The sequence below is a fragment of the Dyadobacter luteus genome (assembly GCF_003383615.1).
Classification (GTDB): Bacteria; Bacteroidota; Bacteroidia; order Cytophagales; family Spirosomataceae; genus Dyadobacter; species Dyadobacter luteus.
This window is the reverse complement of the sequence record NZ_QNUL01000005.1, coordinates 288357-346027: the sequence shown is the minus strand read 5'-3', so window position 1 is coordinate 346027 and position 57671 is coordinate 288357. Positions and strand designations below refer to the sequence as shown.

The 57671-nt window shown below is 41.1% G+C and carries 45 protein-coding genes (2 of these 45 cut by a window edge); 25 read left to right on the top strand and 20 right to left on the bottom strand.

All coding sequences use genetic code 11. From position 1 onward, the window contains the following. Positions 1 to 866: the 5' portion of a PVC-type heme-binding CxxCH protein gene (locus DSL64_RS09820; protein WP_115830565.1), read on the bottom strand. The gene continues 2215 nt to the left of window position 1, outside the view; only the first 866 of its 3081 coding nucleotides appear in the window; its start codon is at positions 864 to 866; its stop codon lies off the left edge, out of view. Positions 867 to 1022: 156 nt separating this feature from the next. On the opposite strand from DSL64_RS09820, the gene DSL64_RS09815 reads away from it, so the two are divergent. Next, positions 1023 to 1607, top strand: a complete 585-nt coding sequence (locus DSL64_RS09815) for a hypothetical protein (RefSeq protein ID WP_115830564.1) — start codon at positions 1023 to 1025, stop codon at positions 1605 to 1607. Positions 1608 to 1609: 2 nt separating this feature from the next. On the opposite strand, the gene DSL64_RS09810 is transcribed toward DSL64_RS09815, so the two are convergent. Further along, positions 1610 to 1894 (bottom strand): putative quinol monooxygenase, encoded by a 285-nt coding sequence (locus tag DSL64_RS09810; RefSeq protein WP_115830563.1) that lies wholly within the window; start codon positions 1892 to 1894, stop codon positions 1610 to 1612. A 69-nt stretch (positions 1895 to 1963) separates the two neighbouring features. Between DSL64_RS09810 and DSL64_RS09805 the strand changes: the two genes are divergently transcribed. Next, complete coding sequence (locus tag DSL64_RS09805; protein ID WP_115830562.1) at positions 1964 to 2890, top strand: alpha/beta hydrolase; 927 nt, start codon at positions 1964 to 1966, stop codon at positions 2888 to 2890. A gap of 65 nt (positions 2891 to 2955) precedes the next feature. Here the strand turns inward: DSL64_RS09805 and DSL64_RS09800 are convergent, their stop codons facing one another. The 6 genes from DSL64_RS09800 to DSL64_RS09775 form a co-directional block, all read right to left on the bottom strand. Then, on the bottom strand, positions 2956 to 3372 hold the full coding sequence (locus DSL64_RS09800) for a T9SS type A sorting domain-containing protein (protein WP_115830561.1): 417 nt from the start codon (positions 3370 to 3372) through the stop codon (positions 2956 to 2958). Positions 3373 to 3485: 113 nt separating this feature from the next. After that, positions 3486 to 4475 carry a GTP 3',8-cyclase MoaA gene (moaA, locus tag DSL64_RS09795; RefSeq protein ID WP_115830560.1) on the bottom strand — a complete coding sequence of 330 codons (990 nt, stop codon included), beginning with the start codon at positions 4473 to 4475 and terminating at the stop codon, positions 3486 to 3488. 30 nt (positions 4476 to 4505) lie between these two features. Then, positions 4506 to 5411: a bifunctional molybdenum cofactor biosynthesis protein MoaC/MoaB gene (moaCB, locus tag DSL64_RS09790; RefSeq protein ID WP_115830559.1), complete on the bottom strand. Its 906-nt coding sequence runs from the start codon at positions 5409 to 5411 to the stop codon at positions 4506 to 4508. Between the two features lie 27 nt (positions 5412 to 5438). After that, positions 5439 to 5885, bottom strand: coding sequence for a molybdenum cofactor biosynthesis protein MoaE (locus tag DSL64_RS09785; protein ID WP_115830558.1), 447 nt, complete (start codon positions 5883 to 5885; stop codon positions 5439 to 5441). Positions 5886 to 5903: 18 nt separating this feature from the next. After that, the gene (locus tag DSL64_RS09780; RefSeq protein ID WP_115830557.1) at positions 5904 to 6143 is read right to left on the bottom strand and encodes a MoaD/ThiS family protein; all 240 of its coding nucleotides are present in this window, start codon (positions 6141 to 6143) and stop codon (positions 5904 to 5906) included. Positions 6144 to 6153: 10 nt separating this feature from the next. After that, positions 6154 to 7344: a molybdopterin molybdotransferase MoeA gene (locus DSL64_RS09775; protein ID WP_115830556.1), complete on the bottom strand. Its 1191-nt coding sequence runs from the start codon at positions 7342 to 7344 to the stop codon at positions 6154 to 6156. Between the two features lie 484 nt (positions 7345 to 7828). Between DSL64_RS09775 and DSL64_RS09770 the strand changes: the two genes are divergently transcribed. Beyond that, positions 7829 to 8635, top strand: a complete 807-nt coding sequence (locus DSL64_RS09770; RefSeq protein WP_115830555.1) for a lytic transglycosylase domain-containing protein — start codon at positions 7829 to 7831, stop codon at positions 8633 to 8635. Positions 8636 to 8762: 127 nt separating this feature from the next. Continuing rightward, the gene (locus DSL64_RS09765; RefSeq protein ID WP_115830554.1) at positions 8763 to 9209 is read left to right on the top strand and encodes a peptidylprolyl isomerase; all 447 of its coding nucleotides are present in this window, start codon (positions 8763 to 8765) and stop codon (positions 9207 to 9209) included. 75 nt (positions 9210 to 9284) lie between these two features. On the opposite strand, the gene DSL64_RS09760 is transcribed toward DSL64_RS09765, so the two are convergent. From DSL64_RS09760 to purH, 3 genes are all read right to left on the bottom strand, one after another. Then, the gene (locus tag DSL64_RS09760) at positions 9285 to 10916 is read right to left on the bottom strand and encodes a sodium:solute symporter family transporter (RefSeq protein WP_115830553.1); all 1632 of its coding nucleotides are present in this window, start codon (positions 10914 to 10916) and stop codon (positions 9285 to 9287) included. A 151-nt stretch (positions 10917 to 11067) separates the two neighbouring features. After that, the gene (locus DSL64_RS09755) at positions 11068 to 11952 is read right to left on the bottom strand and encodes a hypothetical protein (RefSeq protein WP_147300350.1); all 885 of its coding nucleotides are present in this window, start codon (positions 11950 to 11952) and stop codon (positions 11068 to 11070) included. A 121-nt stretch (positions 11953 to 12073) separates the two neighbouring features. Next, entirely contained in the window at positions 12074 to 13606 is a 1533-nt protein-coding gene (gene purH / locus DSL64_RS09750; protein WP_115830599.1) for a bifunctional phosphoribosylaminoimidazolecarboxamide formyltransferase/IMP cyclohydrolase, read from the bottom strand. 193 nt (positions 13607 to 13799) lie between these two features. On the opposite strand from purH, the gene DSL64_RS09745 reads away from it, so the two are divergent. Further along, positions 13800 to 14588: an SDR family oxidoreductase gene (locus DSL64_RS09745; RefSeq protein WP_115830551.1), complete on the top strand. Its 789-nt coding sequence runs from the start codon at positions 13800 to 13802 to the stop codon at positions 14586 to 14588. A 74-nt stretch (positions 14589 to 14662) separates the two neighbouring features. Here DSL64_RS09745 and DSL64_RS09740 read toward each other — a convergent pair whose 3' ends face one another. Together DSL64_RS09740 and DSL64_RS09735 are read right to left on the bottom strand one after the other, a co-directional pair. Next, positions 14663 to 16210, bottom strand: coding sequence for a RagB/SusD family nutrient uptake outer membrane protein (locus DSL64_RS09740; protein WP_115830550.1), 1548 nt, complete (start codon positions 16208 to 16210; stop codon positions 14663 to 14665). A gap of 17 nt (positions 16211 to 16227) precedes the next feature. Beyond that, positions 16228 to 19281 carry a SusC/RagA family TonB-linked outer membrane protein gene (locus DSL64_RS09735; protein WP_229217017.1) on the bottom strand — a complete coding sequence of 1018 codons (3054 nt, stop codon included), beginning with the start codon at positions 19279 to 19281 and terminating at the stop codon, positions 16228 to 16230. Between the two features lie 420 nt (positions 19282 to 19701). On the opposite strand from DSL64_RS09735, the gene DSL64_RS09730 reads away from it, so the two are divergent. Further along, positions 19702 to 22707, top strand: coding sequence for an FAD-binding and (Fe-S)-binding domain-containing protein (locus DSL64_RS09730; RefSeq protein WP_115830549.1), 3006 nt, complete (start codon positions 19702 to 19704; stop codon positions 22705 to 22707). Between the two features lie 635 nt (positions 22708 to 23342). On the opposite strand, the gene DSL64_RS09725 is transcribed toward DSL64_RS09730, so the two are convergent. Then, positions 23343 to 24584, bottom strand: a complete 1242-nt coding sequence (locus DSL64_RS09725) for an MFS transporter (RefSeq protein ID WP_115830548.1) — start codon at positions 24582 to 24584, stop codon at positions 23343 to 23345. A 26-nt stretch (positions 24585 to 24610) separates the two neighbouring features. Next, positions 24611 to 25018: an alternative ribosome rescue aminoacyl-tRNA hydrolase ArfB gene (gene arfB, locus DSL64_RS09720; RefSeq protein WP_115830547.1), complete on the bottom strand. Its 408-nt coding sequence runs from the start codon at positions 25016 to 25018 to the stop codon at positions 24611 to 24613. 306 nt (positions 25019 to 25324) lie between these two features. Between arfB and DSL64_RS09715 the strand changes: the two genes are divergently transcribed. Together DSL64_RS09715 and DSL64_RS09710 are read left to right on the top strand one after the other, a co-directional pair. Continuing rightward, complete coding sequence (locus DSL64_RS09715) at positions 25325 to 26509, top strand: DUF6600 domain-containing protein (RefSeq protein WP_115830546.1); 1185 nt, start codon at positions 25325 to 25327, stop codon at positions 26507 to 26509. A 156-nt stretch (positions 26510 to 26665) separates the two neighbouring features. After that, on the top strand, positions 26666 to 27685 hold the full coding sequence (locus tag DSL64_RS09710) for a GntR family transcriptional regulator (RefSeq protein ID WP_115830545.1): 1020 nt from the start codon (positions 26666 to 26668) through the stop codon (positions 27683 to 27685). A gap of 87 nt (positions 27686 to 27772) precedes the next feature. Here the strand turns inward: DSL64_RS09710 and DSL64_RS09705 are convergent, their stop codons facing one another. The 3 genes from DSL64_RS09705 to DSL64_RS09695 all read right to left on the bottom strand — a co-directional run bounded on the left by DSL64_RS09705 (position 27773) and on the right by DSL64_RS09695 (position 33700). After that, complete coding sequence (locus DSL64_RS09705) at positions 27773 to 29056, bottom strand: sugar isomerase (protein ID WP_115830544.1); 1284 nt, start codon at positions 29054 to 29056, stop codon at positions 27773 to 27775. A 128-nt stretch (positions 29057 to 29184) separates the two neighbouring features. Then, on the bottom strand, positions 29185 to 31308 hold the full coding sequence (locus DSL64_RS09700) for a bifunctional aldolase/short-chain dehydrogenase (protein ID WP_115830543.1): 2124 nt from the start codon (positions 31306 to 31308) through the stop codon (positions 29185 to 29187). Between the two features lie 301 nt (positions 31309 to 31609). Next, on the bottom strand, positions 31610 to 33700 hold the full coding sequence (locus DSL64_RS09695) for a prolyl oligopeptidase family serine peptidase (RefSeq protein ID WP_115830597.1): 2091 nt from the start codon (positions 33698 to 33700) through the stop codon (positions 31610 to 31612). A 222-nt stretch (positions 33701 to 33922) separates the two neighbouring features. On the opposite strand from DSL64_RS09695, the gene DSL64_RS09690 reads away from it, so the two are divergent. Next, the gene (locus DSL64_RS09690; protein ID WP_115830542.1) at positions 33923 to 36277 is read left to right on the top strand and encodes an ATP-binding protein; all 2355 of its coding nucleotides are present in this window, start codon (positions 33923 to 33925) and stop codon (positions 36275 to 36277) included. 14 nt (positions 36278 to 36291) lie between these two features. On the opposite strand, the gene DSL64_RS09685 is transcribed toward DSL64_RS09690, so the two are convergent. Further along, positions 36292 to 37206 (bottom strand): YjiK family protein, encoded by a 915-nt coding sequence (locus DSL64_RS09685; protein WP_115830541.1) that lies wholly within the window; start codon positions 37204 to 37206, stop codon positions 36292 to 36294. Positions 37207 to 37298: 92 nt separating this feature from the next. On the opposite strand from DSL64_RS09685, the gene aspS reads away from it, so the two are divergent. The 16 genes from aspS (at position 37299) to DSL64_RS09605 (ending at position 57520) form a co-directional block, all read left to right on the top strand. After that, positions 37299 to 39065 (top strand): aspartate--tRNA ligase, encoded by a 1767-nt coding sequence (gene aspS / locus DSL64_RS09680; RefSeq protein WP_115830540.1) that lies wholly within the window; start codon positions 37299 to 37301, stop codon positions 39063 to 39065. A 120-nt stretch (positions 39066 to 39185) separates the two neighbouring features. Beyond that, a complete protein-coding gene (locus DSL64_RS09675) occupies positions 39186 to 41582 on the top strand; it encodes an SLBB domain-containing protein (protein WP_115830539.1) in 2397 nt (798 codons plus the stop codon). A 1-nt stretch (position 41583) separates the two neighbouring features. Next, positions 41584 to 42645, top strand: coding sequence for a GumC domain-containing protein (locus tag DSL64_RS09670; RefSeq protein WP_115830538.1), 1062 nt, complete (start codon positions 41584 to 41586; stop codon positions 42643 to 42645). A gap of 69 nt (positions 42646 to 42714) precedes the next feature. Beyond that, positions 42715 to 43995 (top strand): nucleotide sugar dehydrogenase, encoded by a 1281-nt coding sequence (locus tag DSL64_RS09665; protein ID WP_115830537.1) that lies wholly within the window; start codon positions 42715 to 42717, stop codon positions 43993 to 43995. Positions 43996 to 43997: 2 nt separating this feature from the next. Next, positions 43998 to 45125 (top strand): DegT/DnrJ/EryC1/StrS family aminotransferase, encoded by a 1128-nt coding sequence (locus DSL64_RS09660; protein ID WP_115830536.1) that lies wholly within the window; start codon positions 43998 to 44000, stop codon positions 45123 to 45125. A 1-nt stretch (position 45126) separates the two neighbouring features. After that, a complete protein-coding gene (locus DSL64_RS09655; protein ID WP_115830535.1) occupies positions 45127 to 45711 on the top strand; it encodes an acyltransferase in 585 nt (194 codons plus the stop codon). Continuing rightward, a complete protein-coding gene (locus tag DSL64_RS09650; protein WP_199539364.1) occupies positions 45711 to 46730 on the top strand; it encodes a Gfo/Idh/MocA family protein in 1020 nt (339 codons plus the stop codon). Before DSL64_RS09655 ends, DSL64_RS09650 begins: the two co-directional genes overlap by 1 nt. Positions 46731 to 46752: 22 nt before the next feature. Continuing rightward, positions 46753 to 48048 carry a lipopolysaccharide biosynthesis protein gene (locus DSL64_RS09645; RefSeq protein WP_115830534.1) on the top strand — a complete coding sequence of 432 codons (1296 nt, stop codon included), beginning with the start codon at positions 46753 to 46755 and terminating at the stop codon, positions 48046 to 48048. Between the two features lie 210 nt (positions 48049 to 48258). Continuing rightward, positions 48259 to 49362 (top strand): glycosyltransferase family protein, encoded by a 1104-nt coding sequence (locus tag DSL64_RS09640; protein WP_115830533.1) that lies wholly within the window; start codon positions 48259 to 48261, stop codon positions 49360 to 49362. An 18-nt stretch (positions 49363 to 49380) separates the two neighbouring features. Then, positions 49381 to 50532, top strand: coding sequence for a glycosyltransferase (locus tag DSL64_RS09635; protein WP_115830532.1), 1152 nt, complete (start codon positions 49381 to 49383; stop codon positions 50530 to 50532). A gap of 75 nt (positions 50533 to 50607) precedes the next feature. Further along, positions 50608 to 51672 carry an EpsG family protein gene (locus DSL64_RS09630; RefSeq protein WP_115830531.1) on the top strand — a complete coding sequence of 355 codons (1065 nt, stop codon included), beginning with the start codon at positions 50608 to 50610 and terminating at the stop codon, positions 51670 to 51672. 57 nt (positions 51673 to 51729) lie between these two features. Next, the gene (locus DSL64_RS09625) at positions 51730 to 52836 is read left to right on the top strand and encodes a glycosyltransferase (RefSeq protein ID WP_115830530.1); all 1107 of its coding nucleotides are present in this window, start codon (positions 51730 to 51732) and stop codon (positions 52834 to 52836) included. A gap of 76 nt (positions 52837 to 52912) precedes the next feature. Beyond that, positions 52913 to 53851: an NAD-dependent epimerase/dehydratase family protein gene (locus tag DSL64_RS09620; RefSeq protein ID WP_115830529.1), complete on the top strand. Its 939-nt coding sequence runs from the start codon at positions 52913 to 52915 to the stop codon at positions 53849 to 53851. Positions 53852 to 53904: 53 nt separating this feature from the next. After that, positions 53905 to 54735 (top strand): glycosyltransferase, encoded by an 831-nt coding sequence (locus DSL64_RS09615; protein ID WP_115830528.1) that lies wholly within the window; start codon positions 53905 to 53907, stop codon positions 54733 to 54735. A 310-nt stretch (positions 54736 to 55045) separates the two neighbouring features. Further along, positions 55046 to 56707, top strand: a complete 1662-nt coding sequence (locus DSL64_RS09610) for a glycoside hydrolase family 20 protein (RefSeq protein ID WP_158547905.1) — start codon at positions 55046 to 55048, stop codon at positions 56705 to 56707. 243 nt (positions 56708 to 56950) lie between these two features. After that, positions 56951 to 57520, top strand: coding sequence for a serine O-acetyltransferase (locus tag DSL64_RS09605; protein WP_115830526.1), 570 nt, complete (start codon positions 56951 to 56953; stop codon positions 57518 to 57520). Positions 57521 to 57526: 6 nt separating this feature from the next. Here the strand turns inward: DSL64_RS09605 and DSL64_RS09600 are convergent, their stop codons facing one another. Then, a protein-coding gene (locus tag DSL64_RS09600) for a DUF1501 domain-containing protein (RefSeq protein ID WP_115830525.1) crosses the window boundary here: on the bottom strand, positions 57527 to 57671 show its 3' portion. 1370 nt of this gene lie beyond the right edge of the window; only the last 145 of its 1515 coding nucleotides appear in the window; its start codon lies off the right edge, out of view — the gene reads right to left on this strand; it ends in the stop codon at positions 57527 to 57529.

The following is a 57671-nucleotide window of genomic DNA, read 5'->3' as shown; positions in this document are numbered from 1 at the left end:
TGCATGACATAATTGATGCGGACGCCCTTGTTGCCATCGTCATCATTATCCGACTGCCACATGGTACCGTAGCTATCTACAGCCACTTCATAATTGTTTCTGAAGTTATGACCCAGCACCTCGACATTTGTAAAATCAGGATCACAACGGAAAACAATTCCTTGTTTCAGTTTCTTGAAGTCAATGGCTTTACCGTCTTTTCCTAAAACAGGTTTTCCGTCTCTCCCTAACAACTGACCACCTTCATTCCCGAAGTTAAAGTATAACTTTCCATCCGGCCCTAAGGTAAATGCATGCATACCATGATCATGCTGTTCGCCGCCAACTCCTTCAAAAATAACTTCTTTTTTATCTGCCTTGCCATCTCCGTCGCTATCTGTGAACAACCATACATAAGGACTTTGAGAAACCACAACCTGATTGCCCATCACCCAAATTCCCAACGGAGAATTGATTTCTTTGCCCTGATAGAAAACAGTTGTTTTGTCCGACTTGCCGTCTCCGTTTGTGTCTTCCAGTATCAATATACGGTCACCCTTGTCATTCGTCGGATTTCCATTGATAGCAGGACGGTAGTTATATGCTTCACAAACCCAAACCCTCCCCAGATGGTCCACATCAATATTGGTCGGGTTCGTAATAGTTGGCTCAGCTGCAAAAAGTGATGCCTCCAAGCCTTCGGTCAAAGTCAAGCCTGCAACGGCATACTTCGGAGAGCGTTTTTGAGCATCTGTAAGATCCTTGTACAAACTATCCAGAGTCAGCTTATCTGCCGTACTCGGATTGGACCGCTGATAAGACGCCACGGAAAGGCTGAGCAGGGCACCACCGGCAACTGCCAGTCCCAGGGATTTTGTGAAGTTCATGGAGTGATTAAAATTTTAAATATCAGACATTTCCGATTACAACCCATTGCGGATAAAGCCTATCCGAGAGAGTAAAGTGAGCAAAATTATTGTTATTATTCGAATAAATATTGGTAAATTTAAATAATAAGAAATTATTAATTGTCATAATTACACATGAAGTCAACATTTTTTTACCTGCTTTCTTTTTGCTCCCCTTATCTTGTCCAGGCTCAAACTTTACCTGCGGCCGTACAAATTAAAACGGCCATCCTAGCAGCGCCTGTTGACAAGCGCGATGGAGCCAAAGTATATGGATATGCCTCCGACGGAACTTTCACAGTTTTACGGGAGGGGACTAATGATTTTATATGCCTGGCCGACGATCCTAAAAAGGAAGATATTGGCGTTTCCTGTTATCATAAAGATCTGGACCTATTTATGGAGCGGGGAAGAAAACTTACCAAAGAAGGCAAAAGTCAGAAAGATATTTTCGATATAAGAGAAAAAGAGGTGAAAGACGGCTCGCTCAAAATGCCCAAACAACCTTCAACATTATATGTTTTATCCGGCAAAAAAGATCAGTACGATTCAGCTACAGGTGCTTTGAAAAACAGCTATTTGCGCTACGTTATTTACATACCTTTTGCCACAGCAGAAAGTACCGGACTGCCTCTCAAACCGGATGCTGAAGGAATGCCATGGATTATGGATCCCGGGACACATCGTGCGCACATTATGATCAATCCTGCAAGGCAATAGCGCTAAACTTGTTTCAAAGAGAAAGCAATAGCTTTTTCCCTGAACAACTTTTTAGTTTCTGTCCACACCGTAACAAAGAAATCAGTTTGGCGATAAGCATTCAGATCTTCTACTGATTCCCAGTGACTGTGTGTGACGAACACATCCGAATCATCAATATCCTGTAAAAGTTCGAGATGACTACACCCTGGCATACCCAGAATGGTATCGTAATACTTTTCAAAAATAGTATGGAAAGCATCTGCGTTTCCTTCCGAGAAGGTCATGCGAACAATTCTGACAATCATAAATCCGGGATGTGTTAAAGCTACAGGGTATATAGATGGCCGCTGCGTCTTTTCAAAAAAACTACAACGATGAAAATTAAAGTTATAACACTTCTTGTATTAAGCCTGACCGCTTTTGCTTTTCAATCTATGGCTCAAACCGAAGTTATCAATCTTTGGCCTGACGGCAAAGTACCCAATTTTAAAACCAGCGATATACAGGAAAAATCTGTGACAGACGCCAGTGGAATACTTCGGATCAGCGGGGTAACAGTCCCGACAATTACAGCCTATATTGCTCCGAAAGAAAAAGCAACCGGTGCTGCGGTAATGATTTGTCCGGGGGGTGGATATGGAATCCTGGCAGCCTCGCATGAGGGCAGCGATTTTGCCAAATGGTTTAACGAGCGTGGTATATCCGCCTTCATATTAAAATATCGTTTGCCAAATGACAAAGCAATGACCAAACAGCACGAGGTTCCGTTAATGGACGCCATGCAGGGCATGGAACTGATTCGTAAAAATGCAGCAAAGTGGAATATCGATCCTTCTAAAATTGGTGTGATGGGCTTCTCCGCAGGCGGACATCTCGCGGCTACCTTATCTACGCATTACAATTTGGGGGCAAGGGCATCTGAGCAAGCCAAACCGAATTTTTCACTATTGATTTACCCCGTTATTTCTTTGTCTCAAAAAATTTCTCACGGTGGCTCACGCGATAATTTATTGGGACCTGATAAATCAGAAGAATTGATCAAATATTATTCAAACGAATTGCAGGTGTCCGAGAAAACACCAACCGCATTTTTGGTACACACCATGGATGATGGAGCGGTGCCGGTTGAAAATAGTATCGAATATTACCTGGCACTCAAAAAATTTAAAACGCCTGCCGAAATGCATCTCTACCCGACGGGCGGACACGGATATGGCTTTCGTACAGAAGGGAAAGGATCTTTGGCCAACTGGCCGGCAGCACTTGAAGGCTGGCTGAAAGCAATGGGATACAGTAAATAAGCGAATCTCAAATGGAAGAGGTTGCAGATTGAAGTTTAGCTCCATTCTGCAACCTCTTTTATTTTTTAGTTCATGGCAACTAATGTACGTGAAGGCGCTTCTGTTACCTCATTAGTAGTGAGGTTAATCTTTTTGACAATCATTTCTTTATTATCAGATATTTCAAGAGTATATCTGCCATCTGTAACTTCTGAGAAATTCAATTTTCTTCCAAATTTCTCCAACGATTTAGAGACAGTTTCTTCGTGAACAACCTTTCCTTTGCTGTCCAGCAGACGTAGTTTCACACTTTCTCCTTTTTGCTTTTCCATCAGCACGTTCATGGTGAGTGTATTCTGAACGCGATACATACTTACTTTAAAATTTTCGCAGCTGTTGTTTTTACATTCTCTTTTAACATCGAACGGAGCAGCGAAAACAGATGCATTAAGGGCAACGACACCGCAAGCGGCAAGAACAAAGTTTCTCAATAATTTTCTCATGGCTATGAAGGTTACTCAGGTGTATATTTTTAAATATTTCACCAAAGATGTCTTCACACCTGCCTATGTTGCATGGTTTGTATGAAAGGTAAAAAACAAGGATGAACGGTTACTTAACCTCCGATGGCAATCATAGTCCTGTTTTGCTCATAATCAGACCTGGCCGTTTTATCATCGAAACCGACATGCCCTCCGTGAGCAAAATGTTTTTTATGGAAGTGACTTAATATGATAGGACGAACATCCTCGCCATTCCGGAGAGGTGTCAGCAAATCTATTTCTGATGTATCGAAAAGGCAGTTTTTCAGCTTTCCATCTGCAGTGAGCCTGATCCGGTTACAACCTGAACAGAACGGATGCGTTACAGTTCCAATAATCCCAAACGTCCCTGCAGCTCCATCCACTTGATACCTGCGCGCGGTGTCATGAGGTTCGGCCATCAGCTGACGAAATTCAAACTCAGCATTAATTTTAGAAAGCAGTTCATTGTGCGATACGATTTTGGACATATCCCATTGATTTCCGCTAAATGGCATGAATTCAATAAATCTGATATGCAGAAGCGGATTTTCGAGCGTTAAATGAACAAAATCATTCACTTCGTGATCATTGAGGCCTCGCATCACCACTGTATTGAGCTTTACTGTAAATCCTTCTGAAAGCAACAATGCGATATTATCCCTTGTCTTCTGATAGTGATCCCGCTTGGTAATACCCTTAAACTGAACTTCATTCAGGGTATCCAGACTGACGTTCAGCGATTTCACACCAGCATCTTTTAGCTTGGGCAGATATTCATCGATCAAAACAGCATTTGTGGTCAACGTCAGAGCTGTATCAAGTTTTCCTAGTCTGTCAATGATATCCCCGACATCTTTTCTTACAAGAGGTTCTCCGCCGGTAAGACGGATCTTATCCACTCCCATCTCCACAAAAATACGGGCTAACTCCTCCACTTCGTCTGCCTGCATCAACCATTTGGACGGCATAAACTGCATATCTTCCTGCGGCATGCAGTAAGTACAACGCAGATTACACTTATCTGTCAGCGATATGCGCAGATAAGTATGTTTACGTCCAAATGTATCCTGAATAGACATCATTGATAATAGAGTCGGAGCCCCGGTTTTAAATTAGTGGCGGGTTCCCTGCATAACACTAAAAACATGCAATACGTGCGGAAACAATGCATCCATATATTCTGTAACTGCTCCGGTACTTCCCGGCATAGCAATTACAAGTGTATTTTGTATCAATCCCGCGACCGACCTTGACAGCATAGAAGTAGGTACGCGCTGCTGACCGTATTGTCTGGCCGCCTCCGCAATACCCGGAATTTCCCTGTCCAGAAGTTCGCTCACCGCCTCGGGTGTTATATCCCTTTGCGATAAGCCGGTTCCTCCGCTGATCAATACCAGATCGTAGCTATTGGCAACCAGCCCTTTCAACTTTTCCTGAATTAAATCTTTATCGTCCCTGATTATACCATAATCCTGAACTTCCAAAGACAGCGCCTCCAGCCTTTCAATGATTTTTTTTCCAGAACGATCCTCTCCTGCCCCTGCCGATATCGTATCCGAACACACCAAAACGGCAATTTTCAAATCGCCCTCAGGTGCTTTGCGGTCGCTTTTTCCACCCTTCTTTTCAAGCAATCGGATATTCCTGATCTCAACACTTTTGTCAATAGGTTTGAGCATATCGTACATGGTGAGAGCCACTACTGATGCTCCATGCATGGCTTCTACTTCCACTCCTGTTTTATAAATCGTCTTGACAGTAAGCTCTATTACGATGGATAATGCTTCAATTCTGTAGTTAACACCGGTATATTCAACGGGAATCGGATGACAGTCAGGTAGCAGATCCGGCGTCTTTTTTACAGCCAGAAATCCAGCTGCTTTTGCCATTTCAAAAACATCACCTTTAGGTACGACCCTGTTTTGTATAGCCAGAATAGTCTCCGGCTTACTCACCATCACTGTTGCTTCCGCAGTTGCTATGCGTAACGTATTTATCTTATGGGTTATATCAACCATTCAGTATTTCAATTTTAACAAATAGAATCAGGAATTTTCTTTCCACACATATCCACCTTCCGAAACAAGCTCTTTTCCGAAAATCGGAATATTGGCTTTAATCTGCTCAACAATATATTCAGATGCTTCGAATGCCACCTTACGATGCTTAGAAGAGACAAATACAAACAAACTTATTTCACCGGTAGGTACCAGTCCCAGACTATGATAGATATGCATACAGATCAGATCAAATTTTTCAAAAGCCGATTCTCTGATCTGATGGAAACTTTCCTCCGCCATCTCTTCATAAGCAGAATACTCGATGCCGGTCACAACTCCACCCTCCTTCTGGTCGGCGCGAATCTGTCCCAGGAATAGGGCATGAGCACCTATACCTGTCTTAGACTGATGACTGGCTATTGACTTTGCCACAAAATCCGGATTGATCGGCCCCTGAACAAATACTTTTTTTGGTTTCTTTGTCTTATCCATCTTTAATATTGATTGTATTCAGCCTCCTGCAAACGGCGGCAGCAACGCCAGCTCTGACAAACGACCTATCAGGACTGAATCTGTCGCTATTTGTTTGTTTACCGCTATTTTAAACTTTTTCCCTTTCAACAAAGGATATTTCTCCTCCACCTTCTCTCTGAAAGTGCCTACGGTTACCTGCTCGTTCAGCGTCCAGCTTTCACTCTGCAGACCCGTAGTCTCGGACAACATCCCAAAATACATCACCTGAACATTCATATCAACTTTCTTAACGTGGTATTAAATGTACTTCTACTAAATCTCCGGATTTCACTTCCCGCTGTTCCGATGGCAGATAAATAATTGCATCAGCAAGCGCAAAAGACCTGATTGCAAAAGATTCCTGTCCGTCCAGCGGCAATACTCCGGATTCGGTCACCATGGCTTTCAGAAATTCATCGCGCTCACCTGTAAAGGAATAATCGCTGGCTACAGGCATTTGAACTGATTTCAGAAAGCAGTCTTTCCGACCATATAAGCTACGTATGGCGGGCAATACATATTCATAGTAACACACCAAAGACGATGCAGGATTCCCCGGTAGAGCAAAAAAAAGTTTTTGTCCCTTTTTCCCAAACAACAAAGGCTTACCCGGCTTTTGCTTTACCTTGTAAAAGATCGTTTCGGCACCCAGTTCTGCCAGAGCAGTTCCCACAAAATCATAATCTCCTACAGAAATCCCTCCGCTGGCAAGAACAACATCATTATTCTGGTAAAGCAAATCCAATGCTTCTTTCGTCGCTTCCAGATTGTCCTTCGCATGTAAAATACTTATATCGGTAATTCCTTCCCGTTCCAAAGCAGCCCGTAGCATCACAGAATTGGATTCGTAAATCTGTCCGTGGCTGATTTCACCGCCAGCCTCGACGAGTTCGTCGCCGGTAACCAGCAAACCAACTTTTGGTTTCCTGTAAACGTTTACCTGATTTATATTCAAACCTGCTAGAAAACCGACCCCTCCTGCAGACAATAACGTGCCTGCCGGCAAAGCAATATCTCCCTGCCTGATCTGCTGACCTATATTTCGGATATTCTTCCCTTCTGTTACCGGAAACTCATGGATGCGCACACTATCCCTTTCCCGGGTGGTATGCTCCTGCATGACCACAGCGGTAGCCCCTTCAGGCACAGGCGCGCCTGTAAAAATCCGGACCGCGTTTCCTCTTTCAACAAACTGTACCTTATTCTCCCCAGCCTTTGCCTCTGCTTCAATACATAGTACTATATCGGTAGCGGTAATATCTTCATGATATAAGGCGTACCCATCCATCGAAGATTGACGGAATGAGGGAAGTGATATGGGCGCAATCAGATCTTCAGCGATTACATAATCAACTGATAATGAAAGATTCCTTGTCTCTATAGAAAGCGGTTCGGAATACGTTATTATCTTTTGTTTAGCCTCTTTAACAGATACCATTTTTATAGCAATTTCAGAACTGCAAGATACAATAAGCGAATGATGATAGTGAAAAAATGTAAAACAAAGAGGGAAATCAATATTGTAGAAATATAAAAATTATACTACAAAAATAGCCTTGAATTAATGTAACCAACTGTATATCAACACGTAAATTATCTACAAATATATACAATCACTGTTTTGTCATATATCACACAAATAAACCAGTTCGGCAGATTGCCACAAAAACGGATGATTATTTGTGCTCACGATACTAAAAAGGCGTTATTATTGGGCGCTCCCTGTAATTTGCAAAATTTAGTGATATTAAATAAGTACTATTAATATAATACTAATAGAGCTGAAAATCAGTTTTTTAACCCAAAATGAAATTTTATTTATTCAATACCGTTACCTTTGTACCCCTGGCAAAGAATTTGATATGTAAAAACATTGAGATTGTCTTTCCAATTGAACCTATGTTTCACGAAATAAAAAATGCATGATTCGACTAATCTTTGTTGCCTTCTCAATCGCAGTAATGGGCAAGTTATCCATGAGCGAGGTGGAGGTAGAAAAGAAAGAACTGAAAGAACTAACAGAACTGAAAGACACGACAGACACTATTAATTCAGATCTTCTTGCTATTGACTTCTGTGGCGAAGCTATCCCATTATCAGAACTTCGCATCGCTCAGCGATATCAAACAATGATCAGAAATTACGATACCCCGGAATTTCGTAAGCTGATGACAAACACTGAAAAAAGGATGAGAACGGTAGAGACCATCCTTAAAAAGTACGGAGTACCAGCCGATTTTAAATATATACCCATCATAGAAAGCGCTATGAACAATGAGGTAAAATCTCATAGAGGCGCTGGGGGCTACTGGCAATTTATGCCATCTACAGCCAAATCTCTCGGACTGGTAGTCGACTCAGAAAGAGACGACAGAAAGCACCTGGTGAAATCCACCCACGCAGCAGCCAAATATCTGGTGAGCCTGCACAAACAGCTCGGGTCTTGGACACTCGTCGCAGCAGCTTATAACGCAGGTCCGCAACACATTCAGGATCGCATGCAACGGCAGAACAAGAATGATTACTTCAAATTGAAACTCAACGCCGAAACTACCAAATACATGTACAAACTTATCGCCGTTAAGGAATGGTTTTCCAATCCTGAACGCAGCCGTGAGTGGGGGAGTGGGGAAGTAGTGGAACGTATCGCAGAAACAAAACCTGATACGAAAAAAGACCTGGTTAAATACGACCCTAACACAGTCGTCAGATTGATAACAGGTTCATAAATCATAAGTTTTATTGACTTTATGTAGTAATGGAAAGCTGCGATATGCTTTTCTTTGCACCGGATATCCATATAAGTTATATGGATATCCTTTTTTATAACTTATCTCAAATCTTGTTTTTAAAGACATGACTAAAGCAGAAATGATCACAGATAAAGGAACTATGCTGATCGAGCTATACGATGAGCATACTCCAATCGCCGTGAAAAACTTCGTTGATCTTTCAAAAAAGGGCTTTTACGACGGCTTAATTTTTCACCGCGTTATACCTGACTTTATGGTACAAGGTGGTGACCCTACAGGAACTGGTCGTGGAGGTCCTGGTTATACTATCAAGTGTGAAGTAAAAAATGGTAACCAATACCACGACCGTGGTGTACTGTCAATGGCTCACGCTGGCCGTGATACTGGTGGATCTCAGTTTTTTATCTGCCATAGCAGAAAAAACACGGCTCACCTGGACGGTAACCACACTTGCTTCGGCAAAGTAGTTGAAGGTGTTGATACTGTTGATCTGATCCGTCAGGGAGACAAGATTCAGAAGATTACGATTATCGAAGAAGAGGTAGCCTAATCAAATATCTGATCAATAAAAAATGCCTGCTTTCTGATCGAAAGCAGGCATTTTTTATTCCTTCCTCTGGCAAGACTACCAGAAAGTAGCGTAGAGAATAACTACTATTGTCAATACCACTCCTGCGCCTACTGCAAACACAGTATCTACTTTAAACATTTGGGCGTCAATTTCAAGTCCTTTCTTCTCGTCAGGCATAACCAATCCCAAAACAAACATAACAGCCACGCAGATCAGGAAAACCCAACCCATCCTGTCAAGGAAAGGAATAGTAGTCCAATCTGTAATGAGTGAAAGTGGAGCCCAGTTATTATGCATGGCTAATGCAATTAGAAATCCGCCTACAATTGCAAAAAGAGCTCCGGCAGAGTTGGTTCTTTTCCAGAAGAAACCCATACTGAATGCTGCAAATACCCCCGGAGAAACCAGACCCGTCATTTCCTGAATAAATTGGAAACCACCTTTTTTATCAATGCCCATATATGGAGAAATAAGTATTGCCAATAACATAGAGATGACAATTACAATTCTTCCGGTTTTAACAAGCTGCTCTTCCGATTTGTTTTTACCAAAGTATTCTTTGAAAATATCCAGTGTAAAAATGGTTGATATAGAATTGGCTTTTCCTGCAAGTGAAGCTACAACAGCTGCTGTCAAGGCAGCAAATGACAATCCTTTAAGTCCTACAGGAAGAAGTCCTAACAAAACAGGATAAGCCTTATCCGCAACGATTTCTCCATTTTCTGTCAACTCGTTCACGAATAAACCTTTGCTGTAAAGCGCGTATGCGGCAATACCAGGAATTACAACCAATGCTGGCATCAATAATTTAAGGGCAGCAGCGAATAGCAATCCCTTTCTTGCGGTTGGCAAGTCGGCTCCAAGTGCCCGCTGTGTAATATACTGATTACATCCCCAATAGTTCAGGTTCACAATCCACATCCCTCCGAATAACACCGTAAGGCCTGGCAGCTGAGAATAGAAAGGACTCGACTCTTTGAAGATCATATGAAAGTGATCGTCATGGTTACTTTTCATTTGCTGAAAACCATCCAACATACCTCCTACCGTTATAAGACCATCTCCCGAAACCAGGTTGAGCGCCAGATAAGAAGTAGCTAATCCACCAACAATCAGGAAAAATACCTGAATAACATCAGTATAACCGATCACCTTCATCCCACCGATCGTGATAATGATTGCAAAAATGGCAAGGCTCCACATACAAAACCAGAAGTCCAAACCGGATATTCCTGAAACTGCCAATGCTCCCAGGTACAGAATAGAAGTAAGATTGACCATAATATACAGTCCAAGCCAAAAAACCGCCATAATTAAACTTACCTGCTTGTTGTAGCGCTGGGTAAGAAATTGGGGCATGGTCCATATCTTATTCTTCAGGTAGATAGGCATAAAGAAAACCGCAACTACAATAAGTGTAACAGCGGCCATCCATTCATAGGTAGAAATAGCAAGACCCATTGAAAAGCCATTTCCAGACATACCTATAAACTGTTCGGCAGAGATATTTGATGCGATCAAAGAAGCTCCGATTGCCCACCAGGTAAGCGACCCTTCCGCAAGAAAAAAGTCTTTTGTAGATTCTATTCCGGTTTTCTTTTTATTGTAGATATAGTAACCATAGGCAGCAACTATAATGAAATAAACAAAGAAGATGATGTAATCGGGTAATTGTAATTGTTGCATTTCAATCTTGGAAAATGGGATGTGAGAATGAGCATGTTGGTTCGACCCGAAAGGTACACTATTTTCAGAAAATAGTACAAGCTGTGTTGATCCAAATCAACTAAATGTACCTGCAGAGGGCAAAAAATATAATTAAAGTACAATAAAACTTTTAGTCAGTTCTGCGGGAAGGAGTCTGATGTGGACGCCTGAGTGGATTAGATGGTAATTTCTGAACACGAACTTTACCTTTTCTGCTCTGTTCTACAAGCCAGTAAACGTCATCGAACTCTCCTCCGGCACGCAATCCTCTGACCAGTAAATCTATACTCTCCGGGCCTGCATAATATAACCAATAGGACACCTCCAGACCCGATGTCATATACGCAAGCATCACGTGGCGCTGGTCTCCTGCAAAGAAATCTTTTACAGATTTAATATTTTCCAGTTCGAGTATCTCCTGTCCTCCACGAGTATAATACGACCATTCATCCAGATAGTCAAGATAGCGGCCAATGCTGTCCTGATTGCTCACAAAACGTTGATCCAGCATCAAAGCCACACCCTCATTGTACCATTGAGGAACATCCATTGTTGTCTTCCACCACCCTACTCTCGCTAACAATTCTATGTGGCTCATTTCATGGCTAATCACATCTACGTTCATTTCCCGCAAATTCAGTACTATAAAGGAGCTACCCCAGGGCGTCCCCAGGCTACAACCGGCCCCCTCCGTACTACTGCAATATTTTTTGTATTCGTCCGGAGTAGTACAAATGATAACGGCAGGTCTGGATACTTTTCCTTTGTAAAATGAATCGATACGCGCTTCAGCCTTACGAACATCTCTAAGCACATTCTTAAAACTGGATGTAGATAGTCCCGGACTTGCGAAGACATCCGGTCGAAGTTGATTGAAACCGGAAAATCTGATGATTTCGCAGTTGAATATTTGAGGATAAAGAAATGCTGCACTTAGTAAAATCATTGCTATTCCGCCCACTGCGAACTTACAAACCTTAGCCAAACGCTTCAAAAATGGATTGTAAGTTCTCAAATCGGAATAATAATTTTAATAAAACCAGAAACAAAAATAACCGCAAATGCACTTCCAGGCATCTGCGGTTACAATATATTAAAATATGTGGCATTCACCTCAGATGGTTCCTGCCTGCAATTTAGTGTTTAAAGTGACGCACACCAGTAGTTACCATCGCCAAACCATTCGCGTTGCAATAGTCTACAGAGTCTTTGTCACGGATTGAACCTCCCGGTTGTACTACCGCTGTGATACCTGCCAGGTGAGCAATCTCAACGCAGTCCGCAAATGGGAAGAAAGCATCCGATGCCATTACCGCTCCTGTAAGATCGAAGTTAAATGCTTTTGCCTTTTCAATTGCCTGGCGCAGTGCATCCACACGTGAAGTTTGTCCTGTTCCACTTGCCAGCAACTGATTTTCTTTTGCCAGAACAATGGTATTAGACTTGGTATGCTTGCAAACTTTAAGAGCAAATTCAAGTGCTTTTACCTCCGCTTCGGTAGGTGCTTTTTCCGTTGCAGTAGTGAATTGTGCAGCGATTTCTGTTGCATTGTCTTTGTCCTGTACCAATACACCATTCAGAATAGTTTTGAACATTACATCAGGAAGCTTAACCGCATTACGCTTCAGTAAAATTCTGTTTTTCTTCGATTTCAAAAGAGCCAAAGCATCTTCATCATAAGCAGGAGCGATCAGAATTTCCATGAACAGCTTATTCAGTTCTTCAGCCGTTGCAAGATCTACAGTCGTGTTTGTGATAACAACACCACCAAATGCAGATACAGGATCGCATGCCAGCGCGTTGTCATAAGCTTCTTTTGAAGTAGCAGCCGTAGCAATTCCGCAAGCATTGGTATGCTTAATGATCGCAAAAGTTGGTGCTCCCCCTTCGAATTCATCGATCAGATTCACACATGCGTCAACATCAACCAGATTGTTATACGACAACTCCTTACCGTGCAGTTTATCAAATATTCCTTCCAGATCACCAAAATAACTTGCGCTTTGGTGCGGGTTTTCTCCGTAACGTAATGTTTGTGAAGGCAACTTTTGGAAATCGTAAAGCGCAGCATCCGCTGAGTCTTTACCCAGGAAGTAGCTGTTGATTGCACCATCGTACTGAGACGACACTCCAAAAGCAGCACCAGCGTATGCACGACGGTCTTCCAGATCTGTAGCACCTGCTTTCGCAGTTAAAAGGTCAACAACAGCTGCATATTGACTTCTGTTCGATACAATAAGCGTATCTTTAAAATTCTTGGCAGTTGCTCTGATCAGAGAAATACCTCCGATATCTATTTTTTCAATAATGTCTTCCTCACCTGCACCTGATGCAACAGTTTCTTCAAACGGATAAAGATCCACTACAACCAGATCAATCGCCGGAATATTGTACTGTGCTGCCTGAGCTACATCCCCCGCATCGTCGCGACGGTACAAAATACCACCCATGATAGCCGGGTGTAATGTTTTAACTCGCCCCCCGAAAATCGACGGATAGCCAGTCAGTTCTTCTGCCGCCGTAACCGGGATCTGAAGATTTTCAATGAATGTTTGGGTTCCTCCGGTTGAGTAAAGTTTTACACCCTGCTCATGCAAAAGACGAACCAAAGGTTCAAGTCCATCCTTATAATATACTGAAATAAGTGCGGATTGGATTTTTTTAGACATTGTACGATTATTGATTATAGATTTGGGAGGCCGGTGGTTATGAAGATCAAATACAACAAAATTACATTCGGTCTTAAAACCGGTCCATCGTCCTTCTTGAAACAAGCCACAAAGATAAATTAAAAAAACACGCAGTGGTTTAAATTAGGAAAAGATATCAATCATAAACCGCTAACATCAAGTAACAAAGACTATGAATTTAAATCTGACAGGAAAAACAGCGCTGGTGTGCGGTAGTACGCAAGGAATAGGAAAAGCAACGGCATTAGAACTTGCAAAGTTAGGCGCGAATGTGACACTGATAGCTAGAAATGAATCAGTACTCCGGCAAACAGTAGAATTACTGGATACCTCTGCCGGACAGCTCCACAGATATATTGTGGCCGATTTCGCAGACAACCAGAATGTAAAAGATGCCATTGAAAATTATCTGAGGCTCTGTCCAGACGTACATATTCTGATCAATAATACCGGAGGACCCGCCGGCGGACAAGCCATTGATGCCGAATCTGAGCAATTTGTGAAAGCCTTTCAAATGCATTTGGTCAACTACCAGAATATCACACAGGCTGTGGTCCCCTCCATGAAACGGGCAGGATTTGGAAGGATTGTCAATATTATAAGTACCTCTGTCAAACAACCTATAGCAGGACTTGGCGTTTCCAACACGATCAGAGCTGCTGTGGCCAGCTGGTCCAAAACATTGTCAGCTGAATTGGGACCGTTTGCCATTACCTGTAACAACGTACTCCCCGGCTACACCAAAACAGCCCGGCTCGATGCTGTGTTACAAATGAGAAGTGACGCAAGTGGTAAGTCGTTAGAGGAAGTGACGGAAAGTTTACAAAATGCTATACCTATCAGGCGTTTCAGCGAAGCAGAAGAAGTAGCAGCAGCCGTAGCATTTTTATGCAGCCCTGCAGCAGGAAGCATCAATGGGATCAATCTGCCGGTGGATGGGGGGAGGACTGAGAGTTTGTAAGACTATAAACAAAAGGGAACAAGCCGATAAAGACTTGTTCCCTTTTGTTAAAAAATCCTTTAATCAAACCCTCGTTAATATCCTGGATTTTGATCCAAATTAGAATTAACTGCTAATTGTTGACTCGGGATAGCATAAACCAATCTGATCGGGTCACTTTGCTGTGTTCTGATCTGCCCTGGTTGCAGGAACTTACCGAAACGAATCAGATCCTGACGTCTCCAGCCTTCCCAATACAATTCCCTTGAACGTTCATCAAGCAAAACATCAAGATTAAGTGTTGCCAAAGCAGCGACTCCGCGATTAGTGCGTATTGAGTTGACGAGTGTCAACGCATCTGCGGCTGCGCCTGGAGTACCACCACGAAGAATTGCCTCCGCTTTCATGAGCAATACATCGGAGTAACGGTAAACTACCCAGTCGTTATTTTTTTGTCCTCTTGATGCGAAGTCAAAAGGATATTTAATTACCCTGATTCCGGCAGTTTCCAACGTATTACCGCTCGTACGAATTCCTACCTCTTTTGTAAATACCAGAGGTTGTGTGGAAGGCGTTCTTGCCATCAAAGGTTTGTTGGTTACCCAACTTGTTTGTTGTCCTTCCAACATACCAACATTCTGAATTTTGTAGCTTTTGGTTTTATTGGAGGTGGTATCGGCTGCATAGTTGTAGTAAATACCTCTTCTTTCATCACCAGCTCCGAATTTGTCATACAAACCTGACAATGCCGCCCAGCCATTCCATCCACCCGGAGTCATGTTATAGTGAGAAACAGTCCAGTAAGCTCTGTCCACACCACCGCCTCTTACACCTTCTTCATTATAAAGAGTGAAGATATTCTCAGTTGATAACAAATGGTTGTCAGGTGCAAAGTTGTCAAAATACTTACCTTTTGCAGATATCGTATAGCCTGTAATCTCATTAGCCAAAGCAACTACTCTACTCATATCAGCTGCATCGAATGTCGGATTTTGTCTGTTCAGGAAAGTACCCTTGTTCAGATACACCTTCATCAGCAAAGTTCTGGCAGCATTTTTATTGGCAACAAATGCAGCGCCGGACGCCGGAAGATTAGGCAGAATCGCATTCACTTCTGAAATAATAAAATCAATCGCTTCCTGCGTGCTCAGTGTCTTGGGATCCTCACGGAAATCATCCAGATTTTCTCTGTAGGGTACCACTCCCCATAAATCCAATACATCGAACATAGCCAAAGCTCTGACAAAACGTGCTTCTGCAGCCTGCTGAGGAGAAGGACTGTAACGCAAAACGTTAGAAGCCTGGAATACGGTTGTCAATAACTGAACAAACGTGTCATTCATGTATCCATTATCAGCATTCCATGTATGCAAATGAATTGCACGGTGCTTACCATTGTCGTCCCAGTCACCACCACGCGTAGGTGCTACTGCCTCATCCGATGAAAGTTGTTGCAGACACCAGCGGTTTTCCTGTTGATAAGGACCATTCAATGAAGCGTAAGCACTAATTAATAAGCCTGCAGGAGTAATGTTGCCTGTTGAAGATTCCTCAAGTTCACTCCGCAGTTGTTCGTCAAGATCCGAGCACGAAAGCACGGAAAGTCCTAACAAAATAGTTGCACAATATGTTTTAAATCGCATAAAATCTTTGTTTTAAATTACAATGAAAAGTTCACTCCTAACATGTACGTACGTGCAGATGGGTACGGTACATACTCAATACCCAGTGACGGAATATCGTTGTTGGAACCATCCGTGTTAACTTCCGGATCAAACCCTCTGTATTTTGTAAGTACAAACAGGTTCTGTCCGGTAAGGGAAATATTCATGTTTTTGAACGCTTTCCCAATGTTTCCTACTCTGTAGCTCAATGTCATGTTAGACAACTTCATGAAGTCTCCTTTTTCCAGGTAACGAGTAGAAGGAGCTGCTGAATTGGAAGTAGACTCTTTTACATTGGTATCATAAAAATGCTTTGCCATGTTTCTGTTTGGCATGTTATTGATACCTAATACAGTAGCAAATGTATTATTGAACAAGGTATGTCCAAACGCACCATTCATGTTCACGACCGCGGAGAACTTCTTGTAAGTCACATCAGTAGAGATACCAAGCAGCGTTTTAGGGTTCGGACTTCCTACATAATACTTGTTCTGAGCAGGATCTACAGAAGTGCTTGCATTTCCGTCTGCACCTACATACATGCTTGTTCCTGTTGCAGGGTCAATACCTGCATATTTAGCAAGATACCAAACGTTAAGAGGCTGACCACTCACCATACGCTGACCCAATACGCCCGAGAATCCCTGACCTCTTAGTTGGGCTGTTTCGTAAAATCCAGGCAAACCTGAAACGCTGTTTTTCAGGAAAGTAGCGTTGGCAGACACATTCCAGGTAAAGTCTTTTGTTTCAAGAACGGTACCGGTAAGTGCCAGTTCGACACCTCTGTTTACTACCTCTCCTTCTAAATTAACCCAAACTCTACCATTTGGTGCAGGCTGGGCAATCGTTCTTTCAAACAAAGCATCAGTCGTTTTCTTATTGAAAAAGTCAACAGACCCAACGATTCTTGACTGGAACAGTCCAAAGTCAATACCTGCGTTGATAGTCTCCGAGCTTTCCCATTTCAGATCCGGGTTACCATAATTCACCTGTCTTACACTTTGCGTTTCAAATATGTAACGGTCTCTTGATGCACCGGACGGGAACTCTCTGTTTCCTGTTTTACCCCACCCTACACGTACTTTCAGGTTGTTCAGAGTAGTGTTTCCTTTCAGGAATTCCTCATTTGACACATTCCACGCGAATGCTAAAGCCGGGAAATTCGCATATTTGTTGTTTTCTCCGAATTTCGTAGACCCATCTCTTCTGATCGTTCCTGTGAACAGGTACTTATCGAGTAGGTTCACACCCGCTCTGACAAAGAATGATTGCAGCTCATTAGTCGGGCTTCTGTAAGAATCTGCTCCTCTGTTATTGATAATGGAATAATCGAGGTAATCATAAAAATCCAACCCGACGTTAGGGAATCCGCTTGCATTTACCGTGTTCCAACTGTTGGCGTAAGAAAGGAATTCATAACCTGCAACAGCGTTCACACTCAGTGAAGGGTTAATCTGCTTGTTGTAGGAAAGCGTATGCGTGAGCTGTTGATTCGTTTCCTGATTGTTACCAACAAAAGCAAAACCGTTGTTAGTAGTGTTCTGATTGACAATACCATCGATAAGTCTACCTTTTCTGATACCCATCTGACGTGTTACACTGTATATAAACTTATATTCCAGATCATTCGTAATCTTGAAAGATGGCGCAATGTTGGCAACAATGGTATTTACGGTAGCATTATCCTTGTATGCATACAAGTTCGCAAGCGGATTTCCTGTAATCTGATTAATATAGGTAAAGCTACCATCCTGGTTTTTCAACGGGCGTGTCGGGTTCCAGGCGAGTGCCATAGAAATCAGGTTACCGTCCGCACCTCTGCCCACGTCTATCGGTACAATGTTCTCATCAGTCTGAGTGAAAAGAACACCAAAATCTAATCCCAGTTTTTTACTCTCCAAAAATTTGAAGTTGGTATTCAAGCTGGCTGTATACTTCTTCAAGTCAGAATTCTGAATAATACCCTTTTGATCCATATACCCAGCAGAAACACGGTATTTACCATTATCGGTACCACCTGTTACTGCCACAGAATAGTTCTGTACCGGAGCGACTCTCGTTATTTCGTCAAAAGCATTCACATTACCTTTAAAGTCATACGAATTTGGATCAACATCAGGTGAATAATATTTTGCAGCTGCCCTGAATTCGTCTGCAGATAGAACTTCCGGTCTTCTAAGTAATGATGATACACCAGCAGATGCGTTGAAATTCACGGTCGGAGCACCTGAGGCACCACGTTTGGTAGTGATGATAACAACACCATTTGCTCCACGTGAACCATAAATAGCTGTTGCAGATGCATCTTTGAGGATATCCATGCTTGCTATATCACTTGGATTCAGGTAAGCAAGCGGGTTACCACCATCTGATCCGAAACCACCGCTACCACCAGGACGTGCTGAGCTACCTGAAAGCGGAATACCATCTAATACAAAAAGAGGGTTGTTACCGGCGCGGATTGATGAGTTACCACGGATCCTTACTGTAGCTGCACCACCAGGCTGGCCCGTGTTATTAATCACCATTACACCAGGTGTTCTTCCCTGAATAAGCTGATCCGGAGAAGTAATAACACCCTTATTGAAATCCTTAGACTGTAAAGATGAAACAGAGCCTGTAAGATCCTTTTTCTGTACCGTTCCGTAACCAATTACGACTACTTCTTCCAATGCTTTGGCATCGTCAGTCATTGCTACGTCGATTTTAGTCTCACTCCCTACAGTAACTTCCTTGCTCGTAAAACCGATAAAACTAAACTGAAGCACTGAAGCAGGTGCTACAGCAATGGAGTACTTACCATCCATATCTGTAGTAGTTCCGCGCGTTGTACCCTTTACGGTAATTGAAACGCCCGGTAAACTACCTCCCTTTGCGTCATTGACCTGACCAGTGATCGTGACGTCCTGAGCAAACAACTGCCCACAAATCATGAGAAATGAGAGCATAAGCAAGTAGCTCCATATCTTGCCTAAGCCGTCTTTTTGCGGCTTAAATTTTTCAGCACTACCGCCATAATGACGATAAGAACTTAAGGATAAATTCACCATAGGTTTAGAATGTGGTTAAAAACTGATGTTAGGTTAAAAATTTACAATATAAAACACTTTAATCCTGTATACGCAATCTCAAAATCAGCTACTTACATATATAAATAATTGTACTTTTTTAATGCAAAACAATATTATTGTGCCATATAGGTGACAAATTAATATAATTACTTCCGATAATGCAATACAGAAATCCGTAAAACAATCCTTCTTTTTAACATTTTTTAACTTCCTGTATTTTATCTAATTATTGTACAATATTGACCTTTGCGGAATGCAAATTATGCAGAGGTATAAGAGCAAATCTTAGGACGTGACCAGATTTTCAGATATCATCATCATATTCTCTTAATAATACTAAAAATCATACTGCGATGTTCGTAACTTTGGCGCCGTTTCAACTCCGATTTTTTGCTATTTATGGATGCTCAATCCTCTGTTACCAATACAGAATTAAAAACGCTTGCCACACTCCTAGAAGGTGACTTGTTTTTTGACAATACAATCCGGACACTTTATGCTACGGATGCCTCTGCCTACCGCGAAATGCCACTGGCCGTTGCCATTCCGAGGTCAGAGTCTGATATTAAAAAACTGATTGCATTTGCACGAGAAAATAAGGTTTCGCTTATTCCCCGTACTGCCGGGACTTCCCTGGCGGGTCAGGTGGTAGGTAGTGGTATAGTTGTGGATGTCTCCAAGAATTTCACCAAAATACTGGAAATAAATGCCGCTGAAAAGTGGGCGAGAGTGCAGCCTGGTGTGGTACGTGATGAGCTGAACATGGCTTTGAAACCATACGGACTATACTACGGACCTGAAACTTCGACAGCTAACCGTGCCATGATCGGTGGAATGGTAGGTAATAACTCCTGCGGATCGAATTCAATTGTATATGGTAGTGCACGGGAACATACACTGGAAGTGAAGGCAATCCTTGCTGACGGAACAGACGCTGAATTTAAAACGCTTACTCCGGAAGAATACAGAAATCTGCTGAGTGATTCTATACAAAAGAATGGAAGCGCAGGACTTCTGGATAAAATATATCTGAAAACGGATGAGATCCTGGCTTCAGAAGAAAATCAGGCTGAAATCAGAAAAAACTTTCCGAAACCTACTGTTGAAAGGAGAAACACAGGCTACGCACTGGATATGCTTCTGAATACGAAACCTTACCTGCCCGAACAGGAAGATGCGAAGCCGTTTAATATGTGCAGCCTGATCGCAGGCTCGGAAGGTACGCTATGTTTCCTGACAGAGATAAAAGTAAATCTTGTACCGACTCCTCCGAAAACACAGGGACTGGTATGTATTCACTGCAATTCTATAGATGAAGCACTCCGCGCAACAGTATTGACATTGAAATACGGACCTCATGCAGTAGAGCTGATCGACGATTACGTACTGGAATGTGCCATGCTGAATGTGGAGCAAAAAAAGAATGCGTTTTTTGTAAAAAATAAGCCGGACGGAACAATACCTGCCATTCTGGTTGTCGATTTATCAAGAGAAACGACAGCCGAGGTAGAAGAACTCGCGGCTCAAATGACGGCAGAATTGACTGAAGCTGGTATGGGTTTCCATTATCCTCTTCTTTTTGGGGATGATACAAAGAAAATATGGACACTCCGCAAAGCTGGTCTTGGCCTTTTATCCAACATTCCAGGCGATGAGAAGGCCGTAGCCGTTATTGAAGACACAGCGGTTGACGTGTACGATCAACCTGAATATATCCGTGATTTCAATGAAATATTGAAGAAAAACGGAATGTCAGCTGTTCACTATGCGCATGCCGGAACAGGAGAGCTTCATTTAAGACCAATCATCAACCTGAAAACCAGTGAAGGGCATCGCCAGTTCAGGATGATTGCTGAAGAAATCGCTGACCTGGTAAAGAAATATGACGGATCACTTTCGGGTGAACACGGCGACGGACGTTTACGGGGTGAGTTCATTCCTAAAATGGTAGGAGAACATAACTATCAATTGTTCAGAGAAATCAAAAAGACCTGGGATCCTGACAATATTTTCAACCCCGGTAAGATTGTGGATACAGCTCCGATGGACACATTCCTCCGTTATGAAGCCGACCATAAAACGCCGGAATTCAAAACCTACTTCCGTTTCCATGATCAGGATATATTACAACATGCTGAACAATGCAACGGATCCGGCGACTGCCGTAAAACCCAGCTGAGCGGTGGTACCATGTGCCCGAGTTTCATGGCAACCAGAAATGAAAAAGACACAACCCGAGCCAGAGCCAATATCCTGAGGGAAATGCTGACGCATTCGCCGAAAGAAAACCGGTTCGATAATAAAGAGATTAAGGAAGTATACGACTTGTGCCTCGCATGCAAAGGTTGCAAAGGTGAATGCCCATCGAATGTGGATGTGGCGAAACTGAAAATGGAATTTTTGCAGCAATACCACGATGAACATGGCGTGCCGATGCGTTCGTGGCTGGTCGGTAATTTTTCTAAGATGACCGGGCTGGCCAGTTATGTCCCCTGGGCTTACAATGCTATTTACAAAACGGCTCCGTTACGTAAAATTGCGAATCAGATTGTCGGCTTCCACCCGGAACGTACTATGCCACTTTTACACAGCACAACGCTATTGAGCTGGTGGAAGAATCATCATAAAAAGAATGAGGAATTAAGAATTAAGAATACGGCAGGAAGCTCCCATGCCAAAAGAGTCTATCTGTTCTGTGATGAGTTTACTAACTATAACGATGTAGAAATTGGTAAAACCTCTATCCTTACGCTTGAAAAACTAGGATATGAAGTTGTTATTCCTAAGCACGGGCCATCAGGACGGCCGCAGCTGTCGAAAGGATTACTAAAGGATGCAAAGAAAATCGCTGAAGAAAATATCCGATTATTGCGTGATGTCATTTCTTATGACATGCCGCTGGTAGGCATTGAACCTTCTGCAATCCTTACATTCCGCGACGAATATCCGGATCTTGTAAGTGATGAGTTAGTAGAAGATGCCAAAAAGCTTGCTCAAAATGCTTTGCAATTTGATGAGTTTGTAGCACGCGAAATTGAATTGAAACGTATTTCAAAAGATCTGTTTACCAAGGAGAAAAAGTTAATCAAGCTACACGGGCATTGCCAGCAGAAAGCAATTTCCAGCATGGTTCCAACTAAGAAGATGTTATCCTTGCCTGAAAATTATACCGTTCAACTGATTCCGTCGGGCTGCTGCGGTATGGCGGGATCCTTCGGTTATGAAAAAGAACACTATGATATTTCCATGCAGATCGGAGAGCTTGTACTTTTCCCGACTGTAAGGCAACAACCGGAAGAGGTAATCATAGCAGCACCAGGCACCAGCTGCCGCCATCAGATTCATGATGGTACAGGAAGAAAAGCGATGCACCCGGCAGAAATTCTTTGGGAAGCGATGGTTTAGATTTTGTTTTATAAGTCGTTTGCTGTTACATACCTACGTGATTTTGAAACCGAACGAACCTGCTACATTCTACCAATATTGCATCCCTATGGGATTTTTTAACCAAATGAACCTATCCTAAAAAACGCCGAGTGCATGCAATGTTGGTAGAAACAAAACATCACGATTAAACGAAATATGACGCGTCTATGGTTGTTACATCCCTATGGGATTCAGAAAAAATATACCAATCAGAGTCTACCGAAATTTCATCCCTACGGGATTGTAGAATGAAAATTAGGAGAACGATATAATATAAGAATCCGATATCAATTGCGAAGACCCGGCACAATGATTACTTAATGCCGGAGGTATGTAATTTCGGTAGAAAAATAAAAGACAAGCATCTACCACCAAATGCCAGAGGCATGTAATAACATCACCTTAAACAAGATCCGGCCGTCTATAGTTGTTACATCCCTACGGGATTGTGGGATGAAAATTATAACACGATTAATATAAGCATCTGATATCGGTTGCGAAGACCCGGCATAATGATTACTTAATGCCGGAGGCATGTAATTTCGGTAGAAAAATAAAAGACAAGCATCTACCACGAAATGCCAGAGGCATGTAACAACAAAACATTCAGCAAACTAAATTTCTTCATAATCCAGATCTTTTCCATAGGTCTCCTCCATCTTCCAGAGGGCTAAAAATGCCAATACAAAACATACCGCTCCCACAGTAATTCCTGCTGACAATACGCCCAATTGCGGTTTCAGGTATTGGTAAAACGGAAGCGTCAGCAGCACTGTAGCGCGAACATTGTTGGCTATAGAAGTGGTCACTGTAGCACGCAAGTTGGTTCCGAATTGCTCAGCAGTTGTAGTCAGAAACATGGCGATATACCCGATTGAAAAGCCAAGCCAGCCATAACACATGTAGAGCGACTCCGGTGATTGAATACCTCCGTACATAAGCCAGATCGTCCCGGCAAGTGTCATCAGGATCATAATCAGTATCGCCTGCTTACGCGACTTCAGCCATTGGCTCAAAAATCCGCTAAAAAAGTCACCTGTCACAATACCTATATAGGTGTAAAGCACGCATGTCCCTGCCTGAACTTCCTCCTGAATACCGAGCGCTTTCGCAAATTCATTTCCAAAGGTGGCATAAATACCTATCACCATATACGTAGGCAGACCTATTCCCATGCAACGGACATACCTTAACAATCGCGAAGAATTTGTAAAAACTGTCCACCATGGCACTTTTATTAATTTCTGTTTTCTTCTGCTTAAATCAAAAAGTACTGATTCAAGCACATTAACCCGAAGCGCCAGTAATATCAATCCCATACTGCCACCAATGAAATAGGCAATCCGCCAGTCGGTCAGTTTTACAGCAAAAAATGCTGCAATAGCACCGGCAAGCCCGACACTCGCCACAACTGATGCTCCGTAACCACGAAGTTCCTTTGGCAATATCTCTGCAATCAAGGTAATCCCCGCACCCAGCTCGCCTGCCAAACCGAAACCAGCAATAAGCCTGAGTAACGCATAAAGCTCCACGTTATTGACAAAACCACATGCTACATTGGCCAGGGAATAAGTCAGTATCGAACCAAACAAGACCGAACGACGCCCGAGCTTATCACCCATAATTCCCCAGATAAATCCGCCGATCAGCAGCCCGGCTTGTTGCCAGTTGTAAATATGAGCCCCAACAATTGATATCTCCTCTTCCGAAAGACCTAAATCTTTCAGACTTGGAACCCTGACAATATTAAAAAGAAGAAGGTCATATACATCGACAAAATAACCCAGCGACGCCACGATGACAGGCAGACTAATCACAGAGCTTACGGATGCACTTTTTCCGGCAACAGCGTTCATATATATTTCAATACTAAGAATTTCATTTAATCATGAGAAGGCTTTCGGCGCAGTGATTTTGTCATTGCGTTGCGCTGTTTACTTTGTAGCCGTTCTATTTTCGAAGCGAATGTGGGCTTGGTCGGCTTCCTTTTTATAACAGGTTTAAAGGCATTGGCAATCAGCACATCAAACTTACGTATTACTTTCTCTTTATTTGCCAGCTGCGACCGCTCGGTCTGGTGATATAATACCAGGACTCTTTCCTTTGTAAGCTGATTACCAAGTTTCTGATAAATAATGTCCTTTTGTTCCGAAGTCAATAGTTGAGAATTTTCAACATCGAACCTCAATTCCACTTTTGTTTCAACTTTATTCACATTCTGGCCTCCGCTTCCTCCACTTCTGGCAGTTTGAAAAACCAGTTCTGAATGCAATGTTTCCGGAACTATCATTTTTAGGCTAATCGATTTGTTAAGGTTTGTTAATGTATGTACCGGTTTATGAGGGAATTACGCTTATGAAATGTCCTTATCCACAGTAAGAAAGAAGTATTCAAAAAATAAACCAATCATAACCAACTGAAAAACAGACTAGTAAAATTACACAGATTAACATCTGCAACCAATTCGCTCAAAAATACATCGTTAACAAAAGAATTTAAACGACCTGATCGGTTCGCAAAGGTCGTTAAACCAGAAACAAAAAAGAATGTCCAACCGTCGATTTTAATTTCAGAAAAACAATTAATTCTTATAGCTATGAACACCATTCAAAAACTCCGGATATTCGGCCTTGCCATCCTGCTGCTTGCCGGGGTATCCTTTCAGGAAAATGTAAAAGCTCAACCCGGTGTTTCTATATCTTTCCAGACATTTTACAATGAGCTGTCACCTTACGGACGCTGGATCAATTCTCCTCAGTATGGTTCGGTGTGGAGTCCTTATGTAGAAAGAGGATTTCAGCCTTACTCAACCAATGGCTACTGGGAGGTAACCGAATACGGAAACACATGGGTTTCGGACTACGAATGGGGATGGGCACCGTTTCACTACGGTCGCTGGTCTTACGACGACTACAATGGCTGGTTTTGGGTACCAGGCTACGAATGGGGACCGGCGTGGGTGAACTGGCGCTCGGGTGGTGATTATTATGGATGGGCTCCGCTGGGTCCTGGCATGGGTGTCAATATATCCGTGAATCTTCCCTCGTTCTGGTGGGTGTTTGTACCCCAGCGATACATTACAATGCGTAACTGGTACAATTACTGCCCTCCACGTAACAGGATGACACGTATCTATAACCAGACAACCATTATAAATAATTACTATCGCCAGGACAACCGTACCTATGCTTACGGACCAAGACGGGAAGATATGGAGCGCATTACCAGAAGAAGTATTCCTGTTAGAGAGATTGATCACGGAAGAAGAGGACGGGTAGTGACAGAGCGATCTCCATATGATCGTTACGACGCTCCGGACAGAAATGCTCCGATCTATCGCCAGAATGGTAGAAGATCGGCAGACAATGGACGCTATGGAGCTCCTTCCCGCAGCAACTCCGACAGATATGATGCTGGTAGCCGTTCATCGGGCAATGACAGCAGAGTGTACGAGAGACCTTCCCGAGGCGCTGGTCAGGAACGCGAGGTGTATTCAAATGAAAACAACCGCAGAAATGCTGATACCTACCGTTCTGCTCCAAGCGCACCACAGCCAGAAAGAGAGTATCGCGCTCCTTCACCTTCTCCGGATCGTGGTAGCAGATCATCGCAGTCGGATATGGGAGGTCGCAGCTCGGGAAGATCTTCTGGTAACGATGCCCCGGCAGTGCGCCAGGCTCCTGCTGAAAGAAATTCTGCCCCAAGAGAATCAAGAAGTTCGGGCTCCGAGAATTCTTCGGGAGGTGGTCGCTCCGAACGTAGCAGCAGATCACCAAGATAACATTCCCTAAATCCTTAACTTCGCCCCATCGGTAATTCCGGTGGGGTTTTTATTTGAAAAAAACCTGTAAAAAAGGGTATTTTCCGATTTTATCTGACTCTTTACATCAGGGTTGCGAACCATATCTCAGCCAGACTTTAAAGCGCACTATTCGCAATGGAAACACAGTTTGATATTGAATTTAAGGAGAGCGCTCCCAAGTACATGCAGATTATTAAATCCCTGTTATTGGCTATCAGTAAGGGAAAATTAAAGCGGGGAGACAAAATACCTTCTATTAACCAATTGAGTGAAGAATATCTTCTATCCAGAGATACCGTTGAAAAAGCATACAAACACTTAATCAAGGATGGCGTACTTGTATCGGCAAGAGGGAAAGGATACTTCATCAATCGTGTTGACATAGAAAATACAACACGTATCTTACTCGTATTCAACAAAATAAGCAACTACAAAAAACAAATTTACAATGCATTTGTTGACAGTATGGGGCCGAATGTAAATGTAGATTTGCATATCCATCATTCCAACGTCAACATATTCCGTAACCTGATCCAAAACAGCCTCGGAGAATACGACAATTATGTGGTGATGCCTCATTTTTATGAAAACAGTGAAGAAGCGCTGGAAGTATTAAAATTGATTCCGGGAGAAAAGCTGATTTTACTCGATAAGGACATTGAACAATTAAGTAAAAAGCATTCTGCAGTTTATCAGAATTACGAGAAAGATATTGTCTATGCGCTTAACCAGGCAGTTGATCTATTGAAAAGTTATCATAAAATCATACTCATCTTCCCTTCCATGATTCCCTATCCCAAGGACATCATCAAAGGATTCCGGATATTCTGTATTCAGCATCATTTCGAGCATGAGATTATCTATGATTTTCACGAAGACAGTCAGGCCATCAAAAATGCCGCTTATGTCAGCATTGAAGAAAATGACCTGGTCAACCTGATTAAGAAATGCCGGGAACAGAAACTGGTTGTCGGAAAAGACATTGGTATTATCTCTTACAATGAAACCCCATTGAAAGAAATACTACTGGACGGTATCACCACCATTTCCACTGATCATGACCTAATGGGCAGAACAGCCGCTGAAATGATCAAAACAAACCGCCAGGCATTAGTTAAAAATCCTTTTACGCTGATCAGGAGGAAATCGTTGTAGGAAGACATTTTGCACCTGAAACATAAAATGCATTCCCGTTCACACAGAAATGCATTTTATCAATTTATACGAAGTAAAATCAGAAGCTTACAACCCTGTAGCCACAGTAATCTTACCTCTCTCGTTCATCAGTTCAGAACGAACTTTCAGATTTCTGAACAAACCAATCGGATCCAATGCGCCGCCGCTCAAACGCATGGATTCACGAACCAACGGACGAACGTCGGTTCTGAACGCATTCTGCAGAATCTGCTGAGCTAATACTACATCGTTTTGCTGACGGGCTTGTTCCAGCTTATTGCGATCAACAAGTAATGCCTGCGCATGCGCAAGTAAAATGGCTTCTACCGATTGTAACAAGTCTTCCAAAGGATCTTTCACGTTATGGCTTGCATCAATCATCCACGCATATCCGTCGCTACCCTTACCAGCACGTTTCATACCTTCTACAAGCTCCACAAAGATCAGGAACAACATATAAGGACGAATACTTCCGACTGTCAGATCATCATCACCATATTTGGAATCATTGAAGTGGAATCCGGCCAAACGGCCTTCCATCATCAGTGTTGCCACAATTTGCTCAATATTTGCATTAGGCAAATGGTGACCAAGATCAACCAATACATCAGCCTTAGCCCCTAATTTCTGGCAGAAAAGAAGAGAACTTCCCCAATCCTGAATTACGGTAGAATAGAAGTTGGGCTCGTACGCTTTGTATTCAACAAACACTTTCCAGTCGTCGGGCAAAGCAGCATATATTTCCTGCAACGATTCAAGCGTATTCTGGAAAGCTGTCACGAAATTAGACTGACCAGGAAAACATGAACCATCCGACAACCAGATAGACAAAGCTTTCGATCCAAGATCCTTTCCATATTTGATTACTTCGATATTGTGTTCTACAGCTTGTTTTCTTACAGCTTTATCCACATGCGACAGTGACCCGAATTTATAGGAATGCTCCTGATCTTTCTGATCCTGGAAAGTGTTGGAATTCACTGCATCAAACTTCAGGTCCAGGGAAGACGCCAAATTGATCGCTGCCTGTGCCTGGCTCGGTATATCCCAGGGAATATGCAGAGAAATGGATCCGCTGGAACGGTTTAAAGCATGCAGCAAACCTACGTCTTCAATTTTTTCTTCCAAAGAACGAGGCTCACCACCACCAGAAAAACGTCCGAAACGTGTTCCACCTGTACCCAACGCCCAGCTTGGAATGGCTACCTGAAACGCCTCCAGTTGCTTCACGATATCATTGGCATTGATTCCCTGCTCGCCTAACTGCTCTTTCAAAAAAACAAACTGATTGTTATGTTTTGAAAACAAGCTGTCGTTATGCTGGTCTATCTGATATTTTTCAATTTTCATATTTGATAGCTTTAAGCTGATGGCCTAAGGTCAAAAGCTATTTTTGAATTGATGATTACCTGCCATAAAGAATGAAAAGTTCAAAGGCTTTTCACCTTCAAACTTTTCAAACTAAATAACATTTCAAATTATCTTACAAATGCCGCTGGTACACCACCGTCAACATTGATCACATTACCTGTACTTTTGCTCAGCAAGCCTCCTACAAGTACGAAAACACCATTTGCGATATCTTCAGTATGGATTTCCGCCCCGAGAACGGTACGTTTTGCATAGTATGCCGGTAATTCTTCGATTTTGATACCATATGCTTTCGCACGGCCAGCTGCCCAGCCACTTTCCCAGATTTTACTTCCTGAAATAACAGCATCCGGATTCACCACGTTTACACGGATCTTATCAGGTCCAAGCTCTGCAGCCAATAGACGCGTCATGTGTTGCTGAGCCGCTTTTGCAGTTCCGTAAGCCACGTTGTTAGGTCCGGAAACCAGACCGTTTTTGCTGGCAATATTTATAATATCACCACCCAGCCCCTGCTGACGCATAATCGCGACAGATTCCTGAGATACCAGGAACTGGCCTTTTACCAATACGTCCTGAAGTATATCCCAATCCTTGATTGTTGTTTCTGCCAATGGTTTAGAGATAGAAAGACCAGCACAGTTGACAACGATATCCACACCACCAAATTTTAATTTTGTGATATCAAGAGCAGCTTTAATCTGATCAACTTCCAATACGTTTGCATTTGCTGTAGCTGAGAAATCTTTCCCGAATTTGGCATCAAACTCAGCTTTCGTTTCTGCAAGAGCCTTGTCATCAATATCAGAGATTACTACGCAAGCTCCTTCCTGAAGGAACTTCTGAGCAATAGCTTTTCCGATACCACCCGATCCGCCTGTTACGATAGCCACTTTGCGTGAAAGTGCTTTCTCTTTTGGCATACGCTGCAATTTTGCCTCTTCCAAAAGCCAGTATTCGATGTCGAATGCTTCCTGCTCAGGCAATGAAACGTAAGATGAAATCGCTTCTGCACCTTTCATTACGTTGATAGCATTAATATAGAATTCCGCAGCTACACGTGCAGTTTGTTTGTCTTTTGCAAAAGAGAACATCCCCACGCCTGGCAATAGAATAATAACAGGATTCGGGTCACGTACTGCAGGACTATTGTCATGCTTGCAACGATCATAATATGCCTGGTAGTCCACACGATAAGCCTCGAACTGAGGGCGTACTTTGTCGAGTACTTCCTGATCAGTACCAGCAAGCAGTTCAAGAGGGAGATCCAATACCAAAGGACGAATTTTAGTACGAAGGAAGTGATCAGGGCAGCTGGTTCCCAGCGGAGCCAGTTTATCAAGATTATGGCTTCCGATGAATTCAAGTACACGTTCGTCATCCGTGAAATGACCTACCATAGCCTGTTTATCAGAAGCAAGTCCTCTCAAATAAGGAGCCAATTTTGCCGCCACTTCCTGACGTGTTTCTGATGGCTGATTTTCCAAACGCTTACCTCCGAATACAGGACGTGTTTTACCATAATTCGCAGCCAGATACTCTGATGCTTTTTCGATTGTATCAAGCGTATTGATATATGACTCGTAAGCTGTATCACCCCAGGTGAAAAGTCCGTGACCACCCAGTACGATTCCACGAATTCCCGGATTTTCAGCTAGTGTCTGTTCCAGTTTCAATCCAAGATCAAAACCAGGACGTTGCCAGGGAACCCACGCAAGTTCACCACCAAACAATTCCTTTGTGATCGCTTCGCCCTCCTTAGATGCCGCTATAGCTATAAGCGCATCCGGGTGCAGGTGATCTATATGTTTGAATGGCAGAAGGCCATGCAAAGGAGTATCAATTGACGGAGCCTTCGATTTAAGATCGTAGATACAATGGTTGAACAGTTCTACCATTTCATCTTCAAATTCCAGACCTCTGTAAATGTTTTTAAGGTTGTGCAATCTTTCCTGATACAAACCAGCCAATCCACTTCTTGTAAGTGTTCCGATATCGCCACCAGATCCTTTAATCCACATTACCTCAACAGGATTACCAGTCAATGGATCCTTTTCCACTGTTTTACAGCTGGTATTACCTCCTGCATAATTGGTAAGGCGAAGATCCGCTCCCAACAGATTGGAACGATAAAGAAGAAGCGCAACCTGGTCATCACCCAAAGATGCTGCTTTCTCATCATCCCACAAATAACTTACATACTTGTACTGGCTTGCTTTTGAACTGCTCATATTTTGTGTTTTTTAATAATCCGGTTTTAAGTAAGAAATCATAATCCTGAAAGAATTTCATGAAACAATTACTACTCTTCTAACATGTTACAAGATTAGGAAACTTAGTAATCCGCACCGTCCTGTGGTATCCTGCATGTAGCAATAAATTAAGAATTTATGTGATATTAAAAAGTGCATTAATACATAAATCATACTTACTAAACGTGAAATTTGATAATAGAAATTGAAAATCAGCACTCTAAAACAAAAATGGGCTGCAAACGAAGTTCACAGCCCATTGCATTATTTAACACAATATTTACTTCCAGGTAATGTTCATATTCTCAAACATAAAAGCATAAATATCTGCCTGTGTTTCCAGCGCTTTTTTGGTATTACTAGCTCCGTGCCCTGAATTCGTATCAATTCTAATCAGCAAAGGATTTTTACTTGATGCCCCCGCTTTTGTCTGAAGTTCGGCTGCATACTTAAATGAATGTGCAGGAACTACTCTGTCATCATGGTCAGCGGTTGTAATCATAGTTGCCGGGTAATTCACTCCCGACTTAATATTGTGCAATGGTGAATAACCGTATAGCACCTTAAATTCTTCAGCATTATCGCTGCTTCCGTAATCGGCGATCCAGTTCCAGCCAATGGTGAATTTGTGAAACCGTAACATATCCATTACACCTACAGCAGGAAAAGCCACCTTGAAAAGTTCGGGACGTTGGTTCATCACTGCCCCAACCAATAACCCACCGTTTGATCCCCCCTGAATGGCAAGTCGGGAAGGCGAAGTATATTTTTCTTTAATCAGAAACTCAGCCGCTGCAATAAAATCGTCAAACACATTCTGCTTCTTCAGTTTCATTCCTTGCTCATGCCATTTCTCTCCATACTCACTACCTCCACGCAAATTCGCCTGCACATACACACCTCCCTGATCCAGGAACGGTATCCGCGTCGGACTGAAAGAGGGCGTCAGGCTGATATTAAATCCACCATATCCGTACAGAATCGTCGGATTCTCTCCGTTTAGTTTCAAGCCTTTTTTGTAGGTAATGAAAGCGGGCACCTTTGTTTCATCTTTACTTGTATAAAAAACCTGTTTGGTTTCATAATCTGCCGGCTTAAAAGAAACTTCCGGTTCTCTGAACACCGTACTCTTCCCCGAAGCGATATCGTATCTGAATATCGTGGGCGGGTAGTTGAAAGAGGTATAAGTATAGAAAACAAAACTGTCCTCACGTTCTCCACCAAAACCTGAAGCAGTACCCAAGCCTGGCAAGGCAACTTCATGCAACAACTTACCCGTCAGGCCATATACGTATACGCGGGTCGTAACATCTTTGGAATACGATGCGAACAGCTTCCCTCCTGCTGTACCTGCACCGATCAGCGGTTCTTCTTTTTCAGGTAGCACCACCTTCCAGCTTTTGTCTGCAAAAGTATAGCGCATCACTTTGCTGTTCGGCGCATTTTCATTGGTTTCAATTAAAAATCCATCTTTAAGATTTTCGATCAGACTGTAACTAAAATCCGTAATTTCTTCTTTTACCGGTGCAAATTTTGACTCACCCCTTTTAAGAACCCAAAGACCGTTACCGTCCTTTCCCTTACCACGATCGCTTACATAAAGTGTTGCATATTGTTCATCTTCAGTGGTGCTAACCGTATGAAAACGTTGAGGATTAGCCGGATCCTCATATACGAGTTTATCCTCTTTCTGACTTGTACCTACTTTATGAAAGTAAACCTGATGATTTTCATTTTTTGCTGCCAGCTCACTTCCTTCCGGTTTGGGATAGCTGCTGTAGTAAAATCCATCTCCCTGCCATGCTGCCCCTGATACTTTCACCCATTCTACTTTATCGGAAAGCATTTTGAGTGTTTTCATATCCATCACCTGATATTCCTGCCAGTCGGAACCGCCCTTCGAAAAACCACATACTGCATGCGTACCTGTCTTAGATAAACGGAACACGGTAAGTCTGGTTGTACCATCGGCAGACAGCTTGTTCGGATCCAACACTACTTCCGGCGTACCGTTCAAACCTTTCTGACGATACAACACTGATTGATTTTGTAGACCATCATTTTTATAAAAATAAAAATAATCTCCTTTTTTTCCCGGGGCAGAATACTTCGGATAGTTGTATGCTTTTTCCAGATCCTGAAAAATTTTATCCTTGAAGGGTATTTTATTAAGATAGCCGAAAGTAACCTCATTCTGCTGTTTAACCCAGGCCTCAGTTTCTTTGGATCGGTCATCCTCCAGCCAGTGGTACGGGTCGTTCACCTTTGTACCATGGTACTCATCTGTATGCTCAATTTTATTGGTTATCGGATATTTTACACTTTGGGCGAAGGTATCCACATTCGCTGCCGTTGCAATCACTGCTGCCATTCCTGCAAGTTTAAAATTCATAAAGTAGATTTATATCTTTTCGTTAACTGTAACTAAGAAACACATTTACCGAAATATTATTCCGGCTTTCAAAATAAAAAAATTACCACCATCAGGATTTTAGAAAAACTTTGATTTATTTTATTAAGTTCTACTACTTCATCAACCAAGCATAGCATAATAACATACGTTGAGTAAAGCCTCAAACCCAATGGTCAGTTGATGAACCCCGGACTAAAATTCTTGCTGACATTTTTGTTAACTATAGCCGTATATGCTCAGTGTTTTTCTGAGCAAGAGGTTACTCATTCCCCGTTGCCCGATAAGGGCTCCGTCGATCTGCGCCAGACTGATTTCAATCATGAAGTTGTAACGCTCAACGGAAAATGGAAATTTTTCTGGAATACGCTTCTGCCGCCCGAAGCCCCTGAACCCTATTTCGAATACACTTCCTTTCCGGAACTCTGGCACAACCTGCTTTGGAAGCAAAGTGAAATTTCGTCACAGGGATATGCCACATACAAACTGACTATATTGTTACCCGACAAGCGGCCCAGGCTGTCACTGGAAGTACCCGAAATGTACTGTGCGTATACACTTTTTGTCAACGGCGAAAAAACAGTTTCAAACGGTTCGCCCGGCATAGACAAAGAAACTACTAAGCCTTATTGGTCAACGCAAGTGGTACCTCTTCACTCACATGAAGATACGCTGCATATCACGCTGCAGGTAGCTAACTTTCACCATCTCAAAGGAGGCATTTCAAAAGAAATCAGGATTGGCAGCCACAACATTCTGCAAAAGCAAAATCAGTTGGATCAGGCGTTTGACTATTTTCTCACAGGCTGCATCATTATGGGTGGCTTTTTCTTTCTGGGCCTGTACTTGTTTGGAAGTCATGATAAATCCATTCTCTATTTTGCCCTGTTCTGTATTTTCTACAGTTATAGGATCGTCGGAGCAGGTAAATATAGTTTACAAGCCATTTTACCAGATATCAGCTGGACCATTTCCATCCATCTGGAATACCTTTCGCTATTTCTGGCCGTTGCCATGTTTGCACTGTACACACGATATCTCTACCCGGAAGACGCGCCGCAAAAAATCTTATTAGGAATGGCTGGTATATGCTTTGCATTTGCATTGATCACGGCAATCTCTCCTCCTATTCTTTTCACCAGACTAATTGATCCCTTTATTTTTCTGGTACTCATCTATATTGCATTTGCCGTTGTCATCTATTGGCGGGCATATCGTAACAAAAGAACCGGAGCCCAATACGCACTGATCAGTTCAGCGGCCATCTTTATCATTATCATTTGCGTTATCTTGGAATACTACGGTATTGCTACGCCTTTTCCTTTTATACTTTTTACAGGTTACGTAACCTTTTTCTTCTGTCAATCTCTTATTCTTACGTTCAGGTTTGCCTTTACCTTAAAAAAAGCAAAAGAAGATGCGGAGCTCGGATTAAAAACCAAAGGCGAGTTTTTAAGCACCATGAGTCACGAAATCCGTACACCGCTCAATTCTGTGATCGGCATGACCCACCTGATGATCCGCGACAACCCGAGAGACGACCAGAAAGAACAACTTGATGTACTGCTTTTTTCAGCCAACAATCTTTTAAATATTGTTAACGATGTACTGGATTTCAGCACCATAGAGGCCGGAAAAATACGTTTCCTGATGGAACCTATTGATTTGAAAATCATCACAAGAAATATCATATCAGGCTATCAGGCCGCTGCTAATACTGATAAAATCAAGTTTATTCTGGAGCTCGACGAAGACTTACCTCAACAGGTACTGGGCGATAAAACCCGCACAGCCCAGATCATTGGTAATCTTGTCCACAATGCAATTAAATTTACCAATGAAGGTCATGTGAAACTCTCTGTTCAAAAGCTGAACAGAAGTGCCGATGAGATAACATTAAAGATAGCTATTGAGGATACCGGAATAGGTATAGCTCCTGAGAAACAAAAGATTATTTTTGACCGTTTCACACAAGCCGATTCTTCCTCATCCCGTGGATTCAGCGGCACTGGCTTAGGATTATCCATCAGTAAGAAAATTCTTGAATTACAGGGAATTAATCTGGAGCTGGAAAGCGAGCCTGGCAAAGGGTCTGTATTCAGTTTTGTTCAAAAATTCCAGATACTTGAAGATAAAAAAACGGAAGTATTACCTGAGCCTTCTTTAAAATCGCCGCTTGCAGGAATTAAAATTCTTGTTGTGGAGGATAATGCCATGAACATTTTAGTTCTGCGTAATTTCCTGACACGATGGGGAGCCTCTTTCGATATCGCCAAAAATGGCCAGGAGGCATTGAATTTGTTAACAAGTTCGCACAACATTGTGCTTATGGACATGCACATGCCGGTGATGGATGGTTATGAAGCCACCCGGACTTTGCGTTCCAGGGGCGAAACAGTACCTATTGTTGCCCTCACTGCAAGCCTGGCGCTTAATGCCGAGGAGCATATCATTAGTATTGGCATCAATGATATTGTTCTGAAACCTTTCGCCCCGGACCGACTTCTGGAGGTGATTTTAAAATACACCCGCTCCTGAAAGTCTACGTCTGACTACTTCCTTTTATAATAGTTCAGACTTACTCTTTCTGCATTCCCTTTCTCACTTAATGTGTAAAACCCATCTGATTTTCTGTCAAAGCAGATGCCTTCACCTTGCGGCTCCAATTCAACAATAAGTGTCCGGTTAGCACTTCTGCTTAATGTTTGCGCTACTGTCTCACCTTCTTTTCTTGTCCAGTAATAAACTGCCAGATAGGTTCGTATCACGATTTCGGAACCATCAATAGAAATGTCACCACTCGTTGCCGTCCCAACTCCCGGAATAACGCCCAATCTTTCCGAGACAGTTACGCCCGTCGTAGACTGTGGAAATGGCAATCTATATATACCTGTCTGCGCTTCTTTGGAAATAACAAAAATATCCTTCGTTACAGGATCAAGCAATAGTGTTTCGGCATCACGCGGTCCATCCGCATAGCTATACCTGATTTTATCCAGCCGGCTACCGTCAAATGATCCATTCATATCTGAAATTTCAGGAATTCTGTAAATGGTATTGGTGGCAGTCATCGGCGGATTATTGTTGCCAATATCTCCGACATACAAATAGTTAACACCATTATCTGGCCCCGGCCCGGCTGCAATATCTTCCCAATCGTGGTTGGCAGCACCCGGAATACCAAACTCCTTGATTGTTTTTCCATCCTGGCTTAGCAAATACACCGATGCCGGCTGACCTGAATCCTGATGCGTCCACAAGTATCCATCAAAACTGGCGCTGGCTGCAAGGCCCGAAGCTTCATCTATGATTCCAGGTTGAATAGGAACTTTCACCGCAGTTGTCTCAAACTGATCGGAACGACCATTAGCCGGCTTAGGATCAGGATCGCAGGAAACGATAAAACAAGCTGCAAACAAAATGCCTTTCAGTGGGTTGAGCAGCTGACCTGTTTTATTTATATTCATAAAAAACTCATCATGTTAGATTTGCTAAAAATACGTACTTTTGCACCATTTATTATCCGGCACTTTCAATTTATCAGTATTAAAATAATTATATGTTACGTACACATACCTGCGGCGAGTTAAGCTTAGAGCATGTAAATCAAGAGGTTGTATTAAGCGGATGGGTTCAACGCATCCGTGATAAAGGAGGGATGATCTGGTTGGATTTACGCGACCGTTATGGCTTGACACAGCTTCTTTTCGAAGAAGGAAAAACCGCTGCAAATGTGTTGGAAACCGCCCGTTCTCTTGGCAGAGAGTTTGTAATTTCTGCAAAAGGACAAGTGATTGAAAGGCTTTCCAAAAATGATAAAATTCCGACCGGCGCTATTGAAATCAGGGTTTCTGAAATATCAATACTGAATCCGGCAAAGCTGCCTCCGTTCCTGATTGAAGACGAAACGGACGGTGGAGATGATATCAGAATGAAGTATCGTTACCTGGATTTACGCCGTAATCCAGTCAGGGCTAATCTTCAGCTGCGCCATCAGGTAGCACGCCATACAAGAGCGTTTCTTGACGAACTTAATTTTATAGAGGTAGAAACACCGGTTCTGATCAAGTCTACACCTGAAGGTGCCCGCGACTTCGTAGTTCCTAGTCGTATGAACCCCGGAGAATTTTATGCACTGCCTCAATCTCCTCAAACATTCAAGCAACTTTTGATGGTAGCCGGCTTTGACCGTTATTATCAAATTGTAAAATGTTTCCGTGATGAAGATCTTCGTGCCGACCGTCAGCCTGAATTTACACAGATAGATTGCGAAATGTCTTTTGTTACTCAGGAAGATGTTCTAAACACATTTGAAGGCATGATTCGTCATCTTTTCAATAAAGTAAAAGGCATTGACCTTCCCGAAGTACCTCGTATGACCTATGCGGATGCGATGCGTTTCTACGGATCGGACAAACCGGATATTCGCTTTGAAATGAAGTTTACCGAATTGAAGGGAGAAGACGCAGATCTTACAAGTGGTAAAAGTTTCGGAGTATTTGATGACGCTGAATTGGTTGTAGGTGTTTGCGCACCTGGCTGTGCTTCATACACTCGCAAGCAAATGGATGAGCTGACTGACTGGGTAAAACGCCCGCAGATCGGCGCCAAGGGACTTGTATATGTCCGCTACAATGCTGACGGCACGATTAAGTCGTCGGTAGACAAATTTTACACAGAAGAAGAACTTAAAAAGTGGGTAGAGGCATTTGATGCAAAACCTGGCGATTTAATACTCATACTATCAGGAAATGCCGACAAGGCCAGAAAACAACTGAACGAACTTCGTTTGGAAATGGGATCTCGGCTTGGATTGCGTAACCCGGATGACTACCGCGTACTTTGGGTGCTCGACTTCCCTCTTTTAGAATATGGAGAAGAAGAAAACCGCTGGTTCGCTATGCACCACCCCTTCACAAGTCCAAAACCGGAGGATATTGGCTTACTGGATACCGATTTAGGTAAGGTAAGAGCGAATGCATATGATATGGTTATCAACGGTGTTGAAGTTGGTGGTGGTTCGGTAAGGATATTTGAAAAAGAGCTTCAGCAACAAATGTTCGGTATTCTTGGATTCTCTCCGGAAGAAGCTCAGGCTCAATTCGGATTCCTGATGAATGCCTTTGAATTTGGCGCCCCTCCTCATGCCGGAATTGCATTTGGTTTTGACCGTCTTTGTTCGTTATTTGGTGGCGTAGATTCCATCAGAGACTTCATCGCATTCCCAAAAAATAACTCAGGTCGTGACGTAATGATTGATTCTCCGTCAACAATTTCAGACGCGCAACTTACTGAGTTGTCGATTAACGTTAGACAACAAAATTGAAAATAAATTTGCAAGTCTGCTAAAATCAGTAGATTTGCTGACCATTGCCCTGCATCTTTCCCAAGATACAGGGCAATTAATAGATTTACTATCACTAAAAAGTAATTCGTAAAACACTACATGCATTATTCATCCTTACCTGGGGTTTTGTTTCTATTAATAGGATCTTTTGGTTTTTCTTATGGTCAGGACCCTGTCCCCGCTACGACACCTATCCTACCCCCAACACAAGAAACTCCTATACAGGGTACTGCACCAGCTCCGGTAAGTAATTCTCAGGCTCTTGAGTTCTACAACCAAGCCAAATCAGCAGGAATGTCTGATATGGATATTGAAAAAGCAGCATTACAACGCGGTTATACTTTGGATGATATTTCTGCTATGCGTAAGAGGCTGCAGCAAACATCAAAAGACAATACAAAAAAGGATACCAATCGTGATCAGATTGATGAGTCAAGATCGCAGAATGACGAAGATGAGTTAGATGACGAATCTAACAACGAAAAGGATTCGCTTTCTGTAAATCGTGTACGGCAACGAAGATTCAACAGAACATTTGGCTCATCGTTTTTCAGAGCTTCTACCACTTTCGAACCGAACCTGAGAATAGCTACACCCAGGAACTATATACTTGGACCTGATGATGAACTGGTTGTCGATATTTATGGCAACTCAGTTGATAACTTCAGACTAAAAATCAGCCCGGAAGGAACGGTAAAAATGTTGAACCTGGCACCTGTATACGTGAATGGATTAACAGTTGAACAAGCTACAGAACGTATTGTAAATCGTCTTCGCCAAGCCTATTCAACACTCAATCGTCCCGGTTCTGGCACCCACTCCACTATTACACTTGGTAACGTCAGAAGTATTCAAGTTATGATTACCGGAGAAGTAGTTCGCCCGGGCACTTATACAGTTTCCTCTCTTGCTACTGCTTTTAATGCATTGTATCGATCCGGCGGGCCAAATAGTAATGGTTCATACAGAAATATAGAAGTGGTACGTAACAATAAAGTTATACGAACAATTGACCTGTACCGCTTTCTAATAGATGCCGATCTAAGAGACAATATTACACTTCAGGATCAGGATATCATATTGATCCGTCCTTATGAGGTGAGAATTGAACTGGCTGGGGAATTAAAGAAAACCGGAATATTTGAAGCTCGGTCAGGTGAAACTCTTAAGGATATTGTAAAATACGCAGGCGGTTTCACACCAGAGGCTGTAACTTCACTTATATCCTATCAACGTAATACAGGAACAAATTTCATTATAGGAAGTATTGACTCCACACAAGTACATACATTCAAACCAAAAAATGGAGATATCATCACTGTACAACGTATTCTTGAAGTAATTGCCAATCAGGTTGAAATTCGTGGAGCTGTGACACGTCCTGGCGCGTATCCACTTGACGAAAAGATCAAAACCGTAAAGGATCTGATTGCGAGCGCACAAGGTATTGGTCAACGTGCATTCTTAAATAGAGCCATTCTGGAGCGATCCAGTGGTGATACGCAGACAGGTTTGATCGCTATTGATCTGCGAAAATTAATGAGTAGTGAAACTCCCGATATTGATCTTTTACCTGGAGATATCCTGACTATAAAATCGGTGGAAGATCTTAAAGAATTTACATTTCTGACTATTAACGGCGCTGTTATCAATCCTGGTGTATACTATTATTATAAAGATATAACCATTCCAGACCTGATTTTCCAGGCGGGTGGCTATACTGAAGGTGGTATTCCTTACAGAATCGAAGTGTCAAGAAGAGTAAAAAGTGATACAGCCGACCTGCCATCAAACCAAAATGTTCGGATTTTCACAGTAGATATTCCTGAAAATCTGAGAATGGATTCGGTTGCACAGAAATTTGTACTGTTCCCTTCGGACGTCATTTTTGTGCGCAAATCCCCAAGATATGAAAACCAGAAGACGGTCGGTATAGAAGGTGAGGTTATGTATCCTGGCAGATATACAATTAAAAATAATTTTGAACGTATATCTGATCTGTTACCGAAAGTTGGAGGCATAAAGCCAGAAGCTAACCTGATGAGTGCTCGCTTCTACCGCAATAATGAACAAATTGCTGTCAACATTTCAAAAATACTTCAAAATCCATCTCTTCCTTCTAACTTACTATTGCAAGATGGAGATAACCTTGTAGTACCACGAAAATCTGAGATAGTCAGAATTCAGGGAGGGGTATACAACCCATCACTTGTGAATTTTGATCCTAAATTTTCGTTTAGTGATTATATCTCACAAGCTGGGGGGTTTGCGGAACGTGTTAGAAAAAACCGTATCTACGTTTCTTATCCGAACGGAAGAACACACAGAACTAAACAGTTCTTGTTTTTCAAATCTTACCCCAAAGTTGAACCTGGCTCTGTAGTGACAGTACCGGTAAAAGAACCCAAAAATGAACAGCCGATGTCAAGGACGGAGAGAATCGCAATTATCTCTCTAATTGGCACATTAGCAATCACACTCATTCGAGTTCTGTAATATGATTACTAACCAGACCGAAATAAAAAATCAATCATTTGAAATTGGCCTAATGGATGTGGTCAACTTTTCAAGAAAATACTTTCTCAGGCTATTTTTTGTTTTTGCTGTTTTCACGATATCAGGTATTGCAATCAGCTTCCTACGCCCAAAAAGATATACTGCTCAAACAATATTATTGCCAGAGTATAAAATTGGTAAAACTAATTCTTTCTTTTCCATGGCGGTAGGAGCAAATGAAAATGGAGCGGAAAAATTGATACCTGATCTGTATCCCACCATTTTGAATAGCAGCCCGTTTGGCCAGTACCTTCTTAAGACTCCTATTGTAGATGAGGCAAACAACAACTACCCTAGTTTAGAAAAATATTTGGCTAGATCCTCTAATGGCAACTGGCTAAACCAGTTTTCTTTTTCTGAAAAACAACCTGTAGTGAAACCTGTTGTGAAACCACAAATTGTCGGGCTTAGTGTTCAAGCGTTAACGAATGAAGAAGAGCAAAACATCAAATCAGCCAAAAGTCTAATCAAAACTACGGTAGACACTGAAAATGGAATTATTAAGATCGAATGTGAGCTCGTAGATCCTGTTGTTGCAGCTATACTTGTAGAAGCTAGCAAAACATATCTTACCAATTATGTTGAAGAATATCGAACCTCAAAGACGGAATTACAGGAAGATTTCTTAGAGAAGAGAGTCAAAGAAGTTAAGAAAAGACAGGAAAATGCTGAATATGCCCTTCAAAGCTACAGGGATAGGAATAGGAACTCTTTTCTTAATGTGGCTCGCATAGAGGAACAAAGACTTCAGGCAGAGTACACATTAGCACAATCAATATATTCAGATTTGGCTTTCAAATTAGAGCAAAGCAAGATTAAAGTGAAGGAAGAGAGGCCGGTGTTTAAGGTGCTTGAACCCACACGTGTACCACTTGTCAAAAGTAGTCCCAACCGACCACTATTTGGATTGATCACAGGAGCTATAGGCGCTTTTCTTATGTTAATCTATATTATATTCTTTAAAGAAAGACTTCATTTAAAATTCTTTCAAATGATAAAATGAAGCAATACAGTTGTTAAAAATCACTTACACTATACATTTCCTTTTCAAGTTAGGGGGATCTAAAACAAAATGAGAAAAAATAAAATAGGGATCATTGGTTTAGGCTATGTCGGGCTACCGTTAGCAATTGAATTTGGAAAAAAGTATCCGGTCATAGGATTCGATATTAACAAGCAACGAATGCAGCAACTTTCTTGCGGATATGATAGTACAAAAGAGGCAGACTTAACTTCGTTAAATGAAGTTATTAATAAAAACAATCCGGATATAGGATTGTCGTTTTCTTCTGACACCACTGTTCTTGCCTCCTGCAACACTTTCATTGTAACAGTACCAACCCCAATTGATCAATTCAAAGCGCCTGATCTGGCTCCCTTACTCAAAGCATCTGAAATGATTGCGAATATCTTGAAAAAAGGAGATATTGTCATATATGAATCGACGGTTTATCCAGGTTGTACTGAAGAAGATTGTGTTCCTGTTTTAGAGAAATTTTCAGGATTAAAATTCAATGAAGACTTCTTTTGCGGCTATTCCCCTGAGCGTATTAATCCTGGTGACAAAGTAAATACTCTCACTAAAATTATGAAGGTGACTTCGGGTTCAACTCCTGAGATTGCAAATATCGTTGACAATCTCTACGCATCAATCATTACTGCTGGTACACACAAAGCACCAAATATTAAAGTAGCCGAAGCATCAAAGGCAATTGAAAATGCGCAACGTGATGTTAATATTTCATTTGTTAATGAGTTGTCTCTCATATTCGACCGTATAGGTATTGATACTACTGATGTAATTGAAGCTGCCGGAACCAAGTGGAATTTTCTCAAATATAAGCCAGGGCTTGTAGGAGGACATTGTATCGGAGTTGATCCATACTACCTTGCGCACAAAGCAGAATCATTAGGCTACCACCCCGCAGTGATACTCTCCGGTCGCCGTGTAAATGATAACATGGGAATGTTTGTTGCCAATAAGGTTATTAAACTTCTAATTAATAAAGGTCACAAAATTTTAGGTGCCAAAGCGCTTATTTTAGGTATGACTTTCAAAGAAAATTGTCCGGATATAAGAAATTCGCGTGTCATCGACATATATCAGGAATTAAAACAATTTGGACTACAGGTTGATGTTTATGATCCTCATGCCGACTTTGAGGAGGTCAGACACGAGTACGGAATTAAAATGATCAATAGCATCGAAGGCAAGTACGAGGCGATCATTTTAGCTGTATCTCATTCAGAATTTCTACATCTTGACCTGGACAACATTAAAAGTGATAAACAGGCTGTTATTTTCGACACAAAAGCATTTCTTGACCGCAGTATTATAGACGCACGCTTATAAATATGAACTTACAAATGGTTGACCTCAAAGGTCAGTATGAAAAACTTAAACCTGAAATCGATCAGGCGATTCAGCATGTTATTGATACTACTGCCTTTATCAATGGACCCCAGGTAAAGGAATTTTCAACTTCCCTGGCAAACTATCTGGGAGCAAAACATGTCATTACCTGCGCAAATGGCACAGATGCGTTACAAATAGCATTAATGGCACTTGGGCTTCAGCCAGGAGATGAAGTAATCGTACCCTGTTTTACTTACGTAGCTACCGTGGAAGTCATCGCACTTCTCAAATTAAAACCGGTAGTAACTGAGGTTGATCCTGATACTTTCAATATCACGGCGGAGATCATAGAAAAAGCCATTACACCCAAAACAAAAGCCATAGTTCCGGTTCACTTGTTTGGGCAGTCAGCTGATATGGAACCCATAATGGCTGTGGCTAAAAAACATAACTTATATGTAGTTGAAGACACGGCCCAGGCTATTGGAGCCGACTATACATTCAGCGATCAGGTTATAAAAAAGGCTGGAACTATCGGAGACATTGGCTGTACCTCTTTCTTCCCATCCAAAAATTTGGGATGTTATGGAGATGGAGGCGCGCTCTACACAGATAATGATGAACTGGCCACGCTCATCCGGAAAATTGCGAATCATGGCCAGGCTAAAAAATACCATCACGAAGTAATTGGCGTAAACTCAAGACTGGATACCATACAAGCGGCCATTCTATCCGTAAAAATAAAACAGCTGGATAATTATTGCAAAGCTCGCGGAGCAGCCGCTACGTATTACGACCGGCAGCTTTCCGAATTAAGTTGGCTTCAGACCCCCAAAAGACAAACGAATTCAACACATGTATTTCACCAGTATACGCTAAGATTGCACGACCCTGCCGACCGCGATGCATTAAAACAACATCTTGCCGATCGGGGCGTCCCGTCCATGGTATACTACCCTATTCCCTTGCATTTACAGGAAGCTTTCCGCACACCTGAGTACAACCAGGGAGATTTCCCAATTTCAGAATCGCTGTGTACGCAAGTACTTTCGTTACCTATCCATACGGAAATGAATCGGGAACAGCAGGACTTTATCATTTCCGCTGTAAAATCATTTAAAAAATAATATGGCAGAGCTGAATTATTTTGCACATGAAACCGCTATTGTTGATGCTCCGTGTACAATAGGTAATGGCACCAAAGTGTGGCACTTCTCTCACATCATGGCGAATTGTACCATAGGTGAGCGCTGTAACATCGGTCAGAATGTCGTTATATCTCCTGGCGTAATATTAGGGAGCAATGTCAAAATTCAGAACAACGTTTCTATTTACGAAGGAGTCACTTGTGACGATGATGTTTTCCTGGGGCCATCTATGGTATTTACCAATGTTACAAATCCCAGAAGTGCCATAAACCGCCGTGGACAATATGCCAAAACACACGTGGGTAAAGGAGCGTCTATTGGTGCAAACGCTACAATCGTCTGTGGTCACGACATTGGCGCTTACGCCTTCATAGGAGCAGGAGCAGTGGTCACAAAAACAGTTGCCCCCTACGCTCTTGTGGTGGGAAACCCCGCAAAAAGAATTGGTTGGATCAGCGAGTACGGGCATCGTCTTGATTTTGATAACCACGGAAACGCGACTTGCCCTGAAAGTGGGGAAAATTATATTTTACAAAATAACGAAGTAAAAAAATTACAGAAGTAATGCCTATACACGACCATAAAAGAAAATTTGCCGTAATCGGATGCGGACATATCGGGAAACGTCATGCAGAAATGATTGTAAGAAATGAGGAAGCCGAACTGGTTGCACTCATAGATGTAAAACCTCAGTCCGAACTGGGTATAGACCAATACAACGTACCATTCTTCCATTCCCTGGATGATTTTCTAACCTCGGGTATTGAAGCAGATGTAATAAATATTGCAAGCCCGAATGGTTTTCATGCAGAACATGCCATGAAGGCATTGGAAGCACGCAAACACATTGTCGTGGAAAAACCAATGGCATTGACCAAACAGGACGCTGAAAAAGTAATCTTTAAAGCGCTGCAGGTACACCGCCAGGTATTCGCAGTGATGCAGAACCGCTATTCCCCACCCTCGGTCTGGATTAAGGAACTAATAGAAAGTGGTGTGTTGGGCAAGATTTTTATGGTTCAGCTGAATTGCTACTGGAACAGAGACGAACGATATTATAAACCAGAAAGCTGGCATGGGAAAAAAGATTTGGACGGAGGGACTCTTTTTACGCAATTCTCTCATTTTATAGACATTATGTACTGGCTGTTTGGAGACGTGGAAAATATTCAGGGAAAATTCAATGACTTCAACCACCAGCATCTGACAGACTTTGAAGACAGCGGTTTCGTAAACTTTGATTTCGTCAATGGCGGAATGGGTGCTCTGAACTACTCTACCTCCATCTGGAATCAGAATCTGGAAAGCTCCATGACCATCATCGCGGAAAACGGAGCAGTGAAAATTGGCGGTCAGTATATGGACAAAATAGAAGTTTGTAATGTAAAGGGCTACCAAATGCCTGAGCTCGCTCCCACCAATCCTGGCAACGACTATGGTGCATACAAAGGATCGGCAGCCAATCACCATTATGTGATCGATAACGTTGTGGACGTGCTAAACGGCAGATCTGCTATTACCACAAATGCTTTGGAAGGATTAAAAGTGGTGGATATTATTGAACGGATTTATAGCTTCAAATAAGTGATCGACTAATTTATAATTTGTGAGAAATTCGATCACAAGAAAAACTACGTTGCTAAAAATAACAAACCCATTTTTAAAGAATGTACTAACGCTAGTATCAGGAACTGCGCTTGCGCAACTGATTACTGTGGGGGTATACCCCATATGCTCTCGGCTGTACTCACCGGAAGACTACGGCTTTATAGAGGTAATTGTATCTGTTACGGCTATTTTAACAAGTGTTGCTTGTCTCAAATATGAGCAAGGAATTGTATTGCCCGCCCAGGATGAAGAAGGATTCTCATTATTAAAAATGTCCATCCTGATTAACTTCTTTGTGAGCACACTCCTTCTCATATCTATTTGTTTCTTTTCTGGAACGTTCGCAATATGGCTTGGAAGAGCCGAATTAAAAAACTACCTGTTTGCAATACCTTTTCTCGTATTCTTTTCCGCTCTTTTTGTAACAGTTAGATTTTATGCGATAAGAAAATCAGAATTTAAACTTATTGCAAGAGTAAGTGTGGAAAAGGCGATTATTGGAGGCATAACGCAAATAGTCTTTGGATTAGCAAAACTAGGGTCGCTCGGACTGATCATTACCCAATTGACATCCGCAAGTTTGGTCAATGGCTCAATGTATAAACGTTTGACAGCTGGTAAGGGATTTTGGAATTTCGCAAATTGGCAGCAGGAGAAAGAGACTTACGTTGTGTTGGCAAAAAAATACATTGATTTTCCAAAATTTTCTGTTGCTGCTACATTGGCAAACTCGTTGGCACTTTACAGTACAAGTATTTTTGTCTTTAAATATTTTGATGCGGCCATTCTCGGTCAATATTCTTTTGCAAACAGATTATTGTCTATGCCATTGATCCTCATATCATCCGCTGTATCAGACGCATTCATACAGCGTGCAACAGAAGAAAAGCGATTAACGGGGAATGCCCAAGGAAGTTTCCTTCAGATCCTGAAACCACTAGTTCTTGTATCAATTCCCACATGTGTTGTTGCTTACTTTGTACTTCCAGATCTTTTTTCTTGGATATTGGGCAATAAGTGGTATGATGCTGGACGATATGCATCTATTTTAATATTTCTCTTTTCGGTCCGCTTTTTTTGTTCACCGTTATCATCTGCGCTTATCGTATTTGAAAAACAAAAGTGGTTACTTTTTGCGACTGGGATTCAAATGATGCTAACACTGTGCACTTTTTACACTACTTACAGATATACGTACAGCTTTGAATCTTTTCTTTATGTAACGGTCTTGTCTCAATCGCTATTTTATCTAGCCTACCTTTATCTAATTTGGAATGTAGTAAGGGGCAAATAACTACGAAAATTGTCGTCAAGAAAATTATTTAGATTTAATATGCAATTTTTACTAGACTATGTTCCCATTAACTAGATTCCAAGAGAGGTGTTTTAGAACACATAGTTCCGAATGGTGTCACACCCATCAGAGTTAAGATATTGATTAGGTATAGTACAGAAAATTGGTACGTTAGAGTGCTGTGCCAAAAACCGCAATTTCCATTCAATAATGAAGATCATATATATTACAGAAGTAAATCTGGATATTCCGTCAGGCGTTCTATTCAAAATGAATGCACAGATAGACGAGTGGAAGAAATGCGGACACGATGTATATGTCGTTTCGATACCTTGCCAAATTACAACTGGCGGCAAGGAATGCCTGACAAAGTCAGCCGCTGGCGCATTCATTTTCATTCATCCATTTGTTCGGACGACGAAAAATATAGCCTTATTCAACCTCGGAAACAAAATATTGAGTGCCGGGAGATATAAAAACTATATACAATCTATAAATCCGGACATCATCTACCTGAGAGAAATGATTGCTTATCCAGGTGTGGGCAGGCTATTAAATAAACACAAGGTCATAATTGAAAACAATACTTTGCTTTCCGAAGAAGTGAAAATGGGTAGTCGTAGTTTACTGAAGATGTACCAGCTTTTTCAACATCAGATTAATGACAACGTAGACGGCTTCATAGGAGTAACGAATGAAATATCAAGTCATTACAAGCATTTCAAAAAGCCTGTAACAACTATTACCAATGGTATTAAACTTGAACATACTAATACCACCATCACTCCTTCCAACGTCCGTGCTCAACTAATTTTGGTAGGCAGTCCTAACATGACATGGCATGGCATGGATAAATTTCAAAGAATGGCAGAATTAATTCCAGAAGCAGATTTTCATCTGGTAGGTGAGGATGTTCCAAACAATAATCTATCCAATTTCTTTAGTCACGGATATTTGGAAAAAGACGATTTGATGCAGCTATATACTAAAATAGATGTCGCAGTGGGGACACTGGCTCTGCATAGAAAGAAAATGTACGAAGCATGCCCATTAAAAGTAAGACAATACGCATCATTAGGCATACCATTAATTATTGCATACAACGACACAGACTTCTCCGGCCAAAACTTCGTCTTGCAATTACCTAACGCTGAAGACAATATATACAATCATGTTAGCGAAATAAAAGCATTTGTTAGAAATTGGAAGGGAAAACGTGTTTCATTAAGTGCGATAGAGCCGCTTATCTCTTCCACTGCAAAGGAAAACCAAAGACTCGCTTTTTTCACACACATTATTAATCAACGTAACTAGTTTTACGTCAGCAAACTCATGCAAAACACACAAAAATTTAAAATCGTGTCTCTGGTACATGCATTATCCCACCAGGGAGGATTACAGAGGGTCGCTGTTAACTTGGCCAATTATTGGATATCTAAGGGTCACTTGGTAGAGATCTGGGTATTTAAAGATGAGCCCTGCATTTATCAAATTGATTCAAGAGTAAAAATTAAAGTACTTGTAGAGTCCAGGCCCTCGTACCCCGGAAATAAGATCGTCAAATACATAACAGATTTTTTCCGTCTTATTTCAGGAATAAAAGCCTACATCAAATTATTAAAGACTGAGAAGCCAGATATAGTTTTAATTCACAAATCCACCGTTCATGACGCATTTGTCGGATTTCAACGATTATATAGTAAGCGCACACTTGAACTGCTACACTTGACGTTCAATCAGCATCCACAAATGGAGCAATTTCCAAGTTATGTACGCTATTTTCAAAGTATTACTTACAAATTTATACAACCCAAAAAAAATCTGGTAGTTCTAAATAATGACGTAAAGGATACGGTTATCAGTAGCGGATGGAAAGACGTTACCTGTATATTCAACGCTCTACCTTTCAGATCTGAAACTAAATCCTTGTTGGATAAGAAATATATGCTTGCCGTTGGAAGAGGAGCTCCTCAAAAAGGCTTTCCTATACTTTTGAAGGCTTTTGCTTTAATCGCCCAAAAACACACTGACTGGAAACTTCGGATAATAGGTGAGGGAGTTACCCATAAAGCTAATGAATTGATCGACATTGTAGAGCAATATTCATTACAAAACCAAGTCGAACTTATTGAAACAGTTTCCAACATAAAAGATTATTATTTAGATTCCTCCATCTTTGTATTGTCTTCCTATTATGAGGGTATGCCTATGGCATTAATAGAAGCACAGGAATGTGGCTTACCTATTATCACCTCTGACATAGAAGGTATTAACGACGTCATCAATGAAGACTGTGCTGTCAAATTCGATATTGGAAACTCCCAGCAACTAGCTGAGCAAATGGAACGCCTGCTACTCAATGAGCCACTCAGAAAAAAAATGGCTCAGGAGTCCATACGCAATGCTAGAAATTTTTATATAGAATCCATTGATTTGAAATGGATGGAATTATTTAATGCTACTTTAAAAAAGGATGTGAATTAATCTATTGGGTAGCAGCTCATCTAACTACAAGGCACGCATAAATTAAAGCCCTGTCCGTTTCATTAAGTATAGTCTATGTATAGTTATCTTCTTTTGGTGTTTGTCTTATTGGCTTTCGTGTCGCTTTGCGAATTACTGCCTCTGCAGAAGGATCTGAAGTTGGTAATTTATATAATAGTTTGTATACTTCTTGTCTTTACAGCGTCCACAAGGTACGGAGATCCTGATTATACTAACTATTTGAAAAAATATTACAAAGTACCCGATTGGGGCAACGAATCAGTAATTCTTTCGCCTCAAATACGAATGGAGCCGGGGTACATGTTCTTAAGCGGCCTGTCACGAACCATAGGACTCAAATTTCAGGCTTTTATAGCTATTATTGCATTTTCCAGCATCACGTCCTGTCTGGTTTTCTTTAGAAGGTACACTCCTTATTATTTTTTGGCTGTCCTTATTTACTTCTCACACGTATTTATACTTCGTGATATGCTTCAGATACGGGCAGGACTGTCGATCGCTATTGCAATGTTCGCCCTACCATATATTGAAAAGCGAAATCTCGCTCGCACTGCCATGATTTTGGGGTTTGCGGCTATGTTCCATTTTGTTGGTCTTTTTTTCTTCATCGTCTATTTTAGCTATCCTTATCTCCTCAAAACAAAAACACAGTTGATATTGCTGGGGATAGGATTACTTATCGGAGGCTTTTTAGGAATTGCTTTCTTTAAATTGCTTCAAAAAACTATTAATAATCCAATTTTATGGAATTACATAGTTGATTCCCGTTATTCTTACACACTGGGGCTACTTAATCCTGTATTAATCAAGCACTTCGTCGTTCTCGCTGTATTGATCAAAAATAAAGAATTCTTTGAAAAGCATATTCCGCATTTCAATGTGCTTCTGGTCAGTTATGTAATAGCCGCTTTCTGGCTATCTGCATTCAATATGTTTGCGATTTTTGCAGGCAGGATTGCTACACTATTTTCTAATGTTGAGCACGTGCTAATACCGTCTATCCTATTACTAAAAAAGTATAGATATTTCGCCTTTATAATGATAGTGGCGTATTGTTGTGTTGCTTTTTTCAGCAAGAACAAAGATCTTAAGCAACTTGATTTTTTCTTTAATCGTTAGTAGAACATGATTTGCAAATAAGAAAACACACATTTACAAAATTTGAAATACAAAAAAATGAAGAAAGTCCTATATATAGTCTCTACGTTACAAAGAACGGGTCCTACAAACGTGCTTTATAATTTAATTTCCCATTTGGATAGATCGATATATCATCCAATAATTCTAACACTATCTCCAGAAAATCCTCAACATCATAGCTTAAAACAGCAATTTATTGACCTCGGTATACCAATTCACACACTTGGGCTGTCAAGAATAGATGGTTTTTTAAAGGGTACAAAAAAAATAATGGAATTTGTTAAGGAGAAAAGCATAGATGTGATACATATAAACGGATTTCGTGGAGATTGGATGTTAAGATCAGTTAGTTCTTCTGACTTAAAAGTAATTACTACCATTAACAGTAACATTTTTGATGATTATACGATGTTGTATGGAAAATTAAAAGGTTATATTATGGCCATCCTCCATATAAGATCGATCAAAAATAAAATTGGTATCGCATGCTCAAATGCTGTAGCTGACCAGCTGAATAAAAAATATAATTCTAATCTGAAAGTAATAAACAATGGCATACCAAAGGAAATCTACTTTACAGCAGATGATTCCGTAAAAGTTTCCATTAGGAATGAATTAAAACTACCTACCAATAAAAAAGTTTTCATCTTCGTGGGATATCTTATCTACAGAAAAGATCCAATCACTACAGTAAAAGCATTTATAAATTCAAATGTATGTGAGGATTCAGCGCTGATTATGATTGGAGATGGCCCCCTAATGAATGAATGTAAAGAGATATCCAAAGAATATAAAAACATTTACTTTCTAGGGAATACATCTGAAACTTTGAAATATCTTCAGGCTTCTGACTACTACATTGCATCTTCTCTGTCAGAAGGCCTTCCCACCTCAGTAATGGAGGCCATGGGATGCGGATTACCTGTTTTATTATCTGAAATAGCACCTCACCATGAACTTGTTTCAAAAATGGGAAACTGGAAATATACATTTCCCACAGGCGCTATCGATACACTCTCATTTAAAATTGATGAACTATCAGCAGATAATTATCAAGTATTAAGCAGACGTAACAGAAACGTTATTGACCATGTTATAAATGCCAATACTATGGCAGCATCATATCAATACGAATACCAGTGATAATCTCTATTCTAATCATAATACATTCGTTTCATTATTGAATCACGGAATGTAACCATACTTTAAAATTAACAATATGAGAAAAAAATGCCTTTTGATTGGTGGAGGGGGATTTATAGGTTCAAATCTTGCAAAAGGGCTTCTTTCAAGAAATTATGATGTTAGAATATTTGACGTTAAAAACTTTAACAGAAAAAATATTTCGTCCATTATTCAGAATATTGAGATATTCGAAGGTGACTTCTTTAATCCAGTGGACATTAAAGAGGCATTAAAAAATATTGACTTCGTTTATCATCTTGTAAGCTCAACAATTCCCTCAGAATCGGTACTCAACCCTACATATGATATTGAAACCAATGTCATACCCAGCATCAGACTTTTACAAACTGCACTAGAGACAGGAATCAGGAAAGTTGTTTTTACTTCCTCAGGTGGTACTGTTTATGGAATTCCAAGTGTACTGCCAATACCTGAGTCCCACCCTTCAAATCCTATTAGCTCGTATGGGATAGCGAAGCGAACAATCGAAAGCTACATAAATCTATATAATAAACTATGGGGATTAGATGCTTGTATATTCCGCCTATCTAATCCATATGGAGAAAATCAAAATCCTCAGGGAAAGCAAGGTGTTATTCCAATTTTTCTATACAAAGCACTAACATCGGACACAATTAATGTTTGGGGAGATGGGGAAGTAGTCAGAGATTACATTCATATAGATGATGTGACTCACTGCCTTATCAAATCAATTGAAATAGACACTCCGGAAATTGTCTATAACCTTGGCAGCGGTGTGGGTACATCAATAAATGAAATTATAAATACTATAAGAAAAAATATAAATAAGGACGTAAAAGTAGATTATATGGAGGGCAGAAATTTCGATGTTCCTGTTAATATACTTGATAACAGTCTTCTTAAAAGCCGGTTTAAAATCTCGGGCTTCACTGACCTGGATAAAGGTTTAAATTTGATGTTTGCATATCTAAAAGGTGTAGTTATGCGATAGTCTAACCTTTCGATAGGCTTGCAAGATTACTGGATATTAAAAATTTACGACTAATGGAATTTTCGGTATTGATGTCTATATATTTCAGGGAAAATCCTGTTTTTTTTCAGGAAGCATTGAAGAGTATAATGGATCAATCAGTCAGACCAACTGAGATTGTAATTGTTAAGGATGGACCACTCACTACTGAGTTAGATGTAGTGTTAGAACGCGTTACTCAATCCCAGCCAGATCTATTTAAAGTCGTTTCTCTACCAACAAATAAGGGACTGGGCAATGCACTTCATGTTGGCATATCTCATTGTAGATGCGACATAATTGCTAGAATGGATAGCGACGACATCGCTACACGAGACAGGTTCGAAAAGCAGCTCAGTTATTTGATGTCTCATCCGGAGGTAGCAGTATTAGGCAGTAACATTGAAGAATTTAATGGTGTACCAGGAGATCTTGGAATAGTCAGGTTGATGCCTTCAAGTAATGACGAGATAATAAAGTTCTCCAAACTACGAAATCCAATGAATCACCCCTCAGTAATGTATCGAAAATCAGCAGTGCTTGAATCAGGAAGTTATAACCCAGAATTACTCTATTTTGAAGATTACTCTTTATTCGTGAAAATGCTGAATAAAGGATTTAAATTACACAATCTTCCTGAAACCTTGCTTTATTTCAGAGTCGGAAACGGTATTGAGACCATCAAAAGGAGAAGCGGGATTATGTATATTCGTCACGAACTGAAATTTGTGACATATATCTACAACCTAGGGCACTTAAGCAACACCGAACTCCTCAAATATCTTATTATCCGAATACCTGTAAGAATACTGCCTGCGAAGGTGGTCCTATTATTCTATAATGTTTTCTTACGAAAAAAGAGTTAACCAATAGCGAAAAATTCTGGACTTACTAATATAGTAATCTACAACCTGGGAGGTATTTCATTAACGTATACAAACTTTAACTTAAACCATCAGTCGCACTCCTTTTCATACATTGTTTTTCCCGAGCCTGTCTCATCAAGCAACGTGGCATACAGAAGAGACTATTTGTCCCAGATTCCCAGTCATTTGGAGAGGTATTTGCCTATTATGAGAATGAGCACTAATAATCTCAACAAACATGATCAGATTCCTATTAACTTTCTTGATTTTTATAAACACAACTTTGTGTTTTTGTAAAGAGATTGTTTTCGTGAGTAATCAGAAGACTAGCTATCAGATTGTGATACCTAAAAAAGTGAATAGTCTGGAGTTACAAGCTAGTAGAGAACTACAAACCTATATACACAAGGCCACTGGTGTCAAACTTGAGATTGTGCAAAACGGAAGCCCCAAAAAAAACAAAATTTACATTGGTAAGAAACTTGGATCACATAAAGGCTATTGGCTTTCAGTGTCGGGTGATGGTTACTCTATTGATATCATCAACAATGATGTTTTCTTAAATGGCGGTAATGGAAAGGGGATTCTATATGCGGCATATGGATTTCTGGAAAAAGTTATGGGGGTCGAGCAATTAGATATGCACGAGTGGTATATACCTAAGAACTCTACTATTAAATTCACAGAAAAAATAAGTGCAGTATACAATCCTGCGTTCAAACAACGAGATATTTACAATGACTTGTCCTACAGCGATAATTATACTGACTGGAATATGTTGACGCATTTTTTTAAAGAGCCCAATGAATGGGGAATGTTTGGTCACACTTTCTTCAAATTAATTCCACCTAAGGCTTATCTGGCCAGTCACCCGGAATATTTCTCACTAGTTAGTGGCAAAAGACTCCCTGGTCAACTTTGCCTTAGTAATTCAGATGTTGCTAAAACTTTGATAGATACCTTGCGTATCCTTGTAAACCAGAAACCTAACAAACTATTTTGGATGGTTGGACAAGAAGATACTGGAAGCTTTTGTACCTGTGATAAATGTAAAGATGGTTATCAAAAGTGGGGTGGCCATAGTGGCATGTTGATGAAATTCATAAACAACGTAGCAAAAGAATTTCCGACTAAAATTATTGCGACTTTTGCATATCACGAAACATTAAGTCCTCCGTCCCTAAAAAATGTAAAACCCTTACCAAATGTATTAATTTGCTATGCTCCTATTGAAGCTTACCGCGAGAAATCGTTTGATAAGCTTTCAAATACAAATTACTTCTTATACTTGAAAAAGTGGAAGTCGATTACGAAACATTTGATGGTTTATGATTATACTGAAAATTTCATTGATTTCTTAAGACCCTATCCGACAATTTTTACGTTCAAACCTAACCTGCTTCTTTTTAAGGAAATTGGAGTAGATTATGTGTATATGGAGAGTTTTATTAAAATTGTAGGAGATTTAAAGGAACTAAAATCTTATGTCTTGTCAAAGTTATTATGGAATCCACAATTAGATGACAATGCATTGATCACAACGTTTTGTGATAGGTATTATAAGGAGGCTTCGCCTTATTTACAACAATACATTTTTACAGTCCAGGCAGCAGTTCGGGAAGAAAAAGATAGACTGAGATCATGGGGAGGAACGACGGGTTATTTAAAACCAGCTCACTTATCAAATTACGATAGGATACTAGAGCAGGCATCATCTGCAGCAGGTTCGGATTCGGTAGTGCTCGGCAGAATCAATCGGGTAAGGATGAATGTTGACTTTAATTTGCTAAACCTCCCTAGTGATACCACTCAGAACGTATCTCCTTCTCAACGGAATGTTTTAGGGAGAGATCAAAAGTACGTGGATAGAAAAGCTAGATTCATCAAAACAGTTAAGGATGAGAAAATTCTGGACTTTGTTAAAGGTGGAAAATGGATTTTAGCAAATGAATTCATAAAATCTCTAAAATAGCACTTATTATTTAGTTCAGTAGATGATCGGTAGGTTCAGTCCGAGCAGAAAATTTTCTAAGCTGTGCTATCCACGCTGGCTGCCGAAAATTTATTCAATACTTTGATTAGTAATTCTATTGAATTATGTAGAACTTAGCCCATTGACAGACACAGATTCATTTAAGAGTAACAATTTCATAATACAAATACTCATCTCGTTAGAGTAAAATTTTATGGAGATGAATAGCAGCTCAACATTTACATGAATACCGCTACTAAAGCAGACCTATTTAGACATTCTGGTAAAATATCTTTGGGGAAATTTCTATTTTGTCTGATTCGAATTCCCGGGTTCAGATTCATCTATCTGTGGAGAAAAGCAAAGCGCTACAGCAAATACAATCCTTTGGGTCTCCTTTTCAAATTATTGTATATACATTTCGCATATAAGTATGGTTTTCAAATTCCCCTACATGTTCAGATTGGAAGTGGATTCTATATAGGACATTTCGGAACAATTATAATCAACAGAAGTGCAGTTATTGGAAATAATTGTAACATTGCTCCTAATGTTACAATAGGTCAAACTAATAAAGGGGATAAAAAAGGTGTCCCTCACATCGGAAATGAGGTCTGGATTGGTACTGGAACTGTTATAGTCGGAAAAATAAAGATAGGAAATAACGTCCTTATTGCACCCAACAGCTTCATTAATTCTGATGTACCCTCGAATTCACTAGTTATGGGAAACCCTGCTACTGTAATACCAAAATCAAAAGATATAACAGACGATTATGTAATAAATATATTTGGTGAGGGTAAGCTTAAGTAATTTAATTTATCCTGTCGTGCTTATTTTATAGTTACCCATTAAGCTCAATTCTGCTCCACTACCAACATAAATATTTTTCACAGTAACATTCTGCCCCAAATTAATCTGGTGTCCATTATTTATTTTCACATAATCGTTTACACCAGGGGGA

Bases quoted from the DNA above. Each gene is read 5' to 3' on its own strand.
- DSL64_RS09815 (WP_115830564.1), top strand. From the start codon at position 1,023: ATGAAGTCAACATTTTTTTACCTGCTTTCTTTTTGCTCCCCTTATCTT.
- DSL64_RS09810 (WP_115830563.1), bottom strand. From the start codon at position 1,894: ATGATTGTCAGAATTGTTCGCATGACCTTCTCGGAAGGAAACGCAGAT.
- DSL64_RS09805 (WP_115830562.1), top strand. From the start codon at position 1,964: ATGAAAATTAAAGTTATAACACTTCTTGTATTAAGCCTGACCGCTTTT.
- DSL64_RS09800 (WP_115830561.1), bottom strand. From the start codon at position 3,372: ATGAGAAAATTATTGAGAAACTTTGTTCTTGCCGCTTGCGGTGTCGTT.
- moaA (WP_115830560.1), bottom strand. From the start codon at position 4,475: ATGATGTCTATTCAGGATACATTTGGACGTAAACATACTTATCTGCGC.
- moaCB (WP_115830559.1), bottom strand. From the start codon at position 5,411: ATGGTTGATATAACCCATAAGATAAATACGTTACGCATAGCAACTGCG.
- DSL64_RS09785 (WP_115830558.1), bottom strand. From the start codon at position 5,885: ATGGATAAGACAAAGAAACCAAAAAAAGTATTTGTTCAGGGGCCGATC.
- DSL64_RS09780 (WP_115830557.1), bottom strand. From the start codon at position 6,143: ATGAATGTTCAGGTGATGTATTTTGGGATGTTGTCCGAGACTACGGGT.
- DSL64_RS09775 (WP_115830556.1), bottom strand. From the start codon at position 7,344: ATGGTATCTGTTAAAGAGGCTAAACAAAAGATAATAACGTATTCCGAA.
- DSL64_RS09770 (WP_115830555.1), top strand. From the start codon at position 7,829: ATGATTCGACTAATCTTTGTTGCCTTCTCAATCGCAGTAATGGGCAAG.
- DSL64_RS09765 (WP_115830554.1), top strand. From the start codon at position 8,763: ATGACTAAAGCAGAAATGATCACAGATAAAGGAACTATGCTGATCGAG.
- DSL64_RS09760 (WP_115830553.1), bottom strand. From the start codon at position 10,916: ATGCAACAATTACAATTACCCGATTACATCATCTTCTTTGTTTATTTC.
- purH (WP_115830599.1), bottom strand. From the start codon at position 13,606: ATGTCTAAAAAAATCCAATCCGCACTTATTTCAGTATATTATAAGGAT.
- DSL64_RS09745 (WP_115830551.1), top strand. From the start codon at position 13,800: ATGAATTTAAATCTGACAGGAAAAACAGCGCTGGTGTGCGGTAGTACG.
- DSL64_RS09740 (WP_115830550.1), bottom strand. From the start codon at position 16,210: ATGCGATTTAAAACATATTGTGCAACTATTTTGTTAGGACTTTCCGTG.
- DSL64_RS09735 (WP_229217017.1), bottom strand. From the start codon at position 19,281: ATGGTGAATTTATCCTTAAGTTCTTATCGTCATTATGGCGGTAGTGCT.
- DSL64_RS09730 (WP_115830549.1), top strand. From the start codon at position 19,702: ATGGATGCTCAATCCTCTGTTACCAATACAGAATTAAAAACGCTTGCC.
- DSL64_RS09725 (WP_115830548.1), bottom strand. From the start codon at position 24,584: ATGAACGCTGTTGCCGGAAAAAGTGCATCCGTAAGCTCTGTGATTAGT.
- arfB (WP_115830547.1), bottom strand. From the start codon at position 25,018: ATGATAGTTCCGGAAACATTGCATTCAGAACTGGTTTTTCAAACTGCC.
- DSL64_RS09715 (WP_115830546.1), top strand. From the start codon at position 25,325: ATGAACACCATTCAAAAACTCCGGATATTCGGCCTTGCCATCCTGCTG.
- DSL64_RS09710 (WP_115830545.1), top strand. From the start codon at position 26,666: ATGGAAACACAGTTTGATATTGAATTTAAGGAGAGCGCTCCCAAGTAC.
- DSL64_RS09705 (WP_115830544.1), bottom strand. From the start codon at position 29,056: ATGAAAATTGAAAAATATCAGATAGACCAGCATAACGACAGCTTGTTT.
- DSL64_RS09700 (WP_115830543.1), bottom strand. From the start codon at position 31,308: ATGAGCAGTTCAAAAGCAAGCCAGTACAAGTATGTAAGTTATTTGTGG.
- DSL64_RS09695 (WP_115830597.1), bottom strand. From the start codon at position 33,700: ATGGCAGCAGTGATTGCAACGGCAGCGAATGTGGATACCTTCGCCCAA.
- DSL64_RS09690 (WP_115830542.1), top strand. From the start codon at position 33,923: ATGAACCCCGGACTAAAATTCTTGCTGACATTTTTGTTAACTATAGCC.
- DSL64_RS09685 (WP_115830541.1), bottom strand. From the start codon at position 37,206: ATGAATATAAATAAAACAGGTCAGCTGCTCAACCCACTGAAAGGCATT.
- aspS (WP_115830540.1), top strand. From the start codon at position 37,299: ATGTTACGTACACATACCTGCGGCGAGTTAAGCTTAGAGCATGTAAAT.
- DSL64_RS09675 (WP_115830539.1), top strand. From the start codon at position 39,186: ATGCATTATTCATCCTTACCTGGGGTTTTGTTTCTATTAATAGGATCT.
- DSL64_RS09670 (WP_115830538.1), top strand. From the start codon at position 41,584: ATGATTACTAACCAGACCGAAATAAAAAATCAATCATTTGAAATTGGC.
- DSL64_RS09665 (WP_115830537.1), top strand. From the start codon at position 42,715: ATGAGAAAAAATAAAATAGGGATCATTGGTTTAGGCTATGTCGGGCTA.
- DSL64_RS09660 (WP_115830536.1), top strand. From the start codon at position 43,998: ATGAACTTACAAATGGTTGACCTCAAAGGTCAGTATGAAAAACTTAAA.
- DSL64_RS09655 (WP_115830535.1), top strand. From the start codon at position 45,127: ATGGCAGAGCTGAATTATTTTGCACATGAAACCGCTATTGTTGATGCT.
- DSL64_RS09650 (WP_199539364.1), top strand. From the start codon at position 45,711: ATGCCTATACACGACCATAAAAGAAAATTTGCCGTAATCGGATGCGGA.
- DSL64_RS09640 (WP_115830533.1), top strand. From the start codon at position 48,259: ATGAAGATCATATATATTACAGAAGTAAATCTGGATATTCCGTCAGGC.
- DSL64_RS09635 (WP_115830532.1), top strand. From the start codon at position 49,381: ATGCAAAACACACAAAAATTTAAAATCGTGTCTCTGGTACATGCATTA.
- DSL64_RS09630 (WP_115830531.1), top strand. From the start codon at position 50,608: ATGTATAGTTATCTTCTTTTGGTGTTTGTCTTATTGGCTTTCGTGTCG.
- DSL64_RS09625 (WP_115830530.1), top strand. From the start codon at position 51,730: ATGAAGAAAGTCCTATATATAGTCTCTACGTTACAAAGAACGGGTCCT.
- DSL64_RS09620 (WP_115830529.1), top strand. From the start codon at position 52,913: ATGAGAAAAAAATGCCTTTTGATTGGTGGAGGGGGATTTATAGGTTCA.
- DSL64_RS09615 (WP_115830528.1), top strand. From the start codon at position 53,905: ATGGAATTTTCGGTATTGATGTCTATATATTTCAGGGAAAATCCTGTT.
- DSL64_RS09605 (WP_115830526.1), top strand. From the start codon at position 56,951: ATGAATACCGCTACTAAAGCAGACCTATTTAGACATTCTGGTAAAATA.